The sequence below is a fragment of the Erwinia plantamica genome (assembly GCF_043420595.1).
Taxonomy (GTDB): domain Bacteria; phylum Pseudomonadota; class Gammaproteobacteria; order Enterobacterales; family Enterobacteriaceae; genus Erwinia; species Erwinia aeris.
Genome location: NZ_JBGCUC010000008.1, coordinates 173015 through 229463, shown reverse-complemented (window position 1 = coordinate 229463; position 56449 = coordinate 173015). Strand labels below are relative to the sequence as shown.

Annotated in this window: 60 protein-coding genes, 1 tRNA gene and 1 pseudogene (2 of these 62 cut by a window edge); 12 read left to right on the top strand and 50 right to left on the bottom strand. The window is 50.8% G+C overall.

Annotation, left to right across the window (positions count from 1 at the left end; all coding sequences use genetic code 11):
• From AB3U87_RS11120 to AB3U87_RS11105, 4 genes are all read left to right on the top strand, one after another.
• A protein-coding gene (locus AB3U87_RS11120) for an anaerobic C4-dicarboxylate transporter (RefSeq protein WP_301253285.1) crosses the window boundary here: on the top strand, positions 1-135 show its 3' portion. Its footprint begins 1167 nt before the window's first position; the window shows 135 of its 1302 coding nt (coding positions 1168-1302); its start codon lies off the left edge, out of view; the stop codon is at positions 133-135.
• 188 nt (positions 136-323) lie between these two features.
• A complete protein-coding gene (locus AB3U87_RS11115) occupies positions 324-2300 on the top strand; it encodes a protein-disulfide reductase DsbD (protein ID WP_394149003.1) in 1977 nt (658 codons plus the stop codon).
• A 63-nt stretch (positions 2301-2363) separates the two neighbouring features.
• Complete coding sequence (gene dicD, locus AB3U87_RS11110) at positions 2364-2942, top strand: division control transcriptional repressor DicD (protein ID WP_253455949.1); 579 nt, start codon at positions 2364-2366, stop codon at positions 2940-2942.
• Between the two features lie 349 nt (positions 2943-3291).
• Positions 3292-3367 (top strand) — tRNA-Phe (locus AB3U87_RS11105).
• A gap of 193 nt (positions 3368-3560) precedes the next feature.
• Here AB3U87_RS11105 and AB3U87_RS11100 read toward each other — a convergent pair.
• The 5 genes and pseudogenes from AB3U87_RS11100 to AB3U87_RS11080 form a co-directional block, all read right to left on the bottom strand.
• Entirely contained in the window at positions 3561-4568 is a 1008-nt protein-coding gene (locus AB3U87_RS11100) for a tyrosine-type recombinase/integrase (RefSeq protein WP_394149002.1), read from the bottom strand.
• A 16-nt stretch (positions 4569-4584) separates the two neighbouring features.
• Positions 4585-6192, bottom strand: a complete 1608-nt coding sequence (locus tag AB3U87_RS11095; RefSeq protein ID WP_394149001.1) for a TraI domain-containing protein — start codon at positions 6190-6192, stop codon at positions 4585-4587.
• Positions 6186-7670, bottom strand: a complete 1485-nt coding sequence (locus tag AB3U87_RS11090) for a UvrD-helicase domain-containing protein (RefSeq protein WP_394149000.1) — start codon at positions 7668-7670, stop codon at positions 6186-6188. Before AB3U87_RS11090 ends, AB3U87_RS11095 begins: the two co-directional genes overlap by 7 nt.
• Positions 7671-8127: 457 nt before the next feature.
• Positions 8128-9006: a restriction endonuclease gene (locus AB3U87_RS11085; RefSeq protein ID WP_394148999.1), complete on the bottom strand. Its 879-nt coding sequence runs from the start codon at positions 9004-9006 to the stop codon at positions 8128-8130.
• A gap of 319 nt (positions 9007-9325) precedes the next feature.
• Positions 9326-12334: pseudogene (locus AB3U87_RS11080) on the bottom strand (Tn3 family transposase).
• A 158-nt stretch (positions 12335-12492) separates the two neighbouring features.
• On the opposite strand from AB3U87_RS11080, the gene AB3U87_RS11075 reads away from it, so the two are divergent.
• From AB3U87_RS11075 to hemB, 4 genes are all read left to right on the top strand, one after another.
• Entirely contained in the window at positions 12493-13050 is a 558-nt protein-coding gene (locus AB3U87_RS11075) for a recombinase family protein (protein WP_371057195.1), read from the top strand.
• Between the two features lie 80 nt (positions 13051-13130).
• Positions 13131-14033 (top strand): LysR family transcriptional regulator, encoded by a 903-nt coding sequence (locus tag AB3U87_RS11070; protein WP_144274001.1) that lies wholly within the window; start codon positions 13131-13133, stop codon positions 14031-14033.
• A gap of 171 nt (positions 14034-14204) precedes the next feature.
• Positions 14205-15413 (top strand): MFS transporter, encoded by a 1209-nt coding sequence (locus AB3U87_RS11065; protein ID WP_394148998.1) that lies wholly within the window; start codon positions 14205-14207, stop codon positions 15411-15413.
• Between the two features lie 122 nt (positions 15414-15535).
• Positions 15536-16516 carry a porphobilinogen synthase gene (hemB, locus tag AB3U87_RS11060; protein WP_144274005.1) on the top strand — a complete coding sequence of 327 codons (981 nt, stop codon included), beginning with the start codon at positions 15536-15538 and terminating at the stop codon, positions 16514-16516.
• A 63-nt stretch (positions 16517-16579) separates the two neighbouring features.
• Here the strand turns inward: hemB and AB3U87_RS11055 are convergent, their stop codons facing one another.
• The 14 genes from AB3U87_RS11055 to AB3U87_RS10990 all read right to left on the bottom strand — a co-directional run bounded on the left by AB3U87_RS11055 (position 16580) and on the right by AB3U87_RS10990 (position 30285).
• Positions 16580-17119: a 2,4'-dihydroxyacetophenone dioxygenase family protein gene (locus tag AB3U87_RS11055; protein WP_221886569.1), complete on the bottom strand. Its 540-nt coding sequence runs from the start codon at positions 17117-17119 to the stop codon at positions 16580-16582.
• Between the two features lie 686 nt (positions 17120-17805).
• Complete coding sequence (locus AB3U87_RS11050) at positions 17806-18501, bottom strand: hypothetical protein (RefSeq protein ID WP_394148997.1); 696 nt, start codon at positions 18499-18501, stop codon at positions 17806-17808.
• A 19-nt stretch (positions 18502-18520) separates the two neighbouring features.
• Positions 18521-19585 carry a hypothetical protein gene (locus tag AB3U87_RS11045; protein ID WP_349475712.1) on the bottom strand — a complete coding sequence of 355 codons (1065 nt, stop codon included), beginning with the start codon at positions 19583-19585 and terminating at the stop codon, positions 18521-18523.
• On the bottom strand, positions 19582-20646 hold the full coding sequence (locus tag AB3U87_RS11040; RefSeq protein WP_394148996.1) for a PD-(D/E)XK nuclease domain-containing protein: 1065 nt from the start codon (positions 20644-20646) through the stop codon (positions 19582-19584). The genes AB3U87_RS11045 and AB3U87_RS11040 overlap by 4 nt, the downstream gene beginning before the upstream one ends.
• Before the next feature lie 290 nt (positions 20647-20936).
• Positions 20937-21620 (bottom strand): N-6 DNA methylase, encoded by a 684-nt coding sequence (locus tag AB3U87_RS11035; protein ID WP_394148995.1) that lies wholly within the window; start codon positions 21618-21620, stop codon positions 20937-20939.
• Positions 21621-21738: 118 nt separating this feature from the next.
• Positions 21739-22674, bottom strand: coding sequence for a DUF1281 domain-containing protein (locus tag AB3U87_RS11030; RefSeq protein WP_394148994.1), 936 nt, complete (start codon positions 22672-22674; stop codon positions 21739-21741).
• A 103-nt stretch (positions 22675-22777) separates the two neighbouring features.
• On the bottom strand, positions 22778-23770 hold the full coding sequence (locus tag AB3U87_RS11025) for an ArdC family protein (RefSeq protein ID WP_394148993.1): 993 nt from the start codon (positions 23768-23770) through the stop codon (positions 22778-22780).
• A gap of 68 nt (positions 23771-23838) precedes the next feature.
• Positions 23839-24450 carry a hypothetical protein gene (locus AB3U87_RS11020; RefSeq protein ID WP_394148992.1) on the bottom strand — a complete coding sequence of 204 codons (612 nt, stop codon included), beginning with the start codon at positions 24448-24450 and terminating at the stop codon, positions 23839-23841.
• Between the two features lie 109 nt (positions 24451-24559).
• Complete coding sequence (locus AB3U87_RS11015) at positions 24560-24967, bottom strand: hypothetical protein (protein WP_394148991.1); 408 nt, start codon at positions 24965-24967, stop codon at positions 24560-24562.
• Between the two features lie 114 nt (positions 24968-25081).
• Positions 25082-25708, bottom strand: coding sequence for a hypothetical protein (locus AB3U87_RS11010; RefSeq protein ID WP_394148990.1), 627 nt, complete (start codon positions 25706-25708; stop codon positions 25082-25084).
• A gap of 817 nt (positions 25709-26525) precedes the next feature.
• A complete protein-coding gene (locus AB3U87_RS11005; protein WP_394148989.1) occupies positions 26526-27113 on the bottom strand; it encodes a hypothetical protein in 588 nt (195 codons plus the stop codon).
• Positions 27110-28012, bottom strand: a complete 903-nt coding sequence (locus tag AB3U87_RS11000; protein WP_394149006.1) for an integrase domain-containing protein — start codon at positions 28010-28012, stop codon at positions 27110-27112. The genes AB3U87_RS11005 and AB3U87_RS11000 overlap by 4 nt, the downstream gene beginning before the upstream one ends.
• A 969-nt stretch (positions 28013-28981) precedes the next feature.
• The gene (locus AB3U87_RS10995; protein WP_394148988.1) at positions 28982-29617 is read right to left on the bottom strand and encodes a DUF2726 domain-containing protein; all 636 of its coding nucleotides are present in this window, start codon (positions 29615-29617) and stop codon (positions 28982-28984) included.
• A 104-nt stretch (positions 29618-29721) separates the two neighbouring features.
• Positions 29722-30285 (bottom strand): hypothetical protein, encoded by a 564-nt coding sequence (locus AB3U87_RS10990; RefSeq protein WP_394148987.1) that lies wholly within the window; start codon positions 30283-30285, stop codon positions 29722-29724.
• 114 nt (positions 30286-30399) lie between these two features.
• Here AB3U87_RS10990 and AB3U87_RS10985 point away from each other — a divergent pair, with 114 nt between their 5' ends.
• On the top strand, positions 30400-30627 hold the full coding sequence (locus tag AB3U87_RS10985; protein ID WP_394148986.1) for a hypothetical protein: 228 nt from the start codon (positions 30400-30402) through the stop codon (positions 30625-30627).
• A 36-nt stretch (positions 30628-30663) separates the two neighbouring features.
• Here AB3U87_RS10985 and AB3U87_RS10980 read toward each other — a convergent pair whose 3' ends face one another.
• The 5 genes from AB3U87_RS10980 to AB3U87_RS10960 are packed head-to-tail and all read right to left on the bottom strand — an operon-like array spanning position 30664 to position 35414.
• The gene (locus tag AB3U87_RS10980; protein WP_394148985.1) at positions 30664-32205 is read right to left on the bottom strand and encodes a conjugal transfer protein TraG N-terminal domain-containing protein; all 1542 of its coding nucleotides are present in this window, start codon (positions 32203-32205) and stop codon (positions 30664-30666) included.
• Between the two features lie 6 nt (positions 32206-32211).
• On the bottom strand, positions 32212-32565 hold the full coding sequence (locus AB3U87_RS10975) for a hypothetical protein (RefSeq protein WP_394148984.1): 354 nt from the start codon (positions 32563-32565) through the stop codon (positions 32212-32214).
• 13 nt (positions 32566-32578) lie between these two features.
• Positions 32579-34012 (bottom strand): integrating conjugative element protein, encoded by a 1434-nt coding sequence (locus AB3U87_RS10970; protein ID WP_394148983.1) that lies wholly within the window; start codon positions 34010-34012, stop codon positions 32579-32581.
• Between the two features lie 11 nt (positions 34013-34023).
• Entirely contained in the window at positions 34024-35016 is a 993-nt protein-coding gene (locus tag AB3U87_RS10965) for a TIGR03756 family integrating conjugative element protein (RefSeq protein ID WP_394148982.1), read from the bottom strand.
• On the bottom strand, positions 35013-35414 hold the full coding sequence (locus AB3U87_RS10960) for a TIGR03757 family integrating conjugative element protein (RefSeq protein WP_394148981.1): 402 nt from the start codon (positions 35412-35414) through the stop codon (positions 35013-35015). The genes AB3U87_RS10965 and AB3U87_RS10960 overlap by 4 nt, the downstream gene beginning before the upstream one ends.
• Positions 35415-35534: 120 nt before the next feature.
• Between AB3U87_RS10960 and AB3U87_RS10955 the strand changes: the two genes are divergently transcribed.
• Positions 35535-36041 (top strand): hypothetical protein, encoded by a 507-nt coding sequence (locus AB3U87_RS10955; protein WP_394148980.1) that lies wholly within the window; start codon positions 35535-35537, stop codon positions 36039-36041.
• Between the two features lie 53 nt (positions 36042-36094).
• Positions 36095-36583, top strand: coding sequence for a hypothetical protein (locus AB3U87_RS10950; RefSeq protein ID WP_394148979.1), 489 nt, complete (start codon positions 36095-36097; stop codon positions 36581-36583).
• Between the two features lie 63 nt (positions 36584-36646).
• Here AB3U87_RS10950 and AB3U87_RS10945 read toward each other — a convergent pair whose 3' ends face one another.
• The 26 genes from AB3U87_RS10945 to AB3U87_RS10820 form a co-directional block, all read right to left on the bottom strand.
• Positions 36647-37033 (bottom strand): acetyltransferase, encoded by a 387-nt coding sequence (locus AB3U87_RS10945; RefSeq protein ID WP_394148978.1) that lies wholly within the window; start codon positions 37031-37033, stop codon positions 36647-36649.
• Entirely contained in the window at positions 37030-39888 is a 2859-nt protein-coding gene (locus tag AB3U87_RS10940) for a conjugative transfer ATPase (protein WP_394148977.1), read from the bottom strand. The genes AB3U87_RS10945 and AB3U87_RS10940 overlap by 4 nt, the downstream gene beginning before the upstream one ends.
• Positions 39888-40316: a TIGR03751 family conjugal transfer lipoprotein gene (locus AB3U87_RS10935; RefSeq protein ID WP_394148976.1), complete on the bottom strand. Its 429-nt coding sequence runs from the start codon at positions 40314-40316 to the stop codon at positions 39888-39890. Before AB3U87_RS10935 ends, AB3U87_RS10940 begins: the two co-directional genes overlap by 1 nt.
• Positions 40317-40325: 9 nt before the next feature.
• Positions 40326-41837: a TIGR03752 family integrating conjugative element protein gene (locus tag AB3U87_RS10930; protein ID WP_394148975.1), complete on the bottom strand. Its 1512-nt coding sequence runs from the start codon at positions 41835-41837 to the stop codon at positions 40326-40328.
• Complete coding sequence (locus tag AB3U87_RS10925; RefSeq protein WP_394148974.1) at positions 41827-42750, bottom strand: TIGR03749 family integrating conjugative element protein; 924 nt, start codon at positions 42748-42750, stop codon at positions 41827-41829. Before AB3U87_RS10925 ends, AB3U87_RS10930 begins: the two co-directional genes overlap by 11 nt.
• Positions 42750-43415 (bottom strand): PFL_4703 family integrating conjugative element protein, encoded by a 666-nt coding sequence (locus AB3U87_RS10920; RefSeq protein WP_394148973.1) that lies wholly within the window; start codon positions 43413-43415, stop codon positions 42750-42752. Before AB3U87_RS10920 ends, AB3U87_RS10925 begins: the two co-directional genes overlap by 1 nt.
• Entirely contained in the window at positions 43412-43768 is a 357-nt protein-coding gene (locus tag AB3U87_RS10915; protein ID WP_394148972.1) for a TIGR03750 family conjugal transfer protein, read from the bottom strand. Before AB3U87_RS10915 ends, AB3U87_RS10920 begins: the two co-directional genes overlap by 4 nt.
• A gap of 9 nt (positions 43769-43777) precedes the next feature.
• Entirely contained in the window at positions 43778-44164 is a 387-nt protein-coding gene (locus AB3U87_RS10910; protein WP_394148971.1) for a TIGR03745 family integrating conjugative element membrane protein, read from the bottom strand.
• A gap of 30 nt (positions 44165-44194) precedes the next feature.
• The gene (locus AB3U87_RS10905) at positions 44195-44437 is read right to left on the bottom strand and encodes a TIGR03758 family integrating conjugative element protein (RefSeq protein ID WP_394148970.1); all 243 of its coding nucleotides are present in this window, start codon (positions 44435-44437) and stop codon (positions 44195-44197) included.
• On the bottom strand, positions 44437-44778 hold the full coding sequence (locus AB3U87_RS10900; protein ID WP_394148969.1) for an integrative conjugative element protein, RAQPRD family: 342 nt from the start codon (positions 44776-44778) through the stop codon (positions 44437-44439). Before AB3U87_RS10900 ends, AB3U87_RS10905 begins: the two co-directional genes overlap by 1 nt.
• Before the next feature lie 173 nt (positions 44779-44951).
• Positions 44952-46292, bottom strand: coding sequence for an anti-phage deoxyguanosine triphosphatase (locus AB3U87_RS10895; protein WP_394148968.1), 1341 nt, complete (start codon positions 46290-46292; stop codon positions 44952-44954).
• 175 nt (positions 46293-46467) lie between these two features.
• Positions 46468-47226: a TIGR03747 family integrating conjugative element membrane protein gene (locus AB3U87_RS10890; protein ID WP_394148967.1), complete on the bottom strand. Its 759-nt coding sequence runs from the start codon at positions 47224-47226 to the stop codon at positions 46468-46470.
• Positions 47219-49309, bottom strand: coding sequence for a type IV conjugative transfer system coupling protein TraD (gene traD / locus AB3U87_RS10885; protein WP_394148966.1), 2091 nt, complete (start codon positions 49307-49309; stop codon positions 47219-47221). The genes AB3U87_RS10890 and traD overlap by 8 nt, the downstream gene beginning before the upstream one ends.
• Positions 49302-49724: a hypothetical protein gene (locus AB3U87_RS10880; RefSeq protein ID WP_394148965.1), complete on the bottom strand. Its 423-nt coding sequence runs from the start codon at positions 49722-49724 to the stop codon at positions 49302-49304. The genes traD and AB3U87_RS10880 overlap by 8 nt, the downstream gene beginning before the upstream one ends.
• Positions 49721-50320: a restriction endonuclease gene (locus tag AB3U87_RS10875; RefSeq protein ID WP_394148964.1), complete on the bottom strand. Its 600-nt coding sequence runs from the start codon at positions 50318-50320 to the stop codon at positions 49721-49723. Before AB3U87_RS10875 ends, AB3U87_RS10880 begins: the two co-directional genes overlap by 4 nt.
• Positions 50320-50832, bottom strand: a complete 513-nt coding sequence (locus AB3U87_RS10870) for an integrating conjugative element protein (protein ID WP_394148963.1) — start codon at positions 50830-50832, stop codon at positions 50320-50322. Before AB3U87_RS10870 ends, AB3U87_RS10875 begins: the two co-directional genes overlap by 1 nt.
• 5 nt (positions 50833-50837) lie before the next feature.
• Entirely contained in the window at positions 50838-51506 is a 669-nt protein-coding gene (locus AB3U87_RS10865) for a transglycosylase SLT domain-containing protein (RefSeq protein ID WP_394148962.1), read from the bottom strand.
• The gene (locus AB3U87_RS10860; RefSeq protein ID WP_394149005.1) at positions 51485-52189 is read right to left on the bottom strand and encodes a TIGR03759 family integrating conjugative element protein; all 705 of its coding nucleotides are present in this window, start codon (positions 52187-52189) and stop codon (positions 51485-51487) included. The genes AB3U87_RS10865 and AB3U87_RS10860 overlap by 22 nt, the downstream gene beginning before the upstream one ends.
• Positions 52190-52195: 6 nt before the next feature.
• A complete protein-coding gene (locus AB3U87_RS10855; RefSeq protein ID WP_394148961.1) occupies positions 52196-52363 on the bottom strand; it encodes a hypothetical protein in 168 nt (55 codons plus the stop codon).
• Positions 52364-52367: 4 nt separating this feature from the next.
• Complete coding sequence (locus tag AB3U87_RS10850) at positions 52368-52976, bottom strand: hypothetical protein (RefSeq protein WP_394148960.1); 609 nt, start codon at positions 52974-52976, stop codon at positions 52368-52370.
• A 110-nt stretch (positions 52977-53086) separates the two neighbouring features.
• Positions 53087-53683 (bottom strand): PFGI-1 class ICE element type IV pilus protein PilL2, encoded by a 597-nt coding sequence (gene pilL2, locus AB3U87_RS10845; RefSeq protein WP_394148959.1) that lies wholly within the window; start codon positions 53681-53683, stop codon positions 53087-53089.
• A 138-nt stretch (positions 53684-53821) separates the two neighbouring features.
• Complete coding sequence (locus AB3U87_RS10840; protein ID WP_394148958.1) at positions 53822-54085, bottom strand: DUF2442 domain-containing protein; 264 nt, start codon at positions 54083-54085, stop codon at positions 53822-53824.
• Positions 54066-54302 (bottom strand): DUF4160 domain-containing protein, encoded by a 237-nt coding sequence (locus AB3U87_RS10835; protein WP_016190698.1) that lies wholly within the window; start codon positions 54300-54302, stop codon positions 54066-54068. The genes AB3U87_RS10840 and AB3U87_RS10835 overlap by 20 nt, the downstream gene beginning before the upstream one ends.
• A 13-nt stretch (positions 54303-54315) precedes the next feature.
• Positions 54316-54861 carry a single-stranded DNA-binding protein gene (locus tag AB3U87_RS10830; protein ID WP_394148957.1) on the bottom strand — a complete coding sequence of 182 codons (546 nt, stop codon included), beginning with the start codon at positions 54859-54861 and terminating at the stop codon, positions 54316-54318.
• 10 nt (positions 54862-54871) lie between these two features.
• Positions 54872-55075, bottom strand: a complete 204-nt coding sequence (locus AB3U87_RS10825; RefSeq protein WP_394148956.1) for a hypothetical protein — start codon at positions 55073-55075, stop codon at positions 54872-54874.
• Between the two features lie 77 nt (positions 55076-55152).
• Complete coding sequence (locus tag AB3U87_RS10820) at positions 55153-55617, bottom strand: STY4534 family ICE replication protein (protein ID WP_394148955.1); 465 nt, start codon at positions 55615-55617, stop codon at positions 55153-55155.
• A 449-nt stretch (positions 55618-56066) separates the two neighbouring features.
• Here AB3U87_RS10820 and AB3U87_RS10815 point away from each other — a divergent pair, with 449 nt between their 5' ends.
• A protein-coding gene (locus tag AB3U87_RS10815) for a radical SAM protein (RefSeq protein WP_394148954.1) crosses the window boundary here: on the top strand, positions 56067-56449 show its beginning. The gene runs 535 nt beyond the window's last position; 383 of the gene's 918 nt are visible here — the first part of the coding sequence; the start codon lies at positions 56067-56069; its stop codon lies beyond the right edge, outside the window.

Below are 56449 nucleotides of genomic sequence, written 5' to 3'. Positions count from 1 at the left end.
GCCGTGGAAATGGACGATACTGGCTCGACACGCATCGGAAAATTCGTTTTTAATCATTCTTTTATCGTGCCCGGCACGCTGGCGATTGCGCTGTCGGTCGCCTTTGGCTTTCTCTTCGCCAATCTGTTCCTGTAGCGATAAGGGCGGGCTGCGCTGACGGCCCGCCTGGTTAAACCCCGCCTTAACCACACCCTTTCCGTTGCTTCCAGTGCGACATCCTGCAACAGCCGCAGCCGCCAGGCCGTGATATAGTCTGCGCCTTGCATAAGATCTCCGCCGCGTCGGAGTCTGCCTGTTTTCTGGTTTATATCGGTAGTGGAAAAATGATCCCTGTCATGATGAAACGCATCACAACCTGCCTGCTGCTGGCGCTGATCGCCTTCTTTAGTACGGGCGCCAGCGCCTCGCTGTTTGGCAACAACGCCAACAGCCACTTCGGCACCGTCGACCAGGCCTTCAGCTTTGATTTCAGCCAGCGGGCCGATCGGCTGACGCTCAGCTGGACGGTGAAGCCCGGTTACTACCTTTATCGCCAGCAAATCTCCCTGACCGCACAGGGCGCGAAGCTGGCCGACTGGGCGCTGCCCGCGGGCAAACCGCATGAAGACGAGTTTTACGGCAAAACGGAAATCTATCCCGACAGCCTGACGGTGCCTTTAACGCTGCTGGAAGCGAAAAAGGGCGCGACGCTCAGCGTAACCTGGCAGGGCTGCGCCGCCGCCGGTTTTTGCTATCCGCCGGAAACCCGCAGCGTGCCGCTGAACGAAGTGACGGCCGCCAGCCAGCCGCCAGCGGATGCGGAAAGCGCGGCCTCCGGCACGCAAACTGAGGCAGGTAACGCGATTTCCAATACGCAAACTAATGCAGAAAATGCTGCTTCCGGTACGCAAGCCGATGCGGGCAAGGTGGCCTCGGATGCACAAACTAATGCAGACAATGCGGCCTCCGCTATGCAGACCGATGCAGGCAATGCGGCCTCGGATGCGCAAACTAATGCAGGCAATGTTGCCTCCGCTATGCAGACCGATGCAGGCAATGCGGCCTCCGGCACGCAGACCGATGCCCTCGTCGGGCAACCCGCGCAACCGGATCATAAACTGCCCTTCTCGCCGCTGTGGGCGCTGCTGATCGGCATCGGCGTTGCCTTTACGCCGTGCGTGCTGCCGATGTATCCGCTGATCTCCGGGATTATCCTTGGTGGCAACCGTCGCTATTCGCTGAAGCGCCTGTTTGCGCTGGCTATGGTCTATGTACAAGGTATGGCGCTGACCTATACCGCGTTGGGCGTGATCGTCGCCGCTGCCGGGCTGCGTTTTCAGGCCGCGTTGCAGTCGCCAGCGGTGCTGATTGGCCTCTCCGTGCTGTTTATTCTGCTGGCGCTGTCAATGTTCGGGCTGTTTACGCTCCAGCTCCCCTCTGCGCTGCAAACCCGGCTAACGCTGTTAAGCAATCGTCAGCAGGGCGGCTCGCTGCCGGGCGTCTTTTTGATGGGCGCGCTGGCCGGTCTGATCTGCTCGCCCTGTACTACCGCGCCGCTCAGCGCCATCCTGCTTTATATCGCGCAAAGCGGCAACATGCTGGCCGGGGCGGGCACGCTCTGGCTCTACGCCGTGGGCATGGGGCTGCCGCTGATCCTGGTGACGCTGTTCGGCAACCGCCTGCTGCCGAAAAGCGGCGCGTGGATGCAAACGGTAAAAGAAGGCTTTGGCTTCGTGATTTTGGCGCTGCCGGTCTTCCTGCTTGAGCGCGTGGTGGGCGACGCCTGGGGACTGCGTCTGTGGAGCCTGCTGGCCGTCGCCTTCTTCGGCTGGGCCTTTATCAGCCTGAAATCCGCTAACGGCTGGCTGCGCCTGGGGCAGATCCTGATGCTGGCGGCGGCGCTGGTCGCGGCCCGTCCTTTGCAGGATTGGGCGTTCGGCGCGCCTGCAACGGCAAGCCACACGACGTTAAGCTTTACGCGCATCGCCACCGTCAGCCAGCTCGATCGGGCGTTGCAGCAGCATAACGGCATCACCATGCTGGATCTCTATGCCGACTGGTGCGTAGCCTGTAAGGAGTTTGAAAAATATACGTTCAGCGAGCCGCAGGTACAGAATGCGCTGAATAAAACGCAGCGGTTACAGGCGAACGTCACGGCTAATAATGCAGAAGACAAAGCGCTGCTGGCACGGCTGAACGTGCTGGGGCTGCCTACCATCCTGTTTTTTGACGCCAGCGGCAAAGAGATCCCCGGCTCGCGCGTGACCGGTTTTATGGATGCCGTAGCCTTCCGGGAGCATTTGCAGAAATTGTCGCAGTAAACGACACTAGAGAAGAATTTTACGGTCGCGACCGTAAAGTAATGCATTCAAGAGGAGAGTCGCTTGCAACGTGAACAGGTACTCGAGCATGCACTGAACGTACTCGAGCAGAACGGGCTGGCCCCCTCCACCTCTTTCGCCATGATGGCGGAGGCGGCAGCCTGCCAACAGGAAGATTTGCAACGCTACTGGCCCGACCGCGAGGCGCTGCTCTATGACGCCCTGCGCTATCACAGCCAGCAGGTTGATATCTGGCGGCGCAAGCTGCTGCTGGATGACACTATGGGGCCAGCACGCAAGCTGCTGGCGCGTTATCAGGTGCTGGAGGAGGCCGTTAACAATAACCGCTATCCCGGCTGCCTGTTTGTGGCCGCGTGCAGCTTTTATCCGCAGCCGGACCACCCTATCCATCAGGTTGCCGAACAGCAGAAGCGCGCTTCCTGGCAATATACCCACGAGCTGTTGACCCAGCTGGAAACCGATAACCCGGAACTGCTCGCTCATCAGATGGAGCTGATTCTGGAGGGCTGCCTGAGCCGGCTGCTGGTGAAACGCAACGTGCAGGAAGTGGTGACGGCCCGTTCGCTGGCGGAAGACGTGCTGAGTATCGCGCTATGCCGTAAGAATGGCGCACTGAGCTAGTGCGCTGAGCCGTAAGCGCCGAAGCCTTCTGCGGCCTCAGAGCGGCGCGCTAAACTGTAAACACGGAAGCCTTCTGCGATCTCAGAGCGGCGCGCTGAGCCGTAAGCGCGGTGGTGCGTTTAATCAGCGTCCTGTACTGTAAGTGCGCCGCTCCCGTACCGCACAGGCTCACGTGCTCTTTAGCAAAGAAAGCGCACACGACGGAAGCCTGAAAGACAGGCTGTCCCGAATGGATTTGCATAACTTTCAGGCTGACTGTCTGAAAAGCAGGCAGTCAGTCACGCTTTAACGCTTTTTTATGACAAAGCCGTTGACGGCGGGCAGCCTTTACGGTTTAATGCGCCCCGTTGCCCGGATAGCTCAGTCGGTAGAGCAGGGGATTGAAAATCCCCGTGTCCTTGGTTCGATTCCGAGTCCGGGCACCACTAATTTGCATCAAAGCACGCTGGTTAAGAGATGAGAATCTTAACGGGCGGAAAATACAGGGGCCGTTCATACAGAATCTCCTCCGGTGTTCAAGAGCGCTTGCACTGGTTGATATTCAGAATGTGTCCCTCAAGAAGGGAACCTGTTCAAGCAGGTTCCCTTTTCTCGATCACCGTACATAATTTCAGTCAATTACATCTGTGTCAACAGCTGTAAGTTCCTTTCTGCTGCAACATCAGTGTGAAGAGACATTTCGGCCTCCAGCGTTTTTCCGACGATATCCATCTTAAGCCCCACATATTCCATTGTTGTACTGACGCTTTGATGTCCCAGTAAATCTTTCACCAGCATAAGATTTCGTTCCGGCGACGTCATCAGTTCGGTTGCCAGAGTATGGCGAAAGCGATGCGGTGAGACGGCAAAACCACATTCTTTTGAAAGACGCCGGAAGAACGACCGAAGCTTTTGATGCACCTGAGCAGCATCCCAGAGAACATTCTTGTTTAAAAGTATTCTGTTTACATCAAACAGATAATCGTTCTTGCCCGCGCCCAGCGCTGCTGATTTAGCAACGAGATGTCTCAGGCGGGGATTTAACGCGCTGACAACAGGCACCCGCCACTCGCGGTGCGTTTTGCTGCCTTCCAGACACAGATCCATATAGCCCTCGCAGAGATTGATATCCCTAAGCCGGATATGCAGCAGCTGATTAAGCCGCATCCCCGTATACCTTAAAGCATCCAGAACCGTCAGCCAGAACCACATTGGCCGGAGTGCATTGCGCCTTCTCCTGTTACCGCGCCCTGCCCGTTCTGCTTCTTCGAATTGTTGCATGATAAGATAAACGCGAACCAGCTGCTGTCGCGTAAGCGTTTTTTTTCCCTTTTTATCCTTCCGCACTTTGCTTTTATTAAAGGGGTTTTTCTCCACGACAAGAAGTTTGCTTTCCATCCCGTGATTATAAAGAGCGCTCAGATGGGTAATTTTATTGTTCCACGTTGCCACCGCTTGTTTTTTATCTTTTAGCAGATAACGCCGCCACTCCAGCACCTGCCGATGAGTAATTTGCGCCGGAGGAACCTGACCGAAATAACGTTTGAATCCTTTAACGACTTTTTCGTAGCTCCATTCCGAGTCTGGCCTCAGCGAGTGAGCGAAAAAATAATCATCAAGCAGTTCATCCCAGGTTATTTCATCCATATTATTTTCCCTCATATCAAGAATCTTTCCGTGTTGAAACCCCTGTATGTTGTCTTTCCTGTGGAAAGAAAAGAAGCCTGCTGTCCTCTGGTGGTTTACCTCCTTTAAGGCGATTAGCCTTGATAAGATAGCCGTTAACATTGCGGAATTTCCCCTCTTTGTCCTCCGTGCTGTACAGCCTCGCCCTGGTAAAACGTTCCCCTTTGCGAACACGATGGAGCTGGAGCTTTTCAAAGGAGATTTGTATCTGCTCTCGGTTGCAGTTGCTTCCGGTTTCTTTCAGGAAAATGAAAAAGATGTCAGGTACCAGAAGGTAAATAAAACCGGCTACCGAATGTACTCGCGAATCATGCTGGTTGACGGTGATCCTGTCAGCTGCCATCCCTTCAGCTAACCAGGTGAGAAACTGCTCACCCCGCGTTGGTCGCTCATTCTCAGCATGAACCTGGTGAACCCGCTGTTCCCGGGTCGCAGGCAAATCTGTATGATCATTCCGGGAAGTGTCTTCCATCTTGCAGGCTTCTTCCCCATGCCCCGCAGTTTCATCCTCAACCGTAGAGTCTTTAATATCAGACGGTTCCGGAGCTTCAATGCCCGGCTCTACTGAAAATAAACTAAGCAACATATCCGCGTCTTCCTTGCCTGTAGCTGGAACGGAATTATCTGGTTGCACCTGCTGCGGTTCCGGCTCATTCGCCATATCCAGTAGCGGTCTGATATTCCCATTATATTTATCAGTCAGGGACGTCATCAATTCCGGAACGACCGAATCCACTACTGTGAAGGTTGAATTATCCACTGCCTGAATCGATAACTCTTCTCCTTGCGGGATGCCAGTATTAACAGATATCGCCGCTACCGAAACCGAAGATTCACCGGCAGCTTTTTGCATCATCGGTGAGTCAACCTTCTCTGCGGCCTGGTCGAGCAACGTCCTGATAAGAGGCATATCTGGAGAACCATTGCGGAATGCACAGGCAAGACTTAGCAACGCCCCGGAGTTACCTGAAAGCCAGTTTATCGCTTCCGCTGGCATCAATTGACCGGCGGCCAATGCCGACAGAGCAGAAGCATCATGCGCGTTTGGGGGAAAATGGCGAAACCGGAAGCGGTAAGGCGCATCCGGCGCAGATATGCCCGGTTGCCAGCTGACGCCACCGGTGGTTTCGCCTTCAATACTGGCCAGTAACGGCAGGTGATAGCACAATGCGGCCCAGAAAATAACGGCCTGCCAGATAACGCCCTGAGCAGCCTGTTCTTCCGGCGCCGCCCCTGGCGGAAACATATACCCCCGGGCGAGCCTGACAGCATAAGCGGTAAAACGCAGGCTTAAATCACCAAATCCTCCTGCATACGCCCACCGGCCGTCAGGTGCCGCCGGTACGTTTTGAGTTCGTTCAAGCAGGTAGTACACCGGCGCCAGATAAAGTCGCTGATATACCTCGCCCGACAGCGCATTATTTTCCCGGATTTTCTGCAGGGCATCCTGGCGTAATGCAGTGATGACCAGGCCTTCAGCCTTAACCGGAGAGAAATAACCCGTCGGCACCGAAACAGGGAGTCTGCCGGCTGGCTCTGTGACAGGCGGCGTACGCGACAAAAAAGTTTTGATTTTATTTAGCATGGGAGCATCGCATCTCCCCCATCGTTCTCCACGTCACCCGTTGCAGGTTGCTCGCAAGCTTTCTGTTCTTCACCTGCCTTCAGGCACAGCATCAGCTCATTCAGCACCAGTGTCTTACGAGCGCGGGTCACGGCCACATACAGCAGATTTGTTTCGTCCTGTCGCTCTTCTACAGAGAGTAGCGGATCGGTGATGTCACAAAAATCCTCATTCAGTACGACCACTTCCCACTCCAGTCCCTTACTGCGGTGCGCAGTAGACACGGTGACCTGCGCATCCTTTTCATGCGTCACAACCTGCCGGCGCATGATGGCCAGCTTTTGCGGCAGCGGAAAATACTCATCAAGCAACCGGATGGCCTGATTCATCTCCACATCCTGCGTCGCCTTCGCAATGGCGCAATATTCCTCAAAGTCCCGGTAATTCTGACCGAGACGAGGGGACTGCATCCGCTCGGGCATATCGGCAGAGAACCAGTAAAGATCTTCCAGCGCTTCCGTTTTGTACCCTTCAATGCCTCCCACCCAGAAGACTTTTTTCTCCTGCAGGCTGGCGGAAAGCGCGACACCAATCACACCGGAGACCGTCCGGCTGAGCACGGAGTAATGAGTGACGTCAGCAGGCAGATGAGCAACCACTTCATCATCCTCACCGCTGCCGGTGACTTTCATCTCCTCTCCGGACATGGCCAGCAGCATGTTCGCTATTTGTGCGACCGCAGGGCCAAAGCGGAAGCTGTTAGTCAGCCAAAGCCTGTCGGCCTGTTCGAGTTGGAGAGAACTGAGCGCGTTATCCGCGCCACGAAAGCGATAAATCTGCTGGTAGCGATCGCCAACCAGCACGACCCTGCAGGGCTGGCTGAGGACAAAGGCACTGGTGACCGGATTGGCATCCTGGGCTTCGTCAAAAAGGATGATGTCCCACTTACTGGCAAGATTCGGGCCGGAAAGCTGAAAAAGCTTCAGATAAACATCATGCGTGATCGGGAAATCAGATTCGGTACAACTTACCTCATACCAGAGAACCTGTATGGCCCCCAGAATTTTATCTGCAGAGAGGCCATGACGCTCATCCTCTGCTGGCAGATGGATAATGCCGGGTTCCGGCTCTGCACTACAGAGAAATGTATTCAGTCCCGTCAGCGCCAGACGCGCCAGCGGCCAGTGCCGGGTGTTCAGTTTCCGGGCCACATCGGTAATACGCAGATTTGCAGTCAGCCGGCTCCTGAAATGTCGGCCGAAACGCGACCAGGCCAGTTGATGGGAAGTTTTGCACTCAACGTTGAAGGGAAATTTTTGTTCGGCTTCGTCGCGGATGGCTCTGTTATAGGCAAGGTACAGCATTTTACTGTCCGGGTTCGCCTGCGCAAACTGTACCAGCGTGGTGGTTTTACCGGTACCGGCAAACGCATTGACTACAAGCTGATCGCCCCGCCATTCGATGATGGCATTTTGTTCTGGTGTGGTTTTCCAGGTCATTGGGTTCTCCGGGAGTGACAGTTGAACCACTCACACTGTCACCCGTGTGAACCTGCGGCGAGAAAAAACCAGATATCCATTTTCAGAAATAAAAAAACTTTTGGGCGGGAGCATGATGACCCAATCATGCAGCATGATTCCGTCAATGATAAAGGCACCAGACAATATCAGTAATGTTACTGGCAACGTAGCAGCCAGATCTAACGGTCTGCTCAGTGCCGGAAGCGAACATTGACACTGTAGATTTATATGGTATCCAAGAGGTAAATCTGACTGTCTGGCAGTTGACTTTAAAGCTCCAGCCAAGACTTTATTTTATGCGTCAAGTCTGCTGGAGGTGGAAAATTGTTTTCATCTGCCATATTACGGTAAAGGATCTCAGGAATAGCATAATCACTTTTATTCATTATGGATTATGTGAGAGCTTTCGCTATGCCTCTTATGTCACAGAACCATTTTATCTAACTAATTTTTTCCTGAAAATTGATCGGTACCCGGGCGCGGTATTTGGCTCCTTTGGCAAATCAATGCCCTCGTAAAAATCACTGATTAAGTCTTTTCTCCGGATTTCATCGAACAAGAACTGATTTGCTGGCACGCCAGCAGCATAACTAGGCCGGGCAATGACATATCTTGCGTTAAACGCATCACAGGTTAGGATATAGCATGAGAGATGTCGCTGAGCCATTCCCCTAACCTGCCATTTAGTGCCTAAGTTCTGGCCCTTTAGAAACCGCTGGGTATGAGTTCTGGAAAGGAACAAAAAGGCTGTCATGATTTCGTTCTTCGTGTCAATATGCCCAAATGGTGAATATTCCTCGGTATCAAAAATAGCCCAGAAAGGCTGACCTATCGTGTCCTCATCGGGAATGACTACATTTGTCAGCCTTCGAGCAAGAAGATTGCCAATGGATGGCAGCTCTGAGTAATCCATGAGCGTAACGTTATTTTTTTCAGCAAACTCGCGCGATCCTTTCTGAAAACCACCTGAGGAAACGATAATCCCATGGCTCAGGCAGCATTGGTGTATCTTGGCATGAAAGGCTAATACGCTATCTCGCTCCAGGGGGCGGGAGCGGTTTTTGCACTCCACAGCAACGCGATGACGTATACCTGCCATCTCAAATTCGTAATAAACGTCTATCTGATAACTGCTGCCTTCTTTACCTGAAATCTGCACATTACGGGCTACCATGGCCTTGTTACCTTGAATATCGAGTAGTTGCTGATAAACGCCCTGAACATGGAATTCCAGATCCTGCCATTTTTCTGGTGGTGGTGAGATGGGGGACTTACTGAGCAAATCTACTAAGGCCTTCATGGAGGGGTGAGTCATGTTGATTCCTTGGGGGATTGTTAAGTATTTCAAATATAACCACACATTGCAGGCAGTACCAAGGTCGGGCCACCGCCAAAGCTTGTCCTCAGATAATCCCCCTCAAAACCTTGAGTCCTAAATAGCTGCGCGGAATAGTGCTCCACTTTTTGCCAGCCCTTGCGGGGCAAGGGGTTGGGGCTGTCACCCCGCTAAGTGGCACTACGCCCAGCTTGCTGTGTTTTGCTCTTACGTGGCTGCCATATGTCAAAAAATGGTAAGTGTAGCGGTATTAGACGCAGCTATTGGGGTTCGAGGGCCAATGATGTAAAAAACCACGTTAAGAGTTTAATTCATTGTTTATATTGAAATTTAAAGGTCTTAGTTCGCCATTAAGAATGTCTTCCGATAACGAAAACGTATAATGACCCAGCATATTTATATGGCTATGTATCAGCGGCGATAATCTTGCCAGATACTCTTCCTCAGGAGTTTCCCCCGATTTTCGAAGATGTGACAGCGCCTCCTGCATGTAAAGTGTGTTCCACAGCACTACAGCATTGGTCACCAGGCCCAAGGCACCCAGTTGATCTTCCTGACCTTCTCGGTAGCGCTTTCTGATCTCACCACGTTGTCCGTAGCAAATGGCTCGAGCCACAGCATGACGTCCTTCTCCCCGGTTGAGCTGAGTGAGTATGCGTCGCCGGTAATCCTCATCATCGATATAGTTGAGAAGATACAGCGTTTTATTGACCCGTCCCACTTCCATAATCGCCTGAGCCAGGCCTGATGGCCGGCTACTTCTCAACAATGAGCGAATGAGCTCAGATGCATGGATGGTCCCAAGCTTCAGTGAACCCGCCATTCGCATCATTTCATCCCATTGGGATTCTATTTTCGACAGCTCAACATATCCCCGGGCCAGCTCATCCAGGGCACTATAATGTGCCGTTTTATCTGCCCGCCAGAATATCGCCCCACCTGCATCGGACAGACGAGGGGAAAATTGGTAGCCCAACAACCAAAACAGGCCAAAAATGATATCGCTGGAACCTGCAGTGTCCGTCATAATCTCAACTGGATTCAACCCGGTCTGCTTTTCCAGAAGCCCTTCCAGTACAAAGATGGAATCACGAAGCGTACCGGGAATGACAATACCATGGAACCCGGAGTATTGATCGGAGACGAAGTTGTACCAGGTGATACCGCGTCCAGAGCCAAAGTATTTACGATTTGGCCCGGAATTAACCGTTTTAACCGGTGTGACAAAACGCATACCATCTGCGGAGGCAACCTCCCCGCCTCCCCAATACCCCGCGAGCGGCAACGTGGACTGAAAATCAACCAGCCGTGCGTTAGCGCTGACCAGCGTTTCTGCCCTGAGATAATTTTGCTTAACCCAGCTCAGACGATGGCGAGTAAGCGCGGGAATATTATGCTTTATCAGAGGTTCATGCCCGATATTGCAGGCTTCAGCCAGCAGTGTTGCGCACAGACTGACATGGAGATCCTGCACCCGTGCACCTGATTCACTGACGTGGCTGAATTCGCGGGTAAAACCGGTTCGGGCATCTATTTCAAGCAACAGCTCAGTCAGATCAACGGGTGGGATCAGTTCTCTTACCCGACGGTTCAATTGTATCAGTGCCGGTGGCTCGTCCAGTTTATCCAGACTGCTGATCGTCAGTGAGGGGTGCTTACCTTCATTGCTTATGTTGACCGCAGCGTTGCAGGCAAAACGTGAAGCCACTGATTTCCATGTGTCATCAAGCCGCGTAGCCAGTTGTTCTGCTGCTTTAGTTCCGTCTGATGGATGACCCAGCGCCCGACATACCGGGATCCGTTGTGCGTGCCATTCAGATCCTTGAAGCAATTTTTGACGCGGGTCACCCTAACGGTCACTGTTCTCCAACCAGAGATCACGACGGCGTAAAGAGTCCTGAAGACACTCGAGAAGACACAACGAGTAACCAGCGCGTAGAATCCTGCCATCTCTGTCGTATACCAGCCGTTTCTAGGGACCGGAAATGATGTGCTCTGGTGCATCGTCGAGAATTCGCTTTTTTGAGCTATTCAGTTCGGCCAGATAATGGATTGCTGACAACGTGTGCTCCCCGGCCGGGGCAGCCTGAAAGTGTAAGTCACGCAACATCGCGGACAGGAAGCGCTTCACCCGCCCATATTGTTCCACCATTTCATCCTGAAAATGAGTATCCTGCGGACGCGCCAGCTCATTTACCTTGCCGACGGATTCGACCAGTTTGTCCTTTGGTATGCGGCGAAAAATAGCCTGCCGCAGAGCTGCCTCATCGGTGTTCTCATCAAGTAATAGCGTGCATGCCCGTGCCAGTAATAGCGCGGCACGATCAAGATCTTTCAGGGTCCTGAGCCGTTTTTTCTGGCCGATACTTTTCGCAGAACGCGTGATATCCAGAATCAGCATATCCAGCACATCCACGGCCTCGTCAAGCGCCGCAATTTCCTGCGCTTTCACAAACGCAGTAAGCACGGCCAGTCGCCGTTCCTCAGGCATTCTTGATATGTATTTCACCGAAGCCATCCCGGCGTAACGGGCCAGATTGCGTAGCTGGATGGCAGGCAGACCGGAGAAATTCAGCCGGGAAAACTCCATGCTACGCAGTCGGGTATATCGCTCCAGAGCGTCTGTAAATGCTGGTCCACTGATAGTAACTGGACCTTTTCGCATCTCCTCCAGTACCGATATACGCTGCCCTTCAGGTATTTCAAGTAAACCGTCCAGTTGTGCTTTCTGCCAGCTGTCAGGCAACAAAGCCAGCATTCGCCACAATCGTCGACTTGCCCGTTCACGTACTTCGCCAATCAGCCTTGTCAGCGTCGAGGCTGCGGGTAGCAGGATCTTATTTTGCAGCAACCATGCGGTAGCAAAATCAAACAGCAGGCCTGGGCGCTCATTGCTGAGCCAGGCGCGAGTATAGAGCAAACGCTTCAGTCTGAACGTCCAGGGGAAATCACCAAAATCATGATAATCATAATAGAGCTTGATAAGCCCCTGATGCTCCCAACGGGTATTTTCTCTTTCAGCATATCGGGAAAGGATCTCTGATCGGCTGATGTTCAACTGTCCCGCAATGTAAAAACGGATGCATGAGGGAATCTGAAGGAGGTCAGGAAGAAACGTTCCCAGGAAGCGCGCCGTAGTCAGCTGAAGTGCGATCCCCAGCCGGTTATGTTTTCCCCGTCGCTGATTAATAAAAGCAAGGTCACGCTCATCCAGATGAAAATACCGGGCCAGTTGAACCTCATTTGGCTCTGCCACATAGCGACCGTAGCTTTCTGTTTGTTCGCTGGTCAGAAAGTCCTCACTCATTGCGCATCCTTTCGTAAACGGGTATTGAACTCAATTCTTGTATGTCTCAAATATTATAAGTTTTGAGACTGCTAAAATCAGCCCGGCATTAAGTATCAAAAATCGTGATTTATGCTTTATGATACTAAACAGTATCAATATCGATTTGTGAGACCAATATGGCATTACTGGGATATGCGAGAGTATCGACCAGCCATCAGAAACTGACTGCTCAAATTTCTGAGTTGAAATCTTCCGGGGTGAGGGAAGATCGCATTTTTACGGATATGATGTCGGGAGCTACGGACGAGCGCGAAGGACTGCAACGACTGCTGGCCCGTGCAGAACAGGAGGACATTATCCTCTGTACCAAAATGGACCGACTGGGCCGTAATACGTCTGACATGATCAAAATCGTCGACACATGTTATAAAAAAGGGATAGCCATCAGGTTTCTGGAGAATGGGCTGAGTACTGAAGGAACGATGGGTAAAATGGTTATTCAGATCCTTGCCGCCGTTGCAGAGGCGGAACGCGAACGAATATTAGAGCGTACCAACGAGGGCAGAGTGGTCGCTATGGCGGCAGGGATTAAGTTTGGTAGAAAGCCTCATCAAGGGTCGGGAATGGCTCTGGAACTTATTCACCTTGCTACTCCCATTAAGATGGTGATGGAGAAAACCGGCATATCACGGGCAACTTACTTTCGGTTGAAGAATGGTCAGCGCCGTTCCTGATGTTCAGGCGATATAAATGAAAATTTTCAGGCTCCTGCCTCGGAAGCTCTAAATATCTTCACATAAATGACAGGGGACTAATGGATAATTATAATCAGTTGCTTGCATTCATATGGGCCTATGAATACGGCAACTTTTCTGCCGCCGCGCGGGCGAACGGATTGACGCCTTCAGCAATGAGTAAACTCATCAGCCGGCTGGAGGCCAGATTACAGGTAAGACTGTTCCACCGCGGGACGAGAACGTTAACGCTGACCGAAGAGGGACACGTTTATCTTAACAGTGCCCGGGCAGTCGTTGACGCAATGACGGAGGCTGATTCACTGGCTGAAGATATGCCATCACGCGTCAGCGGGCAGCTGAAAATCCGTACTATGACTACCTTTGCCCGTTATCATATCCTTCCATGGTTGCCCGAGTTTATTGACGCCTACCCTGACCTCAACGTTGATATTGAAACGGGGCCGGTTTACCGGGATGACTTTGATAAAGGGCTGGATCTGGCCATTTATGGTGGTGTACTTGCGAGTTCTTCCCGTATCGCCCGTCGTATCGGTGAAAGTCAGTGGATTACCTGCGCTTCGCCGGCCTACATCACCAGGTACGGCATACCCTCCCATCCCCGTGAGTTGATGGAGCATCGCTGTTTTCACTTTAATTTCGATAGTCACTGGAACCAGTGGGTATTCGCCGAAGACAATCAGAGCATCATATTCCCGGTGAAACCGGTTGCCTCCCTGTCGCAGGGCGATTTGCTGCGCGATCTGGCCATTCAGGGAGAAGGTATCGTCCGGCTGGCTGACTTCCACGTACACCGGGATATCAGAGAAGGAAGATTAATCCCGCTTTTGAAGGCATTCCAGTCTCCTGTCAGAGAGCCGCTCTATATAATTTACGCAAAAAGGCAGCATCTTAGCCCACGCATCCGCTGTTTTATTGAATTCATGGAAAAACAGATAGCCCTTCATCCCTGGAGCATTTGAATTTTCAGTCAGCCCCTTACTACTTGTCCCGCAGGTCATATTTGAACACCCACTGTGAAACTACGTCACAGTGGGTGTTCCTGCTGCTCGAATCCCGTCGCTAACGGATCGTGTTACTGTTTTATGGTTTTTTACAGAATGAATCCATTTTCCAGGACAGAAGAAATTACTATGTCAGACAAACAAACATCACGGGCAGGGATGGCGCTGGCCCTGGCTTTTTTTTCCGGCATGCTGAGCAGCAGTCTTCCGACCCCTCTCTATCCCGTATACATCAGTTTATATGGCTTCAGCGCCTCTCAGATAATGACGGTATTTGGCGTTTACGCTGCCGGTGTGCTTTTCGCGCTGGCATTTACCGCCAGGGTTAATATCAGGGCTGAGCTGTATACAAGGCCTCTTTATGCTGGTCTGGCCTGCGTTTTGCTGTCATCACTTCTGATGATGTTTGCAGATAACTTTATGATACTAATTCTCGGTCGTTTTGTTACGGGGCTGGGTTCAGGTATTTTAATGGCCTATATTAATCGCTCGCTGATTAAAATATTTGATACGCGATTAAGTAATACTGCAGCATTGACGGCTTCTGCCTCGTTGATCCTAGGGCAGGCTGTAGGTCCTTTAATAACGGGGGAAATTGTACATCGCGGTTTTTATGCACTTAAGGCTCCCTACGTAATTCTTTTTATTCTGGTTACAGCGTCAGTATTTGCGATCTGGCGCAGTCGTCTGGTGATTAACAGGCACTGTACGCCCGTCACCGCTGAACGGAAAAATGTCGGAGCTCAGGGCCATAAGGCGCTCTCTTTCCGGGACGTCATCGTCTGCTGCATGGCCATATTTCTTTCATGGGCGATGGCGTCCACGTTTATGTCCCAGGGGCCGACCCTCGCCCGCACCTATTTTAATGTTACCAGCGTGCAGCTGGTTAGCTATTCACTGTCGGCATTCCTGCTGGTTGCAGGTATCACCCAGATAGTGATGAGAAAAAAGCACCATTATTCGTCGCTGAAAATCGGGATTGTTGCCCAGCTTGCTGCGGTTTTGCTTGCCCTCTGCAGCGTCCGCACGACCGATCCCGTCCTTCTCTTCATATCCGTGATGCTTGAAGGATTCGCCTACGGGGCAATACTTGTCGGTGCTGCCACTATCGTTAACTTGGTCGCCAGACAGAGTCAGCGACACCATCTGATAAACCTTCTTTACATTGTGGGTTACGTGGGTAACTGGCTGCCGTTTTCACTTAGCGTAATGATGGATCATTTCTACCCGGAAACAGCCCTGAATGGCTATCTGTTATTGTGCAGTGTTTTAAGTGCATGCATTGCTTTATCCGCCTATTTCGTGGGAAAAAGCCAGCCAGCATTTCGGGTCGGATGAACAAATACTGAAAGTCACAGACGAAAAAATTAAGCGGTCAGCTCCCTGCACGCAGGGAGCTGCAATTTAATACGAAAAAATCAAGCAATCACTCAAAGTAAAAGGAAACTGAAGGAGTCATTATGAATAATAATTTCCCGGCAATACGACCACGCCGTCTGAGGAAGTCTCCTTCCTTACGGACGCTTTTCCAGGAAACGGCGTTCACCCTTGACGACCTGGTGTTGCCCGTCTTCGTTGAAGAGGAGACGTCTGACTTTGCAGAAATTGCCACGATGCCCGGCGTACTGCGTATTCCAGAATCAAAGCTGGCATACGAAATCGAACGTTACGCGCGGGCAGGTATCCGCTCGGTGATGACCTTCGGGATCTCTCATCATATGGATGCAACAGGCAGCGATACCTGGAGTGAAAACGGTCTTGTGGCGCGTATGGCGCGTATCTGCAAGGATACCGTACCGGAAATGATCGTGATGTCTGATACCTGCTTTTGTGAATACACCACGCACGGCCACTGTGGCGTGCTGCATGACCATGGGGTGGATAATGATGCGACACTCATAAATTTGGGACGACAGGCCGTGAATGCAGCCGCAGCCGGGGCTGACTTTATTGCACCTTCTGCCGCTGCGGATGGTCAGGTGCGGGCTATACGCCACGCGCTCGATACTGCCGGATTTTCGGAGACTGCAATTATGGCGTACTCAACTAAATTAGCGTCTTCATTATACGGACCTTTCAGGGAGGCCGGTGGCAGCGTGCTACAGGGAGATCGTAAACAGTATCAGATGAACCCACTCAACCGGCGGGAGGCTGTACGCGAATCGCTTCTGGACGAACAGGAAGGCGCCGATGCTCTGATGGTCAAACCTGCAGGAACCTATCTGGATATGATTAGTGATATCCGCGCGGCATCAAAACTGCCGCTGGCGGCTTATCAGGTCAGTGGGGAATATGCGATGATCAAGTTTGCTGCCAGAGCCGGAGCCATCGACGAACGCAAAGTCGTTCGCGAAACTCTCGGTGCTATCAAGCGGGCGGGGGCGGATATTATTCTCTCCTATTTCGCAATGGATATCGCCGAAAATGGCGTGGATTACTGATACAACTGGCGGATAGAAAGGAGTAATACGCAGGCAATGCGCACACGCAGTGCCTGCATGATATCAGCGAATGATATTAGTCAGATATGATTCGGGGATCCCGGCTTCTGCATAATATTTACGCGTCATTTCAAGCTTGGTAAAGACGTCCTCATAACCCACCGCATTTCCCTGCGGATCGACGTAGGTATAGCCGCCGCGTACGGTGAAGAGCGTTATCATTTCCTTAACATCTTCAGGCACGAAGAGCGTGTGGGTTTCACCCGGCGGTTCATAGGCAAATGAGTGTTCTTCCGCGACCCAGTCGTGTTCAAGATAGTACCAGCGTCCCTTCAGTACAAAAGCATGCACCTCACCACTGTGCCGGTGGCGGGATAAGACACCACTTTTTTTTACCCTCAGTAGGTTGATGTAATACCCCGATGTTGTGTTGAGTAACAGAGGTTTAAAGCTGAGAGTTTCAGTTACAGGCACCCAGAGCCGGTCATCTTTAAGATAGTCATTTAGTACGCCCGGCAGGACAAGATCCGCCGCCATAAACGGAACCTGTGGTTTCTGGTAAGGAACCAGCATCTCACTGTTAATCGTCATATCATCGTTCATAGAATTACCTCAGTATTTCCAATTAATTTCCGAATTAATGTTAACGGAATGTGGGAAATACACTTGGTACATAGGTTCATAGCTACTGTGAAACACAGGAACAGTGCATTTCACGCGAATTAAGCTGCTTGTAGCTCAAATGCACTTGAAAGCCTCTGGCCCTTAACAGTTCAAGTTTTCCCGACTCTGGGAGCATGAAAACTCTATTGATAAAAATTTATCCAATAAATCTATAAATTTCATATTAATATTACGTTAGCGTGGTTTTTTACATCACTGGCCCTCAAACCCCCTATTTAGGTCAGGCGATGCGAGAGACGGAAAGGGATGGGCAACTTCCGCAATCTGCTCATGTGCACCCCACAGCAAGTCAGATAGCATCAAGATTCTGCTACTCGGCGAAGAAAGATGATTTCTTTAACAAAGAAGGCCAGTCACGACGACCTGTTAAGTGCGCACCGCGTGCTGGCGAAAATGATGAGAATTATGCCAAATAACGTTGGTGGGTTTGAATATGCGGAAAAGCCAGCCGTGTTTTCGTCCGAAATGAATTAACTCATCTGCATGAAAGAATTAAAAGAATGGTTAGGTGATGAAGTCATTAAATGTATAAAATATACGTTCAACGATATAAATATAATTTTTAGAGCCGGGCATCACCATTAAAAGATGACACCCATTACACCCTAAAGCTTATCAAGCTCCATACATGAAATAGCATCATTGAAGATCGGCACATGCTCTTCAGGAATGGCTGCGGAAGCTCCACTGGTCAATTCAAAACTAAGTTTTGAATCATGATAAAGCGCCCTAACCTTTATTTTATCGAGTTTGAATTCATCCTCTCCAATAAAACTCCTCAAATCATGCAAAGCATCTCCGCTAGAATTCAACTCTAAACACGCTCTTGTTTTTTCAGTGACAGGAAGATTTGACACTTTCACTTTGGAAATAGCAAATACTTTCACTCCAAAATTCTCTCGAATTATTTTCATGAAAGCCTTGAGGTCCACTGTCAAACTGCCATAGGCAACATTTAGCCCTTCTGCCTGAGACAAAAAATCAATGAAAGACTTAACAGTCTTTGGTGGATTGTAAAAAGTTAACAAACATATTTTATTACTAATCGTTTGGATAGAAAAATTAATCTGGTCAAAGACAATTCTTTCAAACTCCAAAATCTCACCAAAAGGATCGGAAACTGGTTCTAATATTACAGTTTTTTTATTAAAGGTTGCAGATATACCATTATGAATGGTTTCATATTTAGTAAAGCCAGCACCAATAGCATCAGAATAAGGGGTGTTTTTGATAAAATTAAAAACCGCCTCAGAACTGGTTCTGATCTTTAATTTCATCCACTTCAATCTTAATTGTGACATAGCCACTCCTTATGATGAATTAGCTGATTTCCATTATAATAGAATAAGCTCTATTTTCAATTAATTTATTAAACCTATCAGCTTCTCTCCCAGAGAGTTTTTGAGGTTTACTAAAATATTGTCCGTTAGCTTTATATTTTCTAACTCCTTTAACTAAATATGAAAAATTAGTGCAGTTGAGAGGATCTCCGAATTGTGCTTCAAGTTCAAAAATATCTGGGTCAGCCAATTTTTCCTTGACCTTCCATTTTATTTTCCAGATATAAAACCCTCTGTCATAAAGATCACTTAGCTCATCAGATTTAAGAACCCCCTCCCCCTTAAGAGATGCTCTTGATACATGCACCCCTGTTTCAGTGTTTCCCTCTTCAGCCTCTATTGTTTCAGGTTTTGGATGATATACATAAGCATCCGTCACATCTTCTAACTCATATCCATCCAGCGTGCGGATTAACTTGTCGAAAAAGAGAGTTCTAACATCTGCGGAAGTATTATGAGAAAGAGTGATTTCGTTTAATTTTAAATCAAGATTGCTATCGTCCGCTTGATCGTTCTGAATAGAGCTGATATGACCAAGGAGGAGTTCTTCGTAATCCTGAAGATTCTCGTTATCTGGACGACGAATGCTATAACCGTTATCAATAGGCTCGATTTCAATCAAAGCTTCTTTATTTATAGCCTGTTTAAAGTCACTTTTACCATAATTTGTAGAAATGTATCTTATATTAATAAGAATTCGAGATCCGTCCACGATTATTTTGCAATAATCATCTTGATCAGTAATTTCTTTTTTTAACTTCTCCGCTGCCTCTATGATATCTTCCTTAGCGACACTAGACTCAATTCTAACACATGTATTTTTTTCAGTTCTTGTCTGACCACCGAGCAAAGTTGCAATCTTCTGATGATCATAATAGTCATGAGTCATTCGAGAGTAGTTTCTTGCTAAATATTTTCGAGGAGTTTTTTTACAAATAATCGTGCCTCTTTCCAAGAAAAGGTCTTGTATTTCGTTTAATGTAATCTGCTTTTGGTTCAAAGCATCATACAAAGCCTTATCAGTTACACTATGAATATTTTTCATTTCGGCTCCCAAGAAATAACTTCAGCTGAAAAGAATTCTTTTACAGTAGAGACAACCTTAACATCTAAATTTTCCAGCCTCTTTTTAGTCTCTTCATCCAATCCATACTCATGCGCATACTTTTCGATCCCTCGTTGAAAATGTGAAATAACCCTGTCATCTTTTTCACGATGAGCTAGCCTTATTCTAATTTTGTTTAAGCCATCAAGAATTTGATAGTTAGATAGTAAATCTAGTAAATAAAAGAATTCATTATCGCTATTACCTTTTCTGTTGTAGTATACAACAAAGCCCTCTGGATAAATTTCCTCCTCAACATGCTTAGCTCTATTGAATTTATAAACCGCACCGTGTTTGATAATCATAAAAGGCGCTGATAATACTTCAATAGTAGCTGGCAGGTATTTTTCAGTAACAGCAACTTTATGGAAAGTAAGTTGAGGATAATAAAACCCATATTCTTCATCAGGGAATTCTTTTTTGGCAATCAAGTCATTCATGTCATTCGTTACTGCCAACATATAATTAATAAGAAACGGATCAATTATGTGAATTTGCTGTCCAGTACATAACGGAACCTTCTCCAAGTTAACAGCTTTATCTCTCCTTCCTTTGGTAGGTTTAGGAGGATTAAAGAAATCATAAAAATCATGCTGCAATTGATTGTCATGATTAAAAACAAAAAGTAAACCACGGACTTCGCAGTCGATTTGAGAAAAATTATACTTTTCTGACCATTCAGGACTATATCGAGCACATTCAATCGTTTTTGCTAATGACTCTAATGCAGATTCTATCTTTGACGCATTTATAGAACCTATTTTATAGCTTTTCAAATCAGTATTTAAATAGATGACTTTATTTAAATATGGATCTTTATAACTAAATACCACATCCACTGGGTGTGTATGCTTCTGTTTTTTACCTTCTGGCTTATGTTTAGCTTCATCATCACAAAAGAAATCCTGATCGCAGGGGCCATGTTGTTGCCACTTAAATCGACTCATTAGATCGTCAGATATGCGTTTCGCCAAATCCTCAATAGGGCCGTTCTCTGCCATTTCATTTCCTTACTTTTTTGCAGACAATTCTCTTCGAAAGATAAAGGCAAGCTTTTTGGGTTGCAAGAACTTTGAACCTGACGTGAGAGGCTGGGCGAGTGCTGGTATCCCCGCCAAGCCAGCCAACTTCGTAGGCCGCTTTTAACGCACTTGCATAAACAAAAAAACGAGGTCAGCATTGTTCAACACACATTGATGTAAGTAATGGCTTGCAAACTTCCGCTCTTCGATGCCTTACATCCACCAGCTATGCTAAAAAAACGCCCCCAATCGGGAGCGCTATGGTGTAATTATGCGGCCTTTTTTCGCAGTGAATGCAAACGAAGCGACCAGTTACCGAGATAATGGCCCGGCGTCAGCAGTACCCGCCGACGTTCGTCACACAATGCGTTGCCAATGACGACCTCACCAGCCACGCCGCAGAGCGATAACTGGATGTAGGCCATGCCAGCGGCCAGTGGATCAATATCCGTCGCGGAAACCCACAGATAGCGGTGTGACGCATAGCCTGCCTGGTTAAGAGCATCGGCAAAAGCCAGTACCATACAACCGGCACCGCAGGCAGGCTCGCTGAGAGTGATGAAAGGCTTTTCATCAAACATAGCCTTCACATCTCCCAGTTGCAGCTGCGCCATCATTCTGGCCACATCCCAGGGGGTGAAGAACTGGCCGCGATACTTATCGCCCAGTTCCAGCTGCATAAACACGTTACCCAGAAAATCACAGAACCCATCCTGCAGCCCGTTAACCACATGAGCCAGCAGTTGCGCCATACGGACAACATCCGGCTTTTCATAACCACCGATTATTCGAAGATATTTAGCTTCTCGCTTTTCACTGAAACAGAGACGGTTCTCCAGCGCAATAACGCTGCAGCTGACAAAATCTTCGAATACCTTATGGCGGTGATGGTATCGTGCAGTCTGATTAAAAAGTGAGATAAACGCTTTTTCATGGTCAATTAAACCGGCCATACGCATTTCTCCATAAAAAAGAGGAACACGTACCCCGGGCAGGAGAACAGTGTTCCCCTGAGGGTAAAAAAGCTGCAGCCGGTGAAGGCTGCAGCACGGTTAAATGGTCAGAAACCGGTTATCCACGGACTTCGCTGTAACCAACCGTCTCCGGTTCAGGATGCGACTGTTCACTACTGACCAGATACAGAGCCGGCACGGACTGTAGAGTGTCCACCGGCAACCCCTGGTGGCCATCCACATGCGCCCCGAGGTCATAACAGTCATAACCACCAAAGCCGCTGACCGTTTCGCTGTACGTATGTCGCACTTCACACTCAAAGAGAGCAGAAATACCGGCCACCACCTCACCTGACGGCGGATACCATGGAGAATCCAGCCGCAACGTTAACCCGTTAGCGGCATGGCGGTGCAGGTTTACATTATGCCCGGCCGGCCACTCCATCCCGTAAATACGACTGTAGAAGCTCACCGTTGTGGAGATTCCTGTCAGCAGCCCACCGGAGCCGTTAAGCTCAGTGGCCAGCCGCGTCGGAATAACCATCAGCATATCGCAGGGCTGCGACCGTTCCGGGTATTCCCGCAGATGTTCCCAGCAAGCCGCTGCATCAGGCTCATCGTTCATGCCGGCCAGACCGAACCAGTCCGCATACTGCCTTTTCATCAGCGCCGCCATGATATCCCGTGACGCCTGGGGGATATTTTCCCACTTCAGCGCCCCCAGGCCAGACTGGTGATATAGCCGGTCAATCCGGCGTATTGTCTCCGTATCCAGCGCCACGTCTTTCTGTAGCAGTTCCAGCCACTGCTCAAACGCAAGGTTAGCGGCCGTCGACTGCCCGACACCGTGACGAACCAGCCCCTGAAAGGGAGTGTACGAGACAGTTCGCACCGGTTTCAGTATCCCCGCACACCCGGCCAGGAACAGCTGTATACTCTGCAGTATTGCGTGGCGATAGCGCGGCGTGTCTGCGCCGTTTATCCACTGCTGCAACACATCAATACAGACGGATTTACCTGTAATTAAAAAGTGGTTATGACACCATTCGGACATAATTTGATACTCCTCTTCAAACAAAAAGAGGACATTGCCCGTGATGGGCAATGCCCTCACGGGATGGCGACAATGGCAAATTAATCGTCACCTGATGAATTTATTATGCGGCGTCAGCATTTCTGCCGGTCAACGCAAGAAGATATTCCGAAGCCTCACGCGCCTGCCGGCAGGCGCGAAACAGTGCTTTTTTGTCAGACTTCAGTACCTTCAGCCAGCCCTCCACATAGCTGTCGTGCCGTACTTCGCCGAACACACCCAGCTGCGCGCATAAAAACGCACTGCCCATTTCGGCTATCAGCTCTTCGAAGGCATATACCGGGCCTCCGAACTTACGGGACGAAGATGTTATTCCCTCCCGGTTCAGGCGCCTCGCATGGCCGGTGCTGTGTACAAGCTCATGCAGCAGCGTGGACCACCAGTCCGCTTCCGTGAAAAACTGCTCTGCCAGCGGCATCACAATTTCATCCGTCAGCGGCCTGTAATACGCCCGGTCCTGAGGCAGCATCCGGTGCTTAACGCCGGTGGCGTTAAATATCCGGACCACTTTGTCCATTACTTCCGGACTGAGTACGCCGTCTTCATCCATCGTCTGGATCTGCTCAGGTGAAGCGGCAATATCTGCCGGCAGCCCTTCACACTGCTCTGCGTTGAACAGCTGCAGGGGCTTAAGCATCGGCACCGTTTCCATCAGCGGCCTGCCTTCACTGTCGTACAGGCGGTTCCCTTCACGGTCTTCCGCCTGTTTCGTCCAGTCTTTATAAATCACCGCCAGGGTGGCTTTCTCACCCTTACGAACCTGGCCACCTGTCTGCTGCGCCTGCCGGTAAGTCAGCCAGTAGTTATTGCGAAACCCCTGCTCTTCCGCAGACATCCAGAGAAGCAGAACATTCACGCCGCTGTAATGACGGCCGGTAGTGGCATTTAGCGGCAGACCAGCCAACTCGCTGCCGGCGACGGCACGCCATGGCTTGCGCCAGGGTTCCACGCCGTTCTCCAGCGCGATGATTATCCGGTCTGTGATTTTCCGGTACAGGTCCACCGACTTTGCCGGATGCTGTTTTGTAGTGCTTTTACGCAATGGTTTCTTTTTCACGGGAAACTCCTCAATAAAAAAGGCGTATCCCGGCCCGGTGGCGTGGAATACGCCCCGGGGACAGTTGATTAGTTTGTGACAAAAAGCAGCGCGCCTGTTGGAGAAACACTTCTCGCGCGACGATGCAGCAGGTTTACAGCCGTAATAAAATCAAAATGGTCACCGCGCTTTGCGCGCTTACATCTGATGTGCTTACATTTCCAGAAAAGGCGGTATGCGGCTTCCCGCCACTGAATGTACTCACCAGGACCAACGCAGGCATTGAAATGAGCAATAGCCATCGTGTTCATTCTGTTGGTCAGGCTGCGGTATTTAGCGACCGGCACATAGTCCGGATCGTCGGTAAATACCTTTGGGCTGATATCATCCTGCACAATAACCAGCTGCAAAGACTTGATTATGATGTCCCAACGCTGGCCCTCTGTCAGGCAGAGTCTTTCGCTAAAAATTTCCTCACTAATAAGCAGTCTTGTCATCGTCTGCCATTCCAGGTCACATGCGGGATTGCATCCTTCAGCAAATGCCTGGTAGATTTGGTGTCTTAGTCGACTACCTTCAGCGATCCCCCCATCCTCAACCATCAAATAAATACCGTTATCTTTAATCAGCATTACGGGTTTATTTCTGGAAATGGATTCGGTTACTACTGATTTAAGGTCAGCTCCATAAAAACGTAACATAATTGCTTCTCCTCGGTATTTACGGAGAAAGCATCCCGGGAGGGAAACTCCCTCCGGGATAAGTGAAAACAAATATCAGCGATGAAAGCATCGCCTTAGTCAGACAAAATCAGAGTTTCCAGGATACAAATATAAATGCGCTTTCCTGGTAAAAATCGAGTGTACAAATGCAGTACTGCGCCCATATAGCAAGCAGCTGCAGTGCGTAGAACATCTCTCCGTACTGCAGGTCATTACCCGGCAATGCAAAGCGGCCGTTATGGATATCTTCGCGCAGTAACGCAAGATGATTACGCGACAGAAAAACAGGCTCGTTGTTCGGCATACCTTCTTCGTATTCCGCAACGTTAACGCAGACCCATTTGATTAACGCCAGAAAATTATTCAACGTCACAATTCCCTGATACGCCGGAGAAAATGGTGTTCCGCGGCTGGTTCCAAGAGCAATACTGACATCCGGAAAGCTGAAGAGCGTCGCCTTTTCTTGTATAGGCGAGAACGATGATTGTGATGTCATGAATAAATCCTCATTTCAATTAACAAAAAACGGGATTTATTCCCCTAACGGGTATAGATCCCGTTTGGGTAGCTACAAAGGTCAGGTAGATATCAACTCATATACCCGCCTGATTCACGAATAAGACGCTGTATCTGGATCGCGCCACAGGTGGCCAGATTCCGGGTTATAGCGTCGGGTTGCCAGATTTTTCACTTCCGGCAAACAGGCATATCGCTTGTCTGTCAGGTACATATCCAGCCTGGTTACCTGAGCACGCAGCTCCCTTGCCGTACTGTAATTATCCCAGCCGGACTCAAATGCTGCTTCTTCGCGCAGACTGCATTGTTTCGCCTGTAACGTCGCGATGTCCTGCGGCGGCGTCAGCGGCATAAACCAGATAAGGCCTTGCGAAAAGTCGCCACACAGAACCCGGCGACTTTGGCGATCGTAAATTTCCGCAAAACGCGGGGAAAAAGACAAGGGGCCACAGTCGTGTCCCAGCTCAGAGTCATAGTAATCTTCGTCTTCATCACGGATGGGCCAGCTGTCAGTCTCATAGAGACGAGCCAGTTTTTCCACTGCTCCGCTGATAGTCGACGATTCACAAACGGTCAGGATTTCTTCACGATAATATGAGCCATATATCGGATCATCTTCCGGATACTCTGTCATACCGATAACCCGGATCTCAAACTGTCGATGGAACACGTCTTCCCGTAAAGCGACTCCGGTTTGATACGGTGTATGAATAAAGTTCATGATGCTTTTCCTTCTGATTAACAAGAGGAAAAGCCTCCCGTCGGGAAGAACTTTCCCTCGGGATAAGACAATTACGCGTACTATCGGTGCAGAAGCATGCGATGTACTGAATGGTCGTTATGGCTGGAAGCGATAACGAAAGCGAGCCAGGTGCTCAGCCTGTCGGCACGCAAGCCGGTAAGCTTTACGCCACCCGGCATTTTCAGGAACCGGTACAGTTAAACGGGAATAAATATATTCACCACTGTGCCAGCCTCTGCGTAGCGTGAGCCATACCCGCAGGCCTTTCTCTGTCGACGCGACATGAGCGCGAACGGAAAAGTTACCGGGTACGTTGGTAAACCACTTGCTGTCATGGGGTAACCGTCTGCCCCGGATTATTCGCTGAATGACCGTTTTTAGGCGATAAGGCCAGTGAACAATGAGGGGAAGTGCTAAACCGGATGATTCGGACATCGTGTTTCTCCTGTAAAAAAAAACGGGAAACACCTGCCCGATCGGGAAGATATTTCCCGTCGGGGAGTCAGAAACGGCATTATTCTGACTGTCTGGTAAGTTTAAGAAACCTTCATCGTCGCGTCATAGTGCGCTTGTATTGACGATATCTGCTTCCAAAGGTGCGCAGATGTACCACATTCAATATGCTCTCCCTTGCAGGCTGAGGGAGATTTCTTTGCAGTCACCCGAAGGCGTTTCTCACAGACTGCTGAAACATTGGTGGTCGCTTAAGCGACAGGTTAGCGTTTAAATAATAAGCACACCCGCAAGGTGATTTCAAGTCACCGTCGCCTATTGTGGGCGACGGTGACAAACGTCTTCAGTCATCATACGGAGACGGTACGTCGGGTTGATTATCATTACGCACATAAACACGTCCTGTACACGAAGCACCACCCATCGTCTGCCAGCCCCACTCAGGCTTTACTGCGCCCCCTTCAACAAGGTGGTGGAGCCGATGAATATTACTTTCAGCATCGCTGATCCATTTGTCAGGGTTTTCCAGCCAGAATTTTCCTTCGCGATATCGACTGATCGCATCCCGACATTCAGCTATCATATTTTGCAGCAATTTTTTGTACGCATCTGGTCTGGCAACCTGAATAATCTCATGCATATATTCACCCAAACGGCCGCCACAGTATTCATTCCAGTTATCATGAAAATCCAGTGTTTGTGAATATTTTTCCTCTTTATAAACAGACTCAGCATTAAAGATGGTTTTAAGTAATTTCTCTCCATTATCCTCTGCGATGGTATCTTCTGCACCATCAATACGGGGAAGTTCAAAATGTAACAATTGCAGATATGCGCACAGGACATTCAGTTCGTGAAAGGTCAATGTTGTACGCACACCATAAAACTTATGCGAGCGGGAATACTCATGCTCTAACTTATAAACATTCATTCATCCAAACCCTCTTTAAAATACACTTGCTTTATATAACGTCCTCGTCCATCTCCATGCCCTAAATCCATCGATACTAAAGCCTCCGCTTCATTCCGACTCATGCCATTATTGACATGAAAATTCACAGCATCTTTTGCATAGGCATAGCGCAAAGAATGCGGCGCATTCTCCCCTGTCATTCCGGCATCGCGAAGAATATTACGATAGCGTTCTATTGCAGTATGCAAGGTTGGCTTGTTGATAAGTTTCCCGTTATTATCGTCACAATACGTAATAGCTTTATTTAAAAGCGTCAGAACTTTTTCCCTGTCAAAAACTGTTGTCTCTCTCGGACGCCCCCCTTTTGTTCCGAATACAACCCGGACACGTTCATTTCCACTTAAAAGCGACTGCTGCCACGTTTTTAATGATTTAGCTGACTGAACAGTTTCTTCAGTTCTAAGTCCAATATAACGAGCCAGTTGAACCGCGAGGGCCACACCTTCGTCTTTTTTCATTGCATAATTAATAACCTCACGAAGCGTGTCGTCAGATATTGCCTTTTTAGTACCATCCCGGCTTGCACCAGAAATTCCCAACGCTTTGTTGCTCAATAATTCATGCTGAGGATTTGCCAGTTTATTTCTTCCGGCAACAGACATGATCGAACGTACAGCTGCCATTTCGTTTTGCAATGTTCGATTTGATATCTTTTCCGCCTGTCGACTCTGAATGTATCTCTGAATATGGACAGTCTTTATATGCTTTGCATCCCTGATCTGAATATTTAACTTCGCCAGCCGTTCAGAGAATCGTTCGGCAATTCTTGAACGGTCTGCGACAGTTTTAAAACTACCCTGCCCCTGACGTGCAAGCGTGACGAGCTGTTTATCAAGTTGCTTACTGAATCTGGACATTCTTATATCTCCCTGTGGCATACACAACCTTCTGCTTTCTACAAAACAGACGGATCTGTACCCCATGATTTCATCCCCGACGACACGGTTACTTTTGCGCTTCCTGCGTCTCAGCTGATATCTGTGCATCGGGGCGGCGAAATGTTGAGTTCTTGCGAGGCACCGCAGGTCTCTGACCTGTTTGCTGCTAATGCAGAGCTGACGTTCGTCAAGCTGCCTCCAACACTACCTGCGTAGTGTCGCCATCGATATCGAGCCGATTTTCTCCTTATTAAGTTTGAGACGTTCAGACGGGTATTCCGTCGTGCAAACGTTGATGTGAAGACGTTTTCTCTCCGAATAACACGGACTACGTGTGTGTCAGATGGTACGAAAACGATGAAAACCACGCTGTGCGTGTGTTTGAATGGTATGCGCTGCGCGCGTCACTTGGTGTTCGCTTCGCTTGCACACAAGTGACGCCGCGCAGTTTCGTACACGTAATGCAACGCCGTAAGCGGCCAAATGTTCCAAATGGCCTTATCCGGTCGATGCAAAAGTCGTACGAAACTCAGGACGTATTACTGAAGAAGCGAAATGTTGATGCGACTTCCATAGACAACGTTCGTCTGACCGGAAGTAGCCAGCCCGTTGTACAACACCCGAACCGGTGTGCAACTGAGCAAAGAGAAAGAAACCCTCATCGCCGCGTCATAGTGCGCTTGTATTGACGATATCTGCTTCCAAAGGTGTGCAGATGTACCACATTCAATATGCTCTCCCTTTCAGGCTGCGGGAGAATTCTTTTGCAGTCACCCGAAGGCGTTCCTCACAGACTGCACGGAACATTGGTGGTCGTCATTGACGGACGACAGTCGTACAGGAGTAAAATATCAAACAGCAGAGAAGACGTCAAATAATGAGCGTTACCATAGAGGACAAGTAAAAGGACTATCGGAGCCGGACTTAATCCACTCAGATAAAAGGCGATTAACTACATGCGGACAACGTATTTTTCCGTTCTGTCCAGATATCAGGTTCAACATCAATCTGGCTTATATCAACAAACATAAACGGTATTTTACTCTTTTTCATCAGAGCCAATAGCTTCCGATCACGCTCCACTCTTTTAGGTGCCTTATGTGATGAGTCATTAAGTTCAATTACGCAAACAATTTTATTTGTTTTTATTGAAACAATAACAAAATCCATCGCCATTTTACTGAACATAGAGAAAAAGCGTGACTGTTCCTCTTTAGAAAAACCACCCTGTTCCGGGAGATCAATTAACTGACCTAGTGATACCTGGCAGCTCACATAACAATGTCTACCAAACCAATCCTCAAGGTTTTTCCTGTAAATTATTTCAGCGTTACTCAATAAGCAGCCACTTTCTCTTTTGCGCAGAATAACTCCTTTCTGCATCATATTCCAGAACAGGTCATCAAGTTCTTCCCAGCGAGAGTCCCTGTATTTTTTCGGCGGTACATATGGTTCAGGCTGATGAGCAGCTTTTGGGGCAAAATGAACGTTCCGATAACCAGAAGTCGTTTTTTTCTTCTCCGGTTCCTTACCAAATAAGAAATCAGTCAGGAATTTCAGAATATATTTTACAATTGCATCCATGGCACACCTAATAATCTATATGAAAAAAGGAAGGCGGTTTATAAGATGGGCACTTAAACATCACTACGCTAATAAATGCCCGTCAACAAACAATTACGAATATATCAATGAACCGTTCCTTCAGCCACCCCTTTAATATTATCCATCAACTGCTGAAGGCTGTCACTTACCAGTCTTTTTTGTGACGATGAACTATAGGTAATATAAAGTCGACTTCCTGCACCATTCTTTTCAACCTCTATGGTAAGATGATCGTCCTGATCTCCCCAGTCAGATCCCATTTTATAATAACTTCCGGGCATCGCTTCCCATTCTTGGCCATTACCGGTTATTGCACTTGCGACCCAAGCACCATTAGTATTTTTCTTCTTGATAGAATCCACTTCTTCATTGGAAATAAACTGATAATGGCGTTTAAGCCTTGCAGCTGCCGTATCCACGTCAACAGGCAAATCATATTTATTAGATGACGACTCTTTTTTTGAAGGTTGCGATGGAGACAAATGAGGCATTCCACTATCCGATGAACCACTACTCCCTCGGAGCGTATTCATGATATTAGAAGCACCATCGCTTACCTTTTTATTAGTCGCTGAAATTTCCTCCATAGAACAAGCTGTCGTAAGCATAGAAACAATACAGACGGCTAACATTTTCTTCCCGAACATCCCTTCCTCCTTAATAACTCTTACAATCCAAATAAGCTGAGAAAAAAGCTTCTCCTACAATAGCGCCGTTTGAATTGCACATTCCTTCGCCAAGTCTTATGATACAAGGAAATTTTGAACAAAAAAACATCATTTTTCAGGCAGGAGAGTCAAGATATGAATGCATTTATGAAAAAACTGTTAAATGCTGTGCTACCAGATCCCGCTCCCAGTGACACCCCTTCTGATGAGTCACTGTGGCAAGCGGAAACCAAGCCTTTTTGTACTAAATTTGAAACAAGGATCGATGGAGATTATATCTACGACGGTACGAATGAACATAGGCTAAGTGATAACGATTAGTAGCAGTATCCCAATAATGATACCGCTACTACATGATTATTTTTTCATCCCACTATCAATACCTTTTGATAAAGATCCGATTCCAGAATTAACTACATTTCCTGCGTGAGAGGCAGCTAATTTAGACTCAGATGTTCCACTCATCAATCCGCGGCTAATTTCACTTCCAATATTCACCCCTGCCCAAGACAGAGCACCAACCCACACAGCCGGCAACATGAGAAACATCGTCCCTATAACCAGATTCATAATCAGATCATCCGATGTATTCTGAAATCCCATCATATTAAAGCGTGAGTGGGTATCAGAACTGTATAGCGCCGTCAGCAACCAGCTGTCGAGCCAGCGGGCCAGCTCCCACCAGAACGTCAGGAAGTTAACGGCAAAAATGACAAACGTTAGGGTGATCACCGTCTTGAATTCATAGGCCGCAAAGGCAAGGATCAACGGCACTATAATATAAATGGTCATCAGCATAACGGCCTGCACCATCGGTAATGCCTGACGCATCGCGTCCAGAGCCGGGAACGCACCCAGTGAGGCCACCGAAGAACCTGCAGTTCCGGCAGCACGAGAAATTGCATTCATTGCCGTCATATCCGCATTACCACCATAGCCGCTATACACTTCACCACCATGCGATACCGTCAGGTTCGCCGGGCTGACGAGCCGACGTATAACCTCTTCCTGATAATCCGTCTGGCTGCTGCCAATCATCTTCATCGCCGCAGATAAGCGCAGCCAGTAGCTGTCATCAACCTGCTTCATCACCCTGGCCTTCAGGCCAGTCTCTGCTGCCGACCACCACTCAGAACAGTAGGGATATCCCCCATTGCCAGTATTCGGTCGGCCACTGTCACGGTCGTCACTCCAGGAAAACATTCCTCGCGGCAATTTCGACTGCAGGGTTGTGTAGTCCCCTTTCAGAAAGGTACTGCTGCCTATCCAGCTGAGATCTGACAGAACGGCTTTATCCGTCGTCTGCCCCTGGTCACGCCGTTTCCACTGGTAAAGCGCAAGTGAGTAGCAGTCGTTGGTAAAATCCTGCAACTCATCAGCCAGCGCGCGGTTCTCAATGAACATCCGCTGCACCTCAAACCGCAGTTGCCGCAGATCCGGCCGGCAGGGAATGCTGGCCACAGCTGCCTGAGTCACGCCTTTGGATAACTTATGGACCAGCACCCACCAGACCGGCGCAGCTGCGCTTTCGCCGTCCATACTGGAGATAATGTTGTTGTAACCACTTTCATCAGGCGCTTTTGGTGTCCAGGTTCCGCACGTTTTCGCCCGGGTTTTATCAAATTCCAGCGTGGTCAGACTCACCTGAATCAGCGGCACGCAACAGGCAATCATCACGAAGAACGCACCATAAAGCGCATTCTCGATGCGGGGTAACGACAGCATGCCCTTGTTGCCTTCATCTTCTCCTTCTTCGCGAACCTTCAGCCAGATACCCACTACCTTAAAGACCAAAGGCAGCGCAAACAGTCCGGTACTGACAAGGACGTCCCAGAGGCCATTATTGACCAGCCAGCCCAGCAGGGTCAGGAAATACTCCAGATAGCTGTTCGTTGTCATAGTGAATCAGCCTCCCATGCCGGAAAAAACGGAGTACTCGCAGACCAAGAAGAATAATGTGCTGGCGCTGGCGATGCGCAGCAGTGGCCGACGATATTCCGGCCGAAAGCCCGGCGCATGCCAGATTTTCCACAGCCCCCACCCGACTGCACAGTAAAGAACCAGCCGCCATGCCAGCCAGCCGTAGCGCGTTGCGTGCATCCATCGTTTCAGAGACGCCACGCTCTCCGGATGACGCATCCCGATATCGGCCAGCCAGAGTCCCACGGTCATCATCAGCGCCAGGAGCAGCAGATATAGCAGCCCAACCTTTAACCCTTTTCCCGTTTTACGCAGCAGGTCGCGGTGATTGTTTTTCATATTCACAACGTCCTTATTCTGCATCCGGGGTATCGAGCTTCTGGAACCGGCTGTCGGCATTGTCCGTCTGCTGAATCATCGGGTTTGTACCTACACGTTCGTTGTCCCGTTCAATGATGGTCAACACCGAGTTCCTCGCCAGCTCACGCTTCAGGTCCATTTCATTCTTCAATGCCATGATTTCGCGATCGAGCGCGTCAATACGGCGTTCTCCTTCCTGTAATGCAGCATCTTGAGATGCTGCGTTAGGTTCCGACATCCCTGTTATCAACATCCGACGCATCAGTAGTGCAGTTTCAACCGTGTCAGACATAGCAAGCTCGCTGGCAAGACGGGCCGTCAGCGCGGTATTATCTGGGTCACGCTGCAGTGCCTTTATCACATTGGCCGTCAAGGAAAGCCCGCCTGTTTTCAGCTTTGCCAGTTCAGTAGCAGTTGGCTTCACGGTACCGTTGACCAGTTTCACCAGTTGTTCTGTATTAACCTTTGTCGCTTCTTCAAGTAATGGAGCAAATCCTGTACCAGCCACAGATGAACCAGGCTGCTCATCCTCTCCTCCACTGGTACATTCAGAGGCATTGCCACAGGTTCGTAATGATTTATCACCCAGCACCTTCACAACAGCCTTAGCCGCTTCTTCAGCATTACTAAATTTACTGCAGGCACCGCCATTACAACTGTTTTCGCTGACTAATTGTGTGCTGGTTACAGACAGGTCATTCATCATATTGAACCCTGCAGCAGCAAGGTCATGTGTAGGTTTAATAGCGGGTTGTCCGGCACCTCCTCGCTGCTGCCCCCCAATCCAGTTATTACCTTTATTACCTGACGCTTTGCGCCCCGCCTCATTAGTGCGTACGGCGTCTGCATCACCGCTGTTAACAATAGACTTGTATTCTTCCAGCATGGCCTGCTGAGTCCATTTGCTACTGTCGGTGAAATCTGCCAATTTCTTCGCCATGTTCTGACAGTTCAGTTGTGCTTTGTCGAACGAGACGTTCGCCTGCAGCACACCGTTGGTCAGCATGTCATACAGACCTGGATTAGCCCTCTGAATAAGCATCGCTGGCAGGCTGGCCACCGCGCCAGTTGCCCCCTGAATAACGTCACCCATCAGGTTTTTAAAACCATCGGTTACGCCGTTTAACTGGTTGCCAATTGTGGTTTTGAGGTCAAAGTTGCCGCACATCAGGTCACTGCTCCACCCCACATCCAGACCCATTTTCTTCATATTGCTGCGCGTCGCCGGCTGCGATATCACCGATCCACCACCCAGGGTATAAAACAATTTATCGGATACCGCGCCGTCAACGGATTTGCCGTAGCCAAAAGCGCTGTCATTAACCTGTGGTAGCGAAATTTCAGCCCGGGCAGGCAATATGGCGCCCACTGTGCCGGCAAGCAGTAGCACTGCGCCGGTTGCTGATTTAAATGTATCGATGTTCATGTTTTACCTCGTCAAAAATCAGTGCTGCTCAGGAATCTCTGCCCCATACGCTTGCAGCAGCTGTAGGGCTGCCACAGCGCAAAGGCCTCGTTATTATCAGTAGCCGCGCTGTGGCTCCCGTCCGGAAATACCGCGCAGCTTTGAGTCATCTGAGGCGCCAGACGCTGCCACTTATGGTTCTTAGTGCCGGTGTTTTCCGTGACTTCTCCCGGTGGCCAGTACCCGTCGCGGCGGGTCCCCTTTAGCACCTGATAAACGTGCGGCTGACCTGTCCGGGTAATAATGTCCGCCACACGTTGCGCCACCACCGCCGACGCTTTGTCATCATCGGTCTGGCTGACAAATCCAGAGCGCGGGTAGACGTTGCCCCACATGTTGCCGGATGCCTGGCTACCGATTTCCCGTCGACCGGGGACCAGTGCTTCGGGATAAAGCGATTCCGGCACGCCCGTTCGCCAGGCAATCGAGTCCAGCGTGCTGAGGAAATACGGCATCAGTGGCGTGGCGGCGCTATCGCAGGAATATCCGGCGATACTGCCACCGATAAGAGACGTGGCCGGATGTCCAATGGCATCGGCGTATTTGAAGCGAATACTGGATTTACGCTGCCCCGGGTTCTTCATATCTGCCGGGTTGGCACCACCGGCAGACACGCCGGACAGAGCGCCAGTAACGGCATTTTCCAGCCCACCCGCCGTCTGGCTGACAAAAGCCATCTCTGTCCAGGGATTTCCACCGGGCGCAACGTAGGTCGAAACCACCGCTTCCGGGATAAAATGGGTGACCTTTACAGAGGTTTTTACGGTGCAGCCGAATGCAGTACAGAACAGCCAGTAGCAGATACCGCTTACCCGCCAACTAATGCAGTCCTGCGTCACTGCGCTGGCCACTATCTGTGCCGTATTCAACGCAGCAAACGCTGCAGGTATTGACGCTGTGGCCAGAACGGTGGCGACAGCGGCAGAGCAGAACGTTTTTCTGAGTCGGGAAGGAGGCTGATTCACTGACCACCTCCTGCCTGCAGCCGTAGTGCCTGAGCCCGCGCTACATCAGTTGTGCCATAAACCACTTCCCGGTCGTCAAAAACGACAGCGGGCACCTTGCGGATACCGAGGTCCCGGGCATGCACTACCTGGCGATATGCCGTGACCAGTTGCTGCTGCTTTTGTTGCCACTGGGGGGAGGACATCACCTGTTTTGCCTGCATTGTTGCCTGCTCCGGGTCAGCCGGCAACTGACCAAACATTTTCAACTGCAGGCGCTCAGGCTCATCCAGCAAAACAACCGCGACATCAGGGGGAAGATTTTCAGGTAAGTGCTGGCTGTCGGTATATACCACCGTGCCGGCCAGAACGGACACCGGCAGCAATGCCGGCAGAGGGAGAAAATTGCGTAATTTCATTAGGGAGACTCCGTCAGACTGAATCGCCTGACAGCGTGCTCGCCCATAGACAAAAAAACCGTAATAAACTAAAAATGGAATGCTAAAGATTTATTTGCCTGATGCAGGGATGTAGAACGGATGAAACTTTTTCACGGTACACGAGCAAACTTTACTAAATTTAGCGTTGACTACCCTGGGACAGGAGAAGGAGGAAGGATTCATGCAATCTGGTTCACTGATAATTTTAAAGGAGCCAAAAATCATGCGTTACTCTATGCCCGGCAACCCGGTCCAGGACGAGTCTATGAGTGTGAGCTCTCTGATGATGCTTTAATACTGAAAACAGATATCCCACTTTATGAGCAAATCGCGGTATACAAAGCAATTAGTACACATTTACCTGTCTCTATATCCGTGCAAAAATATTATGATCATCTTTTCGGTGATTACCACCGACTGTCAGGTAAATTTAACCATCATTCCAATGACGAAGATCTCCATAACAACATATTGATGAGTGCGGGGATTGATGCGATTCATGATTATGAAGGTTCGTGGACTGACCCCTACTTACACGGCAGCACAACCGTAGTGCTCTCCCTTGAGAAAATAAAAATTTTGGAAATTCATGAGCTGTTTTGTTAAATAATCAGCTGAGGATATACTTCTTTCTCCAAATCAATAATACAGGAGAAATTATGATTGACGATACGAATAGCAGTGATGACCTTAACGGCTGGCTTTGGCATGCGGTTAAAAGCAGAAGTCAGCTTTTAACGCCTATAGGATTAACTGAAGAACCCGCGAAAAAACTTCTGCTCGTTCATTATTCAGTTAAAGAAGACACCCGCCCCGATTTCACGAGTACTCGTTACCATTGGACAACGCATATATCTAACTGGCATTTGAATACGGCAAACAGCACAGGTAATGCATTATGGTATACTGACCTGTTCTTCCTCAAATTGTGGCTTCCTGCCGAATGGGACGATTTGGACATCTTTAACTGTAAACATTTCCCGCCAATCAGGGCAGGGATGACGAAAAATGGCTCGGAAGTTGCGCTGGATTTCACAGAAGGATGGCTTGAAGAACATGGAGTCAGTCTTCCCCTTGGAGATCGCTATCTGGGACACATCAAACTTGGAATAGACGAGAATACCGGATTATTCTACGAACGTGATTAACCAAAATAGCAGTAAAAGAAAGAGTCGGGTATAAAAACCGACTCTTTCCGGACTCATCATAACTCAGTGCACAATTAAGCTGTTGAGCCACAACACCAGGTAAACCATATCAGCCGCGTCCGTCACGGTGATATACCAGCGGGGATGTTCGTACTCCTCCTCTGCCGGCCAGCTTCCCTGCCCGCTAACAGTGATAAGAATATTAACAGCTCTGCGGAGTCTGCCCTCCACCGTCACCGCCACACAGCTGCTCAGACCCACCCGATGAGGGTGACAGGTAACGGTCACCGGGCCATTCAGTCGCTGTCGGATGTGTTCGCTCAGACGTTGCAGATTAGCCTGCGTCACTACAGACATCCCGGGTTCACCCTGCGGTGACAGGGTGAAAATTGTGTTATCCGGGGTGTTGTTACCGCAGACACAGGGCACCGGATACTTCAGCGTCATCATGCTGCTGTGCTCTCCTCGTCGTGTGCGTCAGCCAGTCCGCGCAACCGGTCCAGTTTGCGGGCAATCAGTTTCGCCGCATCAAGTTCGCTACAGTGATGCTCGCGCATCAGCGCCCGGCGTTCCGCCTTTTCCTCTTTCTCCGTCATGCCCAGCGCGAGATACAGACTGGGGGGAACAGCACGGAACAGCGCCTCAATACGTTTGGCCAGCACCACCCCTTCGGTATAGCAGCCTGACAGTTTGCGGGCAGAAAGCAGCACGGCTTCCTGTTCAGGCGTAAGCGCACGGAACCGGCTGATATCTTTCACCTCTTCCGGTGGCATGGTAAGGCAAATCCACCACTCCGCCATGTTCAGCATTTTCTCAGCAATATCCGGGAAGTCCTTCAGGTTCTGCGTGGCCAGCCACAGCCAGGCCCCTAACTTTCGCCACATTTTGACCACTTTGGTCATATACGGTGACAGCAGTGGATTAACCGTCACAATATGTGCCTCATCCACCGCGAAGACAATATCGCGGCCGAGATACTGGTCCCGTTCCGCAATATTGTTAATCATGTTGGTCATCGAGACCATGGTCAGCGCCATCTGCGCCTCATAGCCTTCGCGTGCAAGATGCCCCAAATCCACCAGGGTAACGTCGGCCTCAGGCCATAATTCCCCTTCCCTGTTAAACAGCTCCGCTTCAAAGCTGCCGGCTTGGGTGAACATCCCCAGCGCTTCCGCCATCTCTGCGGCTTTCGCCTTACGCTGGACATTACGGACATTCTGCCCCTCATGGCTGTCATTCCCGGCAATACTGTATAACGCTCTCTGCAGGTCAGAAGGCAGCATCTGTCGCCCTTCTTTCCAGGTCGCATGAGCGGCCATCAGCAGCGCCTCACGGATCATCGCTCTATCGGCACGCTTCATCTCAGCTTCTTCTTTCGGATCGCCGCCCGTAATCATCATGCGGGCGGATATTTCCATCTCGCCCAGGATGTCACGTTTATCCTCATCTTCTTCATCAGGATTAGCATCAATATCCGGGAGTTCATTCTCATTCACTGACTGGACAGATATCCCTTCTTCGACAAGCTTATGCGCATCAGCGAACGGCGGCAGACTGACGCCGCTGCCAGGTTTAACGCTGATTTTATTAACCGTCAGCCCCAGATTTTCAAAGTAATCGGCCTGCAGGCCGAACGAGTTGCCTGCTTCCGCAATAAAAAGACGCGGCCGGTGAACCGCCATTACCTGTGAAAACATGGTACACAATGTGGCTGACTTGCCGGCGCCAGTAGGGCCGAAGAGCAGCATATGTGCATTCTGCGTACGATCCAGCTTATTAAGTGGATCAAATGTCAGAATATCCCCTCCACGATTAAAAAAGCTGAAGCCTGGATTCCCTGTGCCTGTTTCTCGCCCTGTGACTGGCAGTAACCCCGCCAGGTGCTGTACCCATGTTAGACGGGTATACCAGTGTTTTTTATCCGTATCCGGGTTAAAGCACATCGGCAGTGCCCGAATCCATGCATTTAGTGGCCCTACCTCGAACTCAGAGCGAACCGGCTGCATACCAGCGCCCAACAGGACGGTAGTGAGATCAAGACGCCTGCGCTTCAGGCTGTCCAGGTCATCACCACGTAGCAGGAAAGTTATGCCGGCACAATAAAGCTTGTGGCGGTTCCCCAGATACTCTTTCACCGTTTTCACATCCTGACGCACTCGTCCGGATTCAGTATTTTCCCCGACGGCATTTTTCGACAGCCGGTTGAACTGCTCTTCCAGCCGGTCCTGCGGCTGCACAACTATCGTCATGCACAACAGAGTCCCTTCCGGAAACATATCCATCAGCGCGTTGATTTTTTTCTCACCCCGGGCATGTTCGCCGGTGATGGTACCCGGCTCCGGTGGAGTACGCAGTCTCTCAACCGGCAGCGCACAATGTGGTTTATTATCTATCCACCATACGCCGTTTTCCGGATCGGATATGGGTGGCGTAAACCATAGCGTTTCAGCAAAATCGTTGCTGACCGGCACCACGCCCGCCGGGGTATCGCGCGGATCGGCATAAGCCGCCTGACGATACAGCGTGGATTTATCCACCCAGTCCGGAGACGGGTTAAACAGACGCAGCAGCCAGCTGTGAACCTGTAGGCCGTTCTGACGGGTACAACGAATACCGGCACCACCCAATGCACTTACCACACGCTCACACGCCTGATTGAGCATAGCCACCGGCGGCATCGGGTCCCGGGAAGCGGATTTCCCGATCCAGCGATAAACAACCATACGGGTGCGACGCTGCTGGCCACGCCACGGCTGCCCGGTGATCAACGCATCTGTAAACAGCCCTTCCGGCCGCGAGATACTACGGATATGACGTGTTATTTCACCCAGCCAGGCTTCCGTAAATACCGTGCGCTGCGCATGCGGTTTCACGTAATTGCGTAAGTGGTCCAGATACGCTTCGGCATCATCTTCATCCTGGCAGAAGAACTGCACAACCCAGGGATTCTCATCATATTCATCAAAGCTGTCCTGCAGGGCATCTTCCACCGTATCGCGGATCTGCTCCAGACGATCATCTGTGCGCCCTTCCGTAGCCACCGGCGTCACGTCATAAACGGCACCGACGGAGATACCGTCCTCAAGCAGAAGGCACTGCTCTTCATCCAGGAATTCCACCCACGGCAGATAATCAATGATGGACGGGTTGGCATGATAAATTTTTGCCTCATCCTGTCTGGTCATCCGTCCGGGTCGCATCAGTGGCTCCCGACCATGAATAACCAGAGGAGAAACCTCCCCTTCTGGTTGCCCTACAGTGCTGTCTGGCTTTGCTTCATTTTTACGGCTAAAAAGAGAGAACATTACAGCGCCTCCGTTCGTTCACCAGGCATCGCGTACTGTGTCTGGCTGTAGAAAGGAAATACAGTGCTGTAGCCAGGTACCGGCGTGTTACCGCCAGCCAGATGGGGATACAGGTACATCACCATGTCGGGATTGGGTAAACGGGAGAATTGTTGTGAAATTTCAGTCTCCTGCGTGCGGCTGTAGCTGCGATCGTCCTGAGTGCCTTTCCGGTGTTCATCGTCGGTTAACGGGCGGCGGAGCGTGTCCCTTGCAGCAGCGGACTGACGAGAGGTTCCCCCTTCACCGTCGGCCCCGTTCCACAAATCAAGCATGGTATGGTCACCGGTCGGCAGCATCTCTTCTTTTGTTGTCGAACAGCCACTGAGGAACAGTGCACCCAGACAAACGGCTGAAGCCAGCAAGTTACAATTCAGGTTTCTGGTCATTTTGGTACCTTAATCCAGACCGCCGTTGTCGCTGACACTGACACCACCCGGCAGAGTGAAGTCGTAGCGAACCCTGCGGCCTTTATCTTCATAGTCAATGGCAAGCTGGCGGGTAATATGTACGGCCAGCTTCGCACCCGGTGGCACATAAATCGCGTCAAACGTCTGCCCATAACGCTGCTTAACCCAGTCAGTGGTCTCGCTCATGCCACCGGAGAGGGCTTTCCCCAGCGCCGCTTCGCCGGCACTGCCGGTCAGCGTGGATGAAATCCCGTTCACATTGTTCTGTGTGGTGTACTGCCCTTCACTGAATGCTTCCCCGGCGGCTCCGGCGGCAGAGAGAGCAAAGATAGTGGGCAGATACGTTGACGCGTTAGACTTGCGGGTACCGCTGATACAGGGAATGCCGTCATCATCTGAAATCCAGCCAATACCGCCGTCGGTACCTGTTTTATTCTGCGTATTGCCGTTACCGGTATTTTTCCCACTGGCGTCCGGCTGGGGCACGGTACGGACCGTACCGTCAGCAAAAACAAAGGTGATGCTGTTCACCTGCCCACGAACGCAGGAAAGCGTCCAGTCGCCGCTGGCGCTGCCGGAGACAATCGCCCCCTCCACATCCGGCAGTTCAATACCATTGGCCGTGAGGTTATCCTTACCAATCAGCACTTTGAAGGGGTACGGGTCGGTTACTGTGCCATTTACAGGAATTCGCCCCAACAGCGCCGTCATCGCCCTGCTCCCCACCAGAGTGGAGTTTTCTGGCAGAGTGTAGACGGGTTCAGCGCTGTCCTGCGCCCCCTTCTCGTTCGTGTGCCCCTTAACCTGCTGCTCATAGGCCGCTTTCTGTCGGGTCAGAGGGTTATTGTCCAGAAATGAAGTGGGAAACTGCGGTGAAGCCTTACCACTGGCAGCATCGCGCGGATCGATAGCTTTTTGATCGCCAGGCGTCACCCACATCAGTCCATCATCGCCTTGAGTGGCGGTTCCGTGGGTGCTCCCCCCCAGACCATCCAGACCGAGTCCCAGAGGAATATCGCTGTCAGAAGCCGGTTTTGCACCTGCTGAACCACTGTCGGTGGTTTTCAGCTGTTCAGACAGTGCCTGTACTTTTGCCAGCAGGCTGGTCTGTTCGTTCTGCAGTTGCTGTTGACGTTTGTCATACTCCTTACGCAACCCCTGTACTGCCTCGTCAACCTGACCGGATACATTCGTGCCGCGCTTACGCAGTTGCTCATTCTCTTTCAGCAGATCGGCATTCTGTTTATCCAGTGTTTTCTGGCGATCGCGAACGTCGTTCAGCCGACCTATCAGTGTGCGCAGAGTATCTTCCGGCGTATCACCTTCCACTCCGAGCGCCTTAAGCTCATCCTGAGAGAGATTTTTCAGTACCGTCGTCACATTACCTGATGCATTCTCCTGTGGGCGTTCTCCCTTACAGTTTTTCAGGCCCACAACCAGACCCGCCACCACCACGGCAGGAACAATGAATTTCACCATGGCATTGGACTTAATCTGCATGGCTGACCTCCTTCTTCGCGGTACGAACAGCCTTACGTGCAACGGAAGGTTCAGCGATAAAGGCGCTTTCCGGCCGCGCGCCCGTCACGATATAAGCCGTGGTGGTATCTTCCGGCGTGCCCACCGGCCCCAGCCAACGGTGCTGGAACGTCGCCGCCACAAACTGTCCCTGCAGGGCACGGGGATCCAGTACTACCCTGCGGCTGGCGGTGTTTTGCAGACGCACGGCCACCACGGCGCGATTTGCGACGCCCCAGGCGGCCAGCGGCGTGACCGTTATGGCTTCAGACGGATACAGCGTTGTTAGGCGTTTGGGCAGATGCGGATTCACCGGACGGATACCTGGCACGGCTTCTACCGTGCGCAGCGGCGCATACAGGCTTTGTGCAGCATAGCGAGTCAGCAATACCGGAATGGGCGCGCTGTACTGCACCTTTTTACGCTTCGCCTGCGTACCGTCATCACTTCCCGGCTGGATGCTGCTGCCGTTGTTTTCCGCCTGTCGACGGCTATCGGTCGTCTGGCTTACCGTGTTCACCTCACCGCTGTAGACCAGACGAACGGGCTCGGAAGGGCCTTTTTCACCGGCGGTGACATCGAGAAGAATAACCTCGCCACTTTCCACATCCTGCAGTTGCACCCGCGTCTGAGGAAAAGCGCTGTCGGCCTTCAGGTAGACAGCTCCGCCAGTGCTCTGCACACGTAGCTTACCGTTGAGTGCCGGAGGAAAACCCACCCGGACATTTTTATCCACAAATACCACCCGTTCCAGCCCCACCTGCAGCGGGATTTGCAACGGAATACGCTCCCATTTCATCAACTCGTCAGCCTGCGCGAATGATGAAAACATTGTCGTCAGAGGCAAGATGATGAAAAACAGCGCCATTAAACCAGTACTTATCCTCATGACCATCAAAACACTCCTTTCTTATCTGGTATGGATAATGGCACTGCTGCGAGACGCTGCGGTACGCTGTCATAGCAATCAAGAGCCAGGCCAAACGGGTTGCGCTCAGCATCCCCCTCCCAGCGTGTAACTTTAAGCGGGTAGCGCACCAGGGCACGTTTTACCGGCTCGGTATGAAAATATTCGTCCGCGACAAGGTCCAGTCTTACCACCCAGTTATCACGATCTTTCACATCGACCGGTTTTTTGTTGTAGCGCCCGCCATAGCCATGTTCAGGGATTTCGTATACCACACGCACACGATCGATCAGTTCGCCCGCCGCACTGCGTTTTTTTGCATCGGCTTTAAAAAATGCCTGGCATGAGGGCGTCAGATACGGTGACAGCGCATTAATTTTGGTTTCATAATCCACCTCACCGTTTTTAGGCCAGGCGTTAATCTGCTGAAAAATATAAAACGCAAAGGTGTATACAGACGATTCAGGAACTTTCCACCAGGGGCGGGTACTGCCGGTACGTAAATCCGGTGGGTTATGAATGGTCAGATGTCGTGGTGCCAGCATCCAGCCAGCACAGGTCATTAACAGGAAAAAGACCAGCACACTGCAGGCAATACGCAGTGTCAAAATATGCTGATCCCGGTCTTTGACCGCATGACGAAAACGGCTCATTTTTCTCTCCCGGTTCGTTTCAGGGACCATCCCCGGGCATCAACGATCAGTGTCGGGTTGCCCAGGCTGTGACGACGTTTGAACGCCTCCAGCCGCTGCCAGATATAGTTTTCCGGCTTGCCGCGTTTGATGCGGCTCAGCCATCGACCGCCGAAACCGATAACCAGTAGCGGCGTCAGTAACATGCCGGTCGGGATAATGACCCAGCCGGCAAGAGGGATAAGTGGCAGAGACAGGAGCAGACCCACGCCCAGACCGGCCAGGGCAGCCAGTCCCATTTCCGGTGTGGTGAACCCGCGAAACACCACGGGCTCACTGTTCAGACGGTCAGGTAAAAAGCGGATGGTCTGCATGGGGCCGCCTCAGAGAATAATGTCGGCAGACTTGCCCAGCAGCCAGATGACGGCAACCAGTAACACCACCCCGACAACGATAATTGAGCCAAACTTAGTCCATGTTGCCCGCTCGTTACGTACCTCGGCAAAGGTATGAACTGCAGCAATCGCCACATTAATGAAGGCAATGGCCGCCACTACCAGTCCACCAATAACGACACCATCCTGCAGATAGCCTTTAATCTGCCCCATAAGGCCAGATCCCCCATTAGACGTTGGCGCTTCGACCGTTGGCAGGTCAGCGAGTGCGGGTTTACAGGTCAGCCAGACCAGAATCGCTAGTGTAAAAGTACGGTTAATAACGCGGTCAATATTACGAAGCAGATGGGTGGCAACAGACGCAGAGTGATACATAAATATTTCTCCAAAAATTGATTGATTAATTCAGCTGGCAAACATCCAGATACTCACAATCAGCAGGAGCACGGCACGGATAGCGAAGCGACCCAGCGCTGCATTCCGTACTTTCTCGTTACTCCAGCCGACCCACACATTCGCCAGTGCCCAGGCGGCCCAGAGAAACAAAAAGGCCAGTAGCACGCCGATGCAGACCAGGTGCAGAATGCTGACCTCGATATTGCCGGACGCCGCTTTAAAGGCTGTGGATTGTGCGGAGGTCATTCCCATCAGGGACGCTCCCGACGATAATTGCCGCTAACAGATGAAGCCCGGGGCTGGGACCGGGATGGCTCCAGATAGCGATCAATACCGGCACGAATGGTTTTCAAATCGGATGTGGCCTGACGGTAGTCAAAAAAGAAACGCCCCTGCTCAGCAGGATCGGCCTGGGCCGCCGCCACGCGGGCACGCTCAAGCGAGGCCTGCACCTGATCCAGCTGGCGCTGGGCTGAGGCAAGCTCGTCTTTTTCTGCCGCCTGTGCTGTCGTAGATAATGTGGTCAGCAGCAACAGGCCTGTGATGCCCGGTATGCAGGCAATTTGCCGCAAGCTCGGACGGGGATGGTTCATACGCACCTCCTTGAGGATTAACAGGTGCGTACAGGATGGGCGGGACAGAAATGCGAGTCAGCGATAAACTCTTTTTGCGATATTGAAAATTAACCTCTATCAGTTTTTGAGTGTAATTTTTGACATCCAAAATCAAAAAGGGCACCTTAACCGGTGCCCTCACTGATTAAAATTCACATACGATCAAAAATAGAACCTTTATGTGGGTAGTATAGCTTTTCGTAAAATCTCGTTGCATACTCGTCGGTCATGCCAGCAATAAAATCGCATATCACCCGCATTTTTTCCTTCTGCGTACATCTATTTTTATACTTCTCACGAGGATTATCCGGCAAAAGGCGTTCAGGATCAGACTTTAATATTTCAAATAGCTCGACAATAATTCTCTGACCCTTAAACTCAAGGTGTTGAACATTAGAACTATCTATCACTACTTTTTTTACCAAGTTAAACAGGTGATCTCTTAAAGCTTCACATTCTTCTTTCATAACTGCATTCCACTTGATAATTGGTGTTATCGCGGAAGACACTTTAGTTTTAGTAACAAAGGTATTAGTAACAAAATAATGCACTAAACCACCTATAGCTTTCTTTCGTTTATAACTAGCCTCGGAGAATAACTCATCACGCAAATCAACAATATCAAACCCACAATTATTAAACTTACACTCAGCCTCCTTACCTGAATTATGCTCATCCCAATGCTGTAGAGTAATCATTTTCAGAGCTATAGCATCTTCAAGGTCGTGAAGACTATAAGAAATATCATCCGCAAGCTCCATGATTGAAGTATCTAAACTTTTAAATTCAGGCTTAAGATGACCTGATTTTTTATCAGATTTTAATTTTATGAACTCTCGCCTTTCATTAGGATTTAATGGGGATAAGATCCAATCAACTAAATCAATTTCATCATCAAGAAAACATTTAGGCGGCTTTTGTCTCTTGGCCTCACTTAACCATTTTTGTACTGGAACTTCGCCATATGCAGAAGCTTGTACAGTTTGCGAATAAGAGGCAGGATACTTAAGCACACCTAGTAGAAGACGCCTTGTTGGGTTCATTCCATCTTCTGCAGTATACTTATCAAGCTTGGAAAGAATTCTTAGCGTTTGCCCATTCCCTTCAAAACCGCCATATTCCCTCATGCAGATATTTAGAGCAACCTCCCCGCCATGGCCAAAAGGAGGATGACCTATATCGTGAGCAAGGCAAATAGAATTCATTAATACGGGATCAGGTAGAGAGTTTAAAATTTCTTCGTCATTTTTGTGAAACTCTTTTAACCAATGAAGTATACCAGTTCCAATTTGAGCAACTTCCATTGAATGGGTTAACCTGGTGCGATAAAAGTCGCTTTCACCTAAACCTAAAACCTGTGTTTTTGATTGTAACCGTCGAAAAGCAGCAGAATGAATCAAACGCGCATAATCACGCTCCCACTCATTACGAACATCACGGTCTCTTTTATCTGAATCGTTTGGCCAACGATTTCCCCAGACTTTCTCTTCCATCGCTTACTCCATTGACAAGAATATATCGGGTTTTAAAGTTTGAGAGTAACCAAATTTATGCTTTTTTCAATTTATTAACTTAATACTGACGCACCAATAATGATAAGCGCGTGGCTTGGCTGCTGACAAAGGCGCACAAAAACAAGTTTTGTACGCCTTCGTCCAGCGCTGATAACTAAAGATATTTTTTAAATGAAGCCGTCGTTACCGTGATGGCGATTCCCAGAAGAAGCGCCGCCGGCAACAGCAGCAGATTGGGATAAACGGCAGTCGGCCATGACAAATACAACATCATGGGTACCACTACCGCAGGTTTCACCATTTTTTTAGCATGCTGATATACGAATGAGCTCTCATAACCAGCCCCATAGCGTCGTAAATCACGCCGCCCCAGCCCTTCAACCAGAGCAACCAACACAACCATGATAAACAGAGGGATTGACAGAACCAGTATGGTCACTCGCACTAGGGCAATCACGCATATCCACACGGTCGCCATCAGATATTCATGCAGGTAGTCTGCGAACCACCCGCTCCAGCCGCTCAGATTTCGAGTCAGTTCGTTATCGCTGCCCGTCTGCAGTACATGCTGCTGCTTCAGCCAGCCAGTAAATCCGCTGTCAACAAACAGCCACTGATACGCGGTTGTCACCCACCGAACAACGGTCACTGAAGGCTCCGACAGCAACAGGCTGCGGGTGAATTCTGTCGACAACCAGCCCAGTTCGGTATTCATCACCGCCTCGCTGTGGGCCGCACCGTCCTCCGGCCAGAAGAACGCAATGCCGGTGTACTCAATCAGCAGGCTCAGCATCAGCGATCCCAGCAACATGCCGATCAACGCCCAGGGCCACCCCCAGAACACATTATAAAGCAGGCCATGCGGCTTCTCCGGCCGGGGCTGAGGCGGAGTATTACGCTGAGGTTCAGCCATGTTCACCTCCCGCAGGCACGATTGCCGGTGCGTCATTCCACCACGCCTCACCGCTGTGGTAATTGCGGCGCATTTCCTCGGCGATTTGGGCAATACTCTCCGGCATCAGTACATCATCCGCATCGCCGGCAGGCAACGGCATCCTGATTTTCCATAGCTGGCCGCCTTCCAGGAAGGCGAACGCCTGACCTTTCGGTAAAGTCACCACATCAGCAGGCTCCAGCAATGGTACTTTAACCGTACCAACACGATCCTGAGTGTTTGAGGTAAAATCCTGGCCCGCGTTGATATCGGTATCCTGATGCCCGGAGACCAGAGTCTTGGTGTAAATCTCCACCTTCGGCAATTGCGTGGTCAGGAGTTCGGCGGTACGGTTCTCTCTGACACGTAACATAATCAGATTGTTGAAGTTGCCCTGTACCTGTGCCGTTTTGGCCGCATTACCGATCCGGGCTTCAATATCTGATGAAGTTTGGGTATAGGCCGTCACCTGCATTCCGGCACCGCCCCCTTTGTTAATAAGCGGGATAAACTCATCGCCCATTAACTCATTAAACTCATCACAATGCAGGTTAATCGGGACCTTGCTCTCCCCTTCTCCCGGCAGTCCGGCATGAATACCGTGCTTGTAGATATGACCGGCCACGCTCACCAGATCGGCGAACATGGAGTTTCCCACGGCGCTGGCCACTTCACTGTCACTGAGCGCATCGAGGCCAATATACACCACTGCCTTTTTGCGTATTATCTGCTCCCAGTCAAAAATCGGCCGTGAATCACTCATATCCAGATAGTCCGGCGCCAGTAGCTCAGCGGTTTTCCCGGTTGTCAGTTTCTCCAACAGCGGCAACAAAGAGGCCACGATTTTATCGAAATAGGTACGGTCATAGCGTACCGCGCTGCGCAGGCCGTCCAGGATCGAATCATACAGTTGCTTCCCTTCTTCAGAACTGAGCGCCACCTCAATGGACCAGATGCGCACTGCATCCGGCTGCCCCTGCATATTTCGCGGAACATCATCGTCACCCAGCACCTGCTGATTATTCTGGATTTGAGCCTGCAACGAGGGCATCTGCTCACGGATAACCTTCTCTGCATAACGGATATACAGATCGGCGATATTGTTCACATACCGCATGATCAACGAGTAGTCCGGGCGTTCGCCAAGCGCCACCAGAGCCCGCGCGATAATGTTGACGAACCGCCAGGCAAACTCGCGAAACGCCGCGCTGTTCCCCTCACCTGACAGCTGCCCCGCCACGCGGGACGCCACTTCGGAAACACGACCAAAACGACCTACTGCGTTATAGCGGGCGGAGATTTCAGGCCAGCCCAGATGGAAAATATACAGCGCGTCGCCTCGGCTGGCACGGTGTGCCTCAGCCCAGACGCGTTTCATCAGATCGGCATCACCCTTCGGATCAAACACAATGGTAACTTCACCACGGCGAATATCCTGGGTAACCAGCAGCTCTGCCAGGCGTGTTTTTCCCACGCGGGTAGTGCCGTATACGATGGTATGTCCTACACGCTCCAGTAGCGCCAGCCAGACATCCTGCTCATCCAACTCAATGCCATGCAACACCGGATTACCACCAACCGGCGGCAATGGGCGAACCGGGTTCAGAGGCGAATCCGTACGCAGCAGTTTCCCCAGAGCCGGCACCGAATGCTCCGTCCTCATTTCCAGCCAGCGGGCGGCCTGATAGAGTCGACCGGGATGCAGGTATTTCGCCACTTCCGGGCGCAGCGTATCCTGCAAGCGCTGAGTGTGTTTTTGCGTCCAGCGAAACCCGCGCCCCAGGAACAGGCGCTGACGACTGACCGGTATCTGTCTGGCGCTCATCACATACCGGCGTAACCGGGCCAGATTGCGGCGATAGCGGATAATTTTCATTCCCTGCCGGGCACGCACAACGGATAACACCGCGAAGCCAGACGCGGTTACATAGCTGACTGACGGTGCCAGCGCCACAGCCCAGGGGGCCTGTACACAAACATATGCCGCCATACCGGCCACGACGGCAGTATTTAGCTCAACCGCCGGACGCAACAGCGCTTCAATCACGTAGCGGTTACTCATTATCCGCCCCTCTGACGATACGTATCCTGGCACGAACCGTCACGGCCAGTTCTATACAGAAGCTGATTAGCAGAACGATCTTAATCACCAGACGTAATCTACTGATATCTTTTTCTGCCATACGCTCGAACGTCTCTGACGCATCTGTGCAATCAAATTCCAGTTTCGCCCTGAAGCTCAACTCAGCTACCGGAAATATTTCTGCCGCATTGCATTGCTGTACAATCAAATGCCCTTCTGGTGCATTGCGCCAGCGCGTGGCCTCATAAGCATAATGTTCCACTCTGGATACAATGCCGCCGTGATATTGCTGAAATCCCATTACCAGCACCACGCTTCCGATGAGTAACGCCGGCCACAGAAAAAACAGACGGGCGAGGCTGAGGAAGCAGCCCCGCAGTAATGAAAATTTCATACAGATTTCCTCTGAAAATATGAACACCCTGACAGCCAGCCATGTCGGCCGGCGAGCAGATCCAGCAGGCGCTTCCCGCTGATGATAAAAAGACGCGGAGAGGTGGAGCCGACCGCCCGGCTCATGTGTCCGGTCCGGCCAGTGTGAATGAAAAAACCGCAGCAGGTGCGCTGTTCAAGAAGCTGGTCAAAATCGCGAATATGGGCAGGTGTAATCGCCCGGCTGTAGCGTTTGGCCTGGATCAACCAGCATTCGTCATCAATAATGACCTGTCCGTCAGTGCCGCCATCCCCGCTGTAAGACGCATTACGAACCACCGTCAGCCCCTGTCGTTCCAGCGCCAGCAACAGCAACTCCTCAAACACATAAGGGTTAATTTTGCGCAGATACCGCATACGCTGGCCGTCCCCCGGGAGAGTGTCCAGTTTTTCCAGCACCCGTACCGCCGCAGCCTGATAGCGACGGTGGCGACGAACGCTAGCCTTCTCTCGCTGACGAAAGCTCAGACGCAGCATCACCACAATAAACAGCACCGCCAGAAGCAGAGCCGGCAGCGGGTTGACCAGCAGCGCGGCACTCAGTTGCAGTGCGCTCATCACGGCCGTACCTGTCGGGACAATCCGGTATCTGTGATCAGCACCGGGTAATGCCGCAACTGCAGACGGCGGGCCAGCTCAGAGCCGGACGCCGGCGCCATCGGAACACCGGGAGCCAGATCACGCAATGACTGAACTGCCGACGCGCTGTCAACACTGACAATCAGGCCTGCCGCATGCCGGGCCGTCAGCGCCTCAGCATTCTCCGCCAGCCACAACCGCGACTGCGCGTCGTCCCCTATCAGAAAAAGCGCACCAATGCCCGGCAACTGCAGCGGACGATCCGCCACCGCTCCCGGCGTCATCTCTGGCGTGCTGACCGGAAACATCGCTGCCATCGCAGAAACTGGCGGCTGTGTGATTACCGCCGACGCCTTCGGCAGGCCGGGTTGTTTATTAATGCCTTCAAAAAAAGGCGCGGCGTCTTCCCCTCCCAGGTCGGCTACCACATTCAGTCCGGCATGGCCCGCCATAGGAAGAAAGAGACATATCATTAAAAGCAGGTTTTTCATCAGGGTTAACTCCCGGGTTCAGTCCAGATAAAACCAGGCTCAGGGGCAATGGCTGCCACTGTCTGCGGTAATAAGGAGGGCGACAACAAAGGGGTCTGGCTGGTCGTGTCGCTGAGGCGGATAAGATGGCGTTTCACCACGGCTTTATAGCGCGCTGCGGCTTTTCCACCCGCCGGATGGTGATAACAACCGGCCGCATCCAGCCAGCTACCCGGTTTACGCTCCCAGCACTCGCGCAGAATGCTGGCTGCGGCATTGAGGTTGGTGTACGGGTCAAACGCCGCCCAGGTCGACACAAAGTGATGCCCGTTCCAGCCCAGGTTTACCTGAGCCAGACCGACATCAATACGTTTAAGGGAATAGCGTGACATAAAAACTTGCAGCGCCCGCCAGGCCTCCAGACGGCTGGCATAGCGGTATCCCTTACCCGCCACGTTAATCGTCCACGGCCAGGGGCGACTCACCGCAGGCAGATTTGTCTGCTGCCTGGCCACCGCAGCAATCGATTGTGGCGCCATGGCGGTTTCCGTCAGCGAGATAGCATAAAGCGCTTCCGGCGGTACCCCGTGCGCAATGGCCACCCGGATATACCCCTCCGGCACAGTCTCACCTGCCGTCGTTGCACTACCACTTCCCAGCAGCATCAGGGCGATCAGAACGCGGCCACATGCCATCCTTTATCTCCCTGTTGCAGCAACACCGGCATCATTCCGTTACCGAAACGCAGCCAGCGGCCACCGTCATGGTTCAGCGTAATCTGGCGGGAACGAACTTTTTCCGCCGGGATACGGTGAGCACGGGCCCACTGGCGTAACTTATCGTCATTCCCCCCGCTGTCGACCAGGTAAATATCAACCGGACGGTTGTCACTAAGCACCGCGGACAGCCGCGCATCGCAGGTTGGACAGTCCTTCGACTTAATGAACAGCGCCAGACGGCCCCCGGTATCCCGGGCAACACCGGCAGCATTCCCCAGATTCACCGGCAGCCTGTCCGGATAAAGTCGTTGCCAGGCTGCATTGATTTCCCGCTGGAAATCCAGTTCTTTTTGCGTACGGGCAAATTCCTCTTTAACCCATTTTTCCGCATACTGACGGCGCTCTGCTGGCGTGCGAGCCTCAATCCCCAGCGCCGACAGCGGATCCAGCCCCGGGGACTGAATACCCCTGGGGCCATTCATCAGTTGCTGATACCGCTGGTAATCCTCCGGGCTTAGCCCCCATTCGCCGGCTTTCTGCTGCAGGGTCTGCGTCCGGCTCTGTGTGGTTTGCGAGTTTTCAACTACGGAGATATCCGTGGCCGCCAGAGCCTGCGGACTCAGCATTACCGCAGCCAACAGCAACATTTTCCGTTTCATCATGGCTTACTCCTTTCTTTCGCGGTTTCGCGGATGACGGTGACTCACCTTTGGCAGAGGGATCTTTTTCAGGGCTACAGACTGTTTCTTCATCAGGGCCTGCCGGGCAGCCAGGCTGTCGTCGGGGAAGTTCAACCGGTATTTCACTTCTGTAATCAGCTGTTTCCTGTTCATTTCGTCACTCCACCCTGAGGACGGTAAGACGTCCGTTGACCCGGAAAGTCGCTTCGCTGTAACCGGCACTAACCAGCGTCCAACCGGAGACGGTTTCCCCTTCCCCGATAAGCGCTATCTGCGACAGGCTGTGGTAACCACGAGGGGCCACCGCCGCCCAGGACTCAGCGCCTCGTCTTTCCACGCCGGTCAGAACAAATGGTGCATGGTGTGCAACAACTGTGGCCGAACGGGGTTTAACGGGGAGCTGCTTTTTTACTTCTGTCGGTGTTTTTTCCGGGATCGGAGCCGCAGCAGCCGGTACCGCTTTCAGGATATTCAGCTGTACAGCAAGCGCATTCAGCCGGACCTCCATCTCCTGCTGCACCTGTTGTAACCGTGCAGCAGACACCTGCAGAGTGGCCAGTTCCTGCGAGGGTCCGGTACGGGCTTCAGTATCTTTCTGCAGCGTGGCTACGCGCTGCTGGTTATCAGCCAGCCCGGCCTGCAGCGTTGAAACCTGCGACTGAAGGGTGGATAACATCGTGCTGGTTGTGGCGGTATTGTCCTGCGCTTCCAGACGTGAAAGGCGCGTATCCAGGTCAGTCACGCCGCTGACCAGCACGTACAACACAAAACCAGCCGCCGCCATCATCAGACAAAGACAAGTGCCGACAGCAGACCACCATGACCGCCCACTCCTCTTTTCTCCGGCGGGGACGGGCTCAGTTATGTTCTTTTCGCTCATTTTTTCAGAAACCCTCCCTTAACCGGGGTGGGTACCTTCCGGGGAGCCTGGACAGGCGGTAACTGGCTGGCGGGCAACTGATAACCGCTGCGCAGGCTGTGGCAGACCACGCGCTGGACATCGTCCACCTCCAGTTGCCAGGCCGGGCCAGCCATCACCTGCAGAGCGGTACGCAGACGCATGGGGGCCAGCTGGTACTGCACGGCAGGCAGTGGCTGGCGATAAAGTACGCCGTTTGCCGGTCCTGTAGCGCAAAGCGAATAGCCAGACTGTTTTAGCGCGTAGCGAAGGGCATCAGCCACAGTCGGATGCAGGGAGGCGGGAATACGAATATCAATAATCTGGGTGAGCGGGTCGCGCTGTGCCGCCTGTGGGTCCGTACTGATCAGCAGGTAGCGGTCATAACGCACCACCTCCGGCGTTCGGGCATATTCATCAGGCGCGACGGTCTGAACATTGCGGGTGACAGCTACGGAAGGCGTGGGCACAGTGGCATCACGCTGCTGTAACTTCTGAGGTGAAGAGGAACAGCTGGCCAGCAAAAGCAGCGGCAGAACAACAGATAGGGTCTTATAACGGGGTTGAAATTTCATCCGGGGTTTCCTTTACAGTGATTAACAGCCCTCACTGTGCGAAATCCCCCCGCATTGACTCAATTAACAACTGATTTTCCACAGATGAAAAAAAACGCCGACCGTAAGGTCAGCGTTCTGTTTGTCAAATTACACCGGTCAATGTCGTGGAATCGCACCTTTAGCACCACGAAGCAGCCCTTCGGTACTCAGGTCCTCATCCAGGTCAGGCCAGTAGATACCATAACCAGCACCACACAGCTCCCAGTTTTGTCGCTGCTCAGCAGTACCAGCAGCAAGACGCGGGAACCAGGCAACGGGAACAGAGATACTGCGTCCATCCATGAGATCAACCGTCAGGCGATCATCATCAATACAGACATTCATTACGCGAATATCATTCTCACTTTGTAAAGTAAGCATCCCAGGCCTCCCGGAGTGTTATCTGATATTCTTTAACCAGACGTTGTAATTCACGAAGCTCGTGCGAAGCAAATCCCACACTACGCGCGACGCTGATATCATGTAACCATATTTTAGCGGTTGCATTGCCTTTATCAATATGGACATGCGCCGGTTCATTAGGTTCATGGCTGTAAAAATAGAATCGATAAGCGCCGATCCTTAATACTGTAGGCACAATATTCTCCCTGTCAGATTGCGTGTATGGTCACCCGATTAATGCCATAACCACACCCGATAAAGGGGATGTCGTCGTCAAAATCCATCGGCATTCCAGCAGCCGAACTTCTGGATGACGACGGCCCCACCTGAGGCGGCTGGCCATTTGATACAGGCTGCTGAGGTTGTCCCCATTCCTGGTGTTGAGAGGAGGAGTTACCCGACTGCTGACGACTCCCCAGCATCTGCATAGTGCCATTTACGCTTACCACCACTTCTGTGGAGTAGCGATCCTGACCATCCTGCCCCTGCCATTTACGGGTACGTAACTGACCTTCGATATATACCTGTGAGCCTTTACGCAAATGTTCGCCAGCCACTTCCGCCAGTTTGCCGAACAGCACAACTCGGTGCCACTCGGTCTGCTCTTTTACTTCGCCAGTTTGCTTATCGCGCCAGCTCTCTGAGGTCGCGAGCGAAAGCGTGGCCACTGCGTTACTGTTAGGCATATAGCGCACTTCGGGATCCTGGCCTAAATTTCCAACCAGAATGACTTTGTTAATTCCACGTGAAGCCATGATTGTTCTCCTATACCCATTCACGTTGAGTCCAGGCACCACTTGTGAACGCCTGAACCGCTTTTTTATGGGTACTGAAGTATTCTTCAGACTCACGGGAAACAGGCCCCTCATGATTTGCCGTACCGATATAATAACCGCGCCCGCTTTTGAGCACCTGTAAAGGTAAAGTAAAACCGGACTCTGCTGCCAGAATTCCTGTTGAATTATTCATGATGTGTTTCCTTAATAAAGAAAACAGACCTCCCTGAAGGAAAGTCTGTTATTCAGGGAGGTAGGGGTAAAAATAACTCAGAAAGAATTTTCAGCGTATTCGGGCTGAGCAGAACCATTCTGAGGCGGCATGGAGTCCGGTTTTTCAGTCTTATAAACCATATCCTGCCCTATTTTTATCCAGTCCACTTTTATTAAGCGGGCTTTCAGGCTGACACGCTGCTCGCCGGCATGATCGCCTTTGTTAAGCGTAAAGATATCCGTGGCCGGATTACTTAAGGTGAAGCCGATAAGGACTTTTTTATCTTCATCAACGGCTTTCTGACAGCGGCCAATCAGGCTGGTCGCTTCTTTGCCGGCAACGGAAACATCGAAACGAACGTATGTCGGGTTATCCGTCGGACCACTCAGCGCGTTAATCACGCAGCTGAGAAAAGAACCGTTCTGAAGATTGACCTGGCGAATATTGCTGAGATATCCCAGACCTTTAATGGTCAGGTTGAAATATTCAGTTTTGGATGACGCAGGGGTGTTTACAGACATGATGTTTTTCTCCATGGAGGTAAAAATAAGATACGACGGAGAAAAACATCTGCCCGGACGGGAGTGTTTTCCCGTCGGGGAGTCAGAATTAACTAAATTCCGACTGTCTGGTGAGTCATTAAGAAACCTTCATCGCCGCGTCATAGTGCGCTTGTACTGGCGATATCTGCTTCCAAAGGTGCGCAGATGTACCACATTCAGTATGCTCTCCCTTTCAGGCTGCGGGAGAATTCTTTTGCAGCCACCCAAAGGCGTTTCTCACAGGCTGCTGAAACATTGGTGGTCGTAAAAACGACGATTTAGCATATTCATAGTTAAACCGTCGACGCGGAAAGTCAACCCTGAACCTTAAAAGCAGGCCTTACAATATTCTTTTAAAATGATTTTTCGCTATCATGCGAAGACCATTCCAACACTGTTGTGTATTAGTCAACGGGGAGCAATGCTTTATGAAGTCCAGAATCGGACCAAACGGAGTACATTTCTTTGATCGGAACTCAGGTCTGAATGTCCTGTTAGACGAGTTGCGCCCGAGAGAAACGGTTTGGTCGATGTCTCCCCGCCAAGTATCCGTTGCACTCACCAATCTTTGTGACCTCCACTGTATGCACTGCTTTGCACCAAAGCATAAGGCATCGCTACATGCTGACCAAGTGCTCGGTTGGTTGAAGGAATTTGATACTGAAGGATGCCTCGGCATTGGATTTGGCGGCGGTGAACCAACATTACATCCTGATTTCGTTGAGATATGTAAACGGGCTGCTGGAGAAACGCAGCTTGCAGTCACATTCACAACTCATGGTCATCGTCTGACACAACAGCTGGTCAAACA

What these genes read in the sequence shown, in the direction of transcription:
- AB3U87_RS10960 (WP_394148981.1), bottom strand. Translation starts at nt 35,414, where the DNA reads ATGAAATTACGCAATTTTCTCCCTCTGCCGGCATTGCTGCCGGTGTCC.
- AB3U87_RS10890 (WP_394148967.1), bottom strand. Translation starts at nt 47,226, where the DNA reads ATGGCTGAACCTCAGCGTAATACTCCGCCTCAGCCCCGGCCGGAGAAG.
- AB3U87_RS11040 (WP_394148996.1), bottom strand. Translation starts at nt 20,646, where the DNA reads ATGGCAGAGAACGGCCCTATTGAGGATTTGGCGAAACGCATATCTGAC.
- AB3U87_RS11030 (WP_394148994.1), bottom strand. Translation starts at nt 22,674, where the DNA reads ATGTCCGAATGGTGTCATAACCACTTTTTAATTACAGGTAAATCCGTC.
- AB3U87_RS10870 (WP_394148963.1), bottom strand. Translation starts at nt 50,832, where the DNA reads ATGAAAAACCTGCTTTTAATGATATGTCTCTTTCTTCCTATGGCGGGC.
- AB3U87_RS10930 (WP_394148975.1), bottom strand. Translation starts at nt 41,837, where the DNA reads ATGCAGATTAAGTCCAATGCCATGGTGAAATTCATTGTTCCTGCCGTG.
- AB3U87_RS10910 (WP_394148971.1), bottom strand. Translation starts at nt 44,164, where the DNA reads ATGTATCACTCTGCGTCTGTTGCCACCCATCTGCTTCGTAATATTGAC.
- AB3U87_RS11070 (WP_144274001.1), top strand. Translation starts at nt 13,131, where the DNA reads ATGGATAATTATAATCAGTTGCTTGCATTCATATGGGCCTATGAATAC.
- AB3U87_RS10940 (WP_394148977.1), bottom strand. Translation starts at nt 39,888, where the DNA reads ATGTTCTCTCTTTTTAGCCGTAAAAATGAAGCAAAGCCAGACAGCACT.
- AB3U87_RS11000 (WP_394149006.1), bottom strand. Translation starts at nt 28,012, where the DNA reads ATGTCCAGATTCAGTAAGCAACTTGATAAACAGCTCGTCACGCTTGCA.
- AB3U87_RS10955 (WP_394148980.1), top strand. Translation starts at nt 35,535, where the DNA reads ATGAAACTTTTTCACGGTACACGAGCAAACTTTACTAAATTTAGCGTT.
- AB3U87_RS10820 (WP_394148955.1), bottom strand. Translation starts at nt 55,617, where the DNA reads ATGTCTGTAAACACCCCTGCGTCATCCAAAACTGAATATTTCAACCTG.
- AB3U87_RS11050 (WP_394148997.1), bottom strand. Translation starts at nt 18,501, where the DNA reads ATGTCACAATTAAGATTGAAGTGGATGAAATTAAAGATCAGAACCAGT.
- AB3U87_RS10995 (WP_394148988.1), bottom strand. Translation starts at nt 29,617, where the DNA reads ATGGATGCAATTGTAAAATATATTCTGAAATTCCTGACTGATTTCTTA.
- AB3U87_RS10855 (WP_394148961.1), bottom strand. Translation starts at nt 52,363, where the DNA reads ATGAACAGGAAACAGCTGATTACAGAAGTGAAATACCGGTTGAACTTC.
- AB3U87_RS10970 (WP_394148983.1), bottom strand. Translation starts at nt 34,012, where the DNA reads ATGAACATCGATACATTTAAATCAGCAACCGGCGCAGTGCTACTGCTT.
- AB3U87_RS10950 (WP_394148979.1), top strand. Translation starts at nt 36,095, where the DNA reads ATGATTGACGATACGAATAGCAGTGATGACCTTAACGGCTGGCTTTGG.
- AB3U87_RS11095 (WP_394149001.1), bottom strand. Translation starts at nt 6,192, where the DNA reads ATGCTAAATAAAATCAAAACTTTTTTGTCGCGTACGCCGCCTGTCACA.
- AB3U87_RS10840 (WP_394148958.1), bottom strand. Translation starts at nt 54,085, where the DNA reads ATGCTTACTTTACAAAGTGAGAATGATATTCGCGTAATGAATGTCTGT.
- AB3U87_RS11045 (WP_349475712.1), bottom strand. Translation starts at nt 19,585, where the DNA reads ATGAAAAATATTCATAGTGTAACTGATAAGGCTTTGTATGATGCTTTG.
- AB3U87_RS10880 (WP_394148965.1), bottom strand. Translation starts at nt 49,724, where the DNA reads ATGAAATTTTCATTACTGCGGGGCTGCTTCCTCAGCCTCGCCCGTCTG.
- AB3U87_RS10975 (WP_394148984.1), bottom strand. Translation starts at nt 32,565, where the DNA reads ATGAAAAACAATCACCGCGACCTGCTGCGTAAAACGGGAAAAGGGTTA.
- AB3U87_RS11015 (WP_394148991.1), bottom strand. Translation starts at nt 24,967, where the DNA reads ATGACATCACAATCATCGTTCTCGCCTATACAAGAAAAGGCGACGCTC.
- AB3U87_RS11010 (WP_394148990.1), bottom strand. Translation starts at nt 25,708, where the DNA reads ATGAACTTTATTCATACACCGTATCAAACCGGAGTCGCTTTACGGGAA.
- AB3U87_RS11085 (WP_394148999.1), bottom strand. Translation starts at nt 9,006, where the DNA reads ATGACTCACCCCTCCATGAAGGCCTTAGTAGATTTGCTCAGTAAGTCC.
- AB3U87_RS10945 (WP_394148978.1), bottom strand. Translation starts at nt 37,033, where the DNA reads ATGATGACGCTGAAGTATCCGGTGCCCTGTGTCTGCGGTAACAACACC.
- AB3U87_RS10905 (WP_394148970.1), bottom strand. Translation starts at nt 44,437, where the DNA reads ATGGGAATGACCTCCGCACAATCCACAGCCTTTAAAGCGGCGTCCGGC.
- AB3U87_RS11115 (WP_394149003.1), top strand. Translation starts at nt 324, where the DNA reads ATGATCCCTGTCATGATGAAACGCATCACAACCTGCCTGCTGCTGGCG.
- AB3U87_RS10990 (WP_394148987.1), bottom strand. Translation starts at nt 30,285, where the DNA reads ATGTTCGGGAAGAAAATGTTAGCCGTCTGTATTGTTTCTATGCTTACG.
- pilL2 (WP_394148959.1), bottom strand. Translation starts at nt 53,683, where the DNA reads ATGAAATTTCAACCCCGTTATAAGACCCTATCTGTTGTTCTGCCGCTG.
- AB3U87_RS10830 (WP_394148957.1), bottom strand. Translation starts at nt 54,861, where the DNA reads ATGGCTTCACGTGGAATTAACAAAGTCATTCTGGTTGGAAATTTAGGC.
- AB3U87_RS10825 (WP_394148956.1), bottom strand. Translation starts at nt 55,075, where the DNA reads ATGAATAATTCAACAGGAATTCTGGCAGCAGAGTCCGGTTTTACTTTA.
- AB3U87_RS10925 (WP_394148974.1), bottom strand. Translation starts at nt 42,750, where the DNA reads ATGGTCATGAGGATAAGTACTGGTTTAATGGCGCTGTTTTTCATCATC.
- AB3U87_RS10860 (WP_394149005.1), bottom strand. Translation starts at nt 52,189, where the DNA reads ATGAAACGGAAAATGTTGCTGTTGGCTGCGGTAATGCTGAGTCCGCAG.
- AB3U87_RS10895 (WP_394148968.1), bottom strand. Translation starts at nt 46,292, where the DNA reads ATGGAAGAGAAAGTCTGGGGAAATCGTTGGCCAAACGATTCAGATAAA.
- AB3U87_RS10915 (WP_394148972.1), bottom strand. Translation starts at nt 43,768, where the DNA reads ATGCAGACCATCCGCTTTTTACCTGACCGTCTGAACAGTGAGCCCGTG.
- AB3U87_RS10920 (WP_394148973.1), bottom strand. Translation starts at nt 43,415, where the DNA reads ATGAGCCGTTTTCGTCATGCGGTCAAAGACCGGGATCAGCATATTTTG.
- hemB (WP_144274005.1), top strand. Translation starts at nt 15,536, where the DNA reads ATGAATAATAATTTCCCGGCAATACGACCACGCCGTCTGAGGAAGTCT.
- AB3U87_RS11055 (WP_221886569.1), bottom strand. Translation starts at nt 17,119, where the DNA reads ATGAACGATGATATGACGATTAACAGTGAGATGCTGGTTCCTTACCAG.
- AB3U87_RS11035 (WP_394148995.1), bottom strand. Translation starts at nt 21,620, where the DNA reads ATGGCCGGTTTAATTGACCATGAAAAAGCGTTTATCTCACTTTTTAAT.
- AB3U87_RS11005 (WP_394148989.1), bottom strand. Translation starts at nt 27,113, where the DNA reads ATGAATGTTTATAAGTTAGAGCATGAGTATTCCCGCTCGCATAAGTTT.
- AB3U87_RS11020 (WP_394148992.1), bottom strand. Translation starts at nt 24,450, where the DNA reads ATGTTACGTTTTTATGGAGCTGACCTTAAATCAGTAGTAACCGAATCC.
- AB3U87_RS10980 (WP_394148985.1), bottom strand. Translation starts at nt 32,205, where the DNA reads ATGACAACGAACAGCTATCTGGAGTATTTCCTGACCCTGCTGGGCTGG.
- AB3U87_RS10900 (WP_394148969.1), bottom strand. Translation starts at nt 44,778, where the DNA reads ATGAACCATCCCCGTCCGAGCTTGCGGCAAATTGCCTGCATACCGGGC.
- AB3U87_RS10875 (WP_394148964.1), bottom strand. Translation starts at nt 50,320, where the DNA reads ATGAGCGCACTGCAACTGAGTGCCGCGCTGCTGGTCAACCCGCTGCCG.
- AB3U87_RS11100 (WP_394149002.1), bottom strand. Translation starts at nt 4,568, where the DNA reads ATGGATGAAATAACCTGGGATGAACTGCTTGATGATTATTTTTTCGCT.
- AB3U87_RS11065 (WP_394148998.1), top strand. Translation starts at nt 14,205, where the DNA reads ATGTCAGACAAACAAACATCACGGGCAGGGATGGCGCTGGCCCTGGCT.
- AB3U87_RS11090 (WP_394149000.1), bottom strand. Translation starts at nt 7,670, where the DNA reads ATGACCTGGAAAACCACACCAGAACAAAATGCCATCATCGAATGGCGG.
- AB3U87_RS10935 (WP_394148976.1), bottom strand. Translation starts at nt 40,316, where the DNA reads ATGACCAGAAACCTGAATTGTAACTTGCTGGCTTCAGCCGTTTGTCTG.
- AB3U87_RS11075 (WP_371057195.1), top strand. Translation starts at nt 12,493, where the DNA reads ATGGCATTACTGGGATATGCGAGAGTATCGACCAGCCATCAGAAACTG.
- AB3U87_RS10865 (WP_394148962.1), bottom strand. Translation starts at nt 51,506, where the DNA reads ATGGCATGTGGCCGCGTTCTGATCGCCCTGATGCTGCTGGGAAGTGGT.
- traD (WP_394148966.1), bottom strand. Translation starts at nt 49,309, where the DNA reads ATGAGTAACCGCTACGTGATTGAAGCGCTGTTGCGTCCGGCGGTTGAG.